This window comes from Citrobacter sp. Cb028 (genome assembly GCF_030336705.1).
Taxonomy (GTDB): Bacteria; Pseudomonadota; Gammaproteobacteria; order Enterobacterales; family Enterobacteriaceae; genus Citrobacter; species Citrobacter braakii.
In genome coordinates this window covers 57529-115199 of record NZ_JAOWCZ010000036.1, presented here as the reverse complement: position 1 = coordinate 115199, position 57671 = coordinate 57529, and the positions used below count along the sequence as shown (strand labels likewise).

The 57671-nt window shown below is 53.9% G+C and carries 48 protein-coding genes and 2 pseudogenes (1 of these 50 running past the window's edge); 34 read left to right on the top strand and 16 right to left on the bottom strand.

Features of this window, described 5'->3' with window-relative positions:
• The 5 genes from ftsY to livJ all read left to right on the top strand — a co-directional run.
• A protein-coding gene (ftsY, locus tag OGV75_RS22620; RefSeq protein WP_094168852.1) for a signal recognition particle-docking protein FtsY crosses the window boundary here: on the top strand, positions 1-142 show its end. Its footprint begins 1385 nt before the window's first position; only the last 142 of its 1527 coding nucleotides appear in the window; its start codon lies off the left edge, out of view; the stop codon is at positions 140-142.
• Between the two features lie 2 nt (positions 143-144).
• The gene (gene ftsE, locus OGV75_RS22615) at positions 145-813 is read left to right on the top strand and encodes a cell division ATP-binding protein FtsE (protein WP_003023420.1); all 669 of its coding nucleotides are present in this window, start codon (positions 145-147) and stop codon (positions 811-813) included.
• Positions 806-1864 carry a permease-like cell division protein FtsX gene (gene ftsX / locus OGV75_RS22610; protein ID WP_016154839.1) on the top strand — a complete coding sequence of 353 codons (1059 nt, stop codon included), beginning with the start codon at positions 806-808 and terminating at the stop codon, positions 1862-1864. The genes ftsE and ftsX overlap by 8 nt, the downstream gene beginning before the upstream one ends.
• 255 nt (positions 1865-2119) lie before the next feature.
• Entirely contained in the window at positions 2120-2974 is an 855-nt protein-coding gene (rpoH, locus tag OGV75_RS22605; RefSeq protein ID WP_003023425.1) for an RNA polymerase sigma factor RpoH, read from the top strand.
• Between the two features lie 267 nt (positions 2975-3241).
• Positions 3242-4345, top strand: a complete 1104-nt coding sequence (gene livJ / locus OGV75_RS22600) for a branched chain amino acid ABC transporter substrate-binding protein LivJ (protein WP_029139730.1) — start codon at positions 3242-3244, stop codon at positions 4343-4345.
• Positions 4346-4502: 157 nt separating this feature from the next.
• Here livJ and panM read toward each other — a convergent pair whose 3' ends face one another.
• Complete coding sequence (gene panM / locus OGV75_RS22595) at positions 4503-4886, bottom strand: aspartate 1-decarboxylase autocleavage activator PanM (RefSeq protein ID WP_016154837.1); 384 nt, start codon at positions 4884-4886, stop codon at positions 4503-4505.
• 424 nt (positions 4887-5310) lie between these two features.
• Between panM and livK the strand changes: the two genes are divergently transcribed.
• The 11 genes from livK (at position 5311) to ugpQ (ending at position 15780) form a co-directional block, all read left to right on the top strand.
• Positions 5311-6420: a high-affinity branched-chain amino acid ABC transporter substrate-binding protein LivK gene (gene livK / locus OGV75_RS22590; protein WP_016154836.1), complete on the top strand. Its 1110-nt coding sequence runs from the start codon at positions 5311-5313 to the stop codon at positions 6418-6420.
• A 61-nt stretch (positions 6421-6481) separates the two neighbouring features.
• A complete protein-coding gene (gene livH, locus OGV75_RS22585) occupies positions 6482-7408 on the top strand; it encodes a high-affinity branched-chain amino acid ABC transporter permease LivH (RefSeq protein ID WP_003023435.1) in 927 nt (308 codons plus the stop codon).
• Positions 7405-8682, top strand: a complete 1278-nt coding sequence (gene livM / locus OGV75_RS22580) for a branched chain amino acid ABC transporter permease LivM (protein WP_016157662.1) — start codon at positions 7405-7407, stop codon at positions 8680-8682. Before livH ends, livM begins: the two co-directional genes overlap by 4 nt.
• On the top strand, positions 8679-9446 hold the full coding sequence (livG, locus tag OGV75_RS22575; protein WP_003023438.1) for a high-affinity branched-chain amino acid ABC transporter ATP-binding protein LivG: 768 nt from the start codon (positions 8679-8681) through the stop codon (positions 9444-9446). The genes livM and livG overlap by 4 nt, the downstream gene beginning before the upstream one ends.
• A gap of 17 nt (positions 9447-9463) precedes the next feature.
• Positions 9464-10177 carry a high-affinity branched-chain amino acid ABC transporter ATP-binding protein LivF gene (gene livF / locus OGV75_RS22570; protein WP_085951092.1) on the top strand — a complete coding sequence of 238 codons (714 nt, stop codon included), beginning with the start codon at positions 9464-9466 and terminating at the stop codon, positions 10175-10177.
• A gap of 101 nt (positions 10178-10278) precedes the next feature.
• Positions 10279-10560 (top strand): hypothetical protein, encoded by a 282-nt coding sequence (locus tag OGV75_RS22565; protein WP_016157661.1) that lies wholly within the window; start codon positions 10279-10281, stop codon positions 10558-10560.
• A gap of 248 nt (positions 10561-10808) precedes the next feature.
• Complete coding sequence (gene ugpB, locus OGV75_RS22560; protein ID WP_016154831.1) at positions 10809-12125, top strand: sn-glycerol-3-phosphate ABC transporter substrate-binding protein UgpB; 1317 nt, start codon at positions 10809-10811, stop codon at positions 12123-12125.
• Positions 12126-12237: 112 nt separating this feature from the next.
• Positions 12238-13125: a sn-glycerol-3-phosphate ABC transporter permease UgpA gene (ugpA, locus tag OGV75_RS22555; protein ID WP_213239358.1), complete on the top strand. Its 888-nt coding sequence runs from the start codon at positions 12238-12240 to the stop codon at positions 13123-13125.
• A complete protein-coding gene (ugpE, locus tag OGV75_RS22550; protein WP_003023450.1) occupies positions 13122-13967 on the top strand; it encodes a sn-glycerol-3-phosphate ABC transporter permease UgpE in 846 nt (281 codons plus the stop codon). The genes ugpA and ugpE overlap by 4 nt, the downstream gene beginning before the upstream one ends.
• Before the next feature lie 2 nt (positions 13968-13969).
• Positions 13970-15040, top strand: a complete 1071-nt coding sequence (locus OGV75_RS22545; protein ID WP_286481281.1) for a sn-glycerol-3-phosphate import ATP-binding protein UgpC — start codon at positions 13970-13972, stop codon at positions 15038-15040.
• Positions 15037-15780: a glycerophosphodiester phosphodiesterase gene (gene ugpQ / locus OGV75_RS22540; protein ID WP_286481279.1), complete on the top strand. Its 744-nt coding sequence runs from the start codon at positions 15037-15039 to the stop codon at positions 15778-15780. Before OGV75_RS22545 ends, ugpQ begins: the two co-directional genes overlap by 4 nt.
• Here the strand turns inward: ugpQ and OGV75_RS22535 are convergent.
• Positions 15777-16217 (bottom strand): DUF2756 family protein, encoded by a 441-nt coding sequence (locus OGV75_RS22535; protein ID WP_016154827.1) that lies wholly within the window; start codon positions 16215-16217, stop codon positions 15777-15779. The two genes, ugpQ and OGV75_RS22535, sit on opposite strands and share 4 nt — an antisense overlap.
• 118 nt (positions 16218-16335) lie before the next feature.
• Here OGV75_RS22535 and ggt point away from each other — a divergent pair, with 118 nt between their 5' ends.
• Positions 16336-18081: a gamma-glutamyltransferase gene (ggt, locus tag OGV75_RS22530; RefSeq protein WP_286481277.1), complete on the top strand. Its 1746-nt coding sequence runs from the start codon at positions 16336-16338 to the stop codon at positions 18079-18081.
• An 82-nt stretch (positions 18082-18163) separates the two neighbouring features.
• On the opposite strand, the pseudogene OGV75_RS22525 reads toward ggt, so the two are convergent.
• From OGV75_RS22525 to yhhY, 3 genes and pseudogenes are all read right to left on the bottom strand, one after another.
• Positions 18164-18275 (bottom strand): annotated as a pseudogene (locus tag OGV75_RS22525) (hypothetical protein); the annotation flags it as partial.
• Positions 18270-19151: pseudogene (locus OGV75_RS23585) on the bottom strand (hypothetical protein); the annotation flags it as partial. The pseudogenes OGV75_RS22525 and OGV75_RS23585, both read right to left, overlap by 6 nt.
• Positions 19152-19197: 46 nt before the next feature.
• A complete protein-coding gene (yhhY, locus tag OGV75_RS22520; RefSeq protein WP_019078130.1) occupies positions 19198-19686 on the bottom strand; it encodes an N-acetyltransferase in 489 nt (162 codons plus the stop codon).
• Between the two features lie 456 nt (positions 19687-20142).
• Here yhhY and OGV75_RS22515 point away from each other — a divergent pair, with 456 nt between their 5' ends.
• From OGV75_RS22515 to gntU, 5 genes are all read left to right on the top strand, one after another.
• Positions 20143-21180: an oxidoreductase gene (locus OGV75_RS22515; RefSeq protein WP_181547177.1), complete on the top strand. Its 1038-nt coding sequence runs from the start codon at positions 20143-20145 to the stop codon at positions 21178-21180.
• A gap of 123 nt (positions 21181-21303) precedes the next feature.
• Entirely contained in the window at positions 21304-21999 is a 696-nt protein-coding gene (gene yhhW / locus OGV75_RS22510) for a quercetin 2,3-dioxygenase (RefSeq protein WP_016154822.1), read from the top strand.
• Between the two features lie 222 nt (positions 22000-22221).
• A complete protein-coding gene (gntR, locus tag OGV75_RS22505; RefSeq protein WP_016154821.1) occupies positions 22222-23217 on the top strand; it encodes a gluconate operon transcriptional repressor GntR in 996 nt (331 codons plus the stop codon).
• A gap of 141 nt (positions 23218-23358) precedes the next feature.
• Positions 23359-23889: a gluconokinase gene (gene gntK / locus OGV75_RS22500; RefSeq protein ID WP_003023475.1), complete on the top strand. Its 531-nt coding sequence runs from the start codon at positions 23359-23361 to the stop codon at positions 23887-23889.
• Entirely contained in the window at positions 23889-25229 is a 1341-nt protein-coding gene (gntU, locus tag OGV75_RS22495; RefSeq protein ID WP_016154820.1) for a gluconate transporter, read from the top strand. The genes gntK and gntU overlap by 1 nt, the downstream gene beginning before the upstream one ends.
• Positions 25230-25323: 94 nt before the next feature.
• Here the strand turns inward: gntU and OGV75_RS22490 are convergent, their stop codons facing one another.
• Both OGV75_RS22490 and yhgN read right to left on the bottom strand, forming a co-directional pair.
• On the bottom strand, positions 25324-25770 hold the full coding sequence (locus tag OGV75_RS22490) for a hypothetical protein (RefSeq protein WP_016157653.1): 447 nt from the start codon (positions 25768-25770) through the stop codon (positions 25324-25326).
• Between the two features lie 488 nt (positions 25771-26258).
• On the bottom strand, positions 26259-26852 hold the full coding sequence (yhgN, locus tag OGV75_RS22485) for an NAAT family transporter YhgN (protein WP_003023480.1): 594 nt from the start codon (positions 26850-26852) through the stop codon (positions 26259-26261).
• A 189-nt stretch (positions 26853-27041) separates the two neighbouring features.
• Here yhgN and asd point away from each other — a divergent pair, with 189 nt between their 5' ends.
• The 6 genes from asd (at position 27042) to glgP (ending at position 37881) form a co-directional block, all read left to right on the top strand.
• Positions 27042-28148: an aspartate-semialdehyde dehydrogenase gene (gene asd / locus OGV75_RS22480; protein ID WP_016154818.1), complete on the top strand. Its 1107-nt coding sequence runs from the start codon at positions 27042-27044 to the stop codon at positions 28146-28148.
• A gap of 364 nt (positions 28149-28512) precedes the next feature.
• Entirely contained in the window at positions 28513-30696 is a 2184-nt protein-coding gene (gene glgB / locus OGV75_RS22475; protein WP_016154817.1) for a 1,4-alpha-glucan branching enzyme, read from the top strand.
• A complete protein-coding gene (gene glgX / locus OGV75_RS22470) occupies positions 30696-32672 on the top strand; it encodes a glycogen debranching protein GlgX (RefSeq protein WP_286481274.1) in 1977 nt (658 codons plus the stop codon). The genes glgB and glgX overlap by 1 nt, the downstream gene beginning before the upstream one ends.
• A 13-nt stretch (positions 32673-32685) precedes the next feature.
• Entirely contained in the window at positions 32686-33981 is a 1296-nt protein-coding gene (gene glgC, locus OGV75_RS22465) for a glucose-1-phosphate adenylyltransferase (RefSeq protein WP_016154815.1), read from the top strand.
• Positions 33981-35414, top strand: a complete 1434-nt coding sequence (gene glgA / locus OGV75_RS22460) for a glycogen synthase GlgA (RefSeq protein ID WP_286481272.1) — start codon at positions 33981-33983, stop codon at positions 35412-35414. Before glgC ends, glgA begins: the two co-directional genes overlap by 1 nt.
• 19 nt (positions 35415-35433) lie before the next feature.
• A complete protein-coding gene (glgP, locus tag OGV75_RS22455) occupies positions 35434-37881 on the top strand; it encodes a glycogen phosphorylase (RefSeq protein WP_046274519.1) in 2448 nt (815 codons plus the stop codon).
• Between the two features lie 108 nt (positions 37882-37989).
• On the opposite strand, the gene glpD is transcribed toward glgP, so the two are convergent.
• Positions 37990-39498, bottom strand: coding sequence for a glycerol-3-phosphate dehydrogenase (glpD, locus tag OGV75_RS22450; protein ID WP_286481269.1), 1509 nt, complete (start codon positions 39496-39498; stop codon positions 37990-37992).
• 198 nt (positions 39499-39696) lie between these two features.
• Here glpD and glpE point away from each other — a divergent pair, with 198 nt between their 5' ends.
• The 3 genes from glpE (at position 39697) to OGV75_RS22435 (ending at position 41798) form a co-directional block, all read left to right on the top strand.
• Complete coding sequence (gene glpE / locus OGV75_RS22445; RefSeq protein WP_003023495.1) at positions 39697-40023, top strand: thiosulfate sulfurtransferase GlpE; 327 nt, start codon at positions 39697-39699, stop codon at positions 40021-40023.
• A gap of 170 nt (positions 40024-40193) precedes the next feature.
• The gene (glpG, locus tag OGV75_RS22440) at positions 40194-41024 is read left to right on the top strand and encodes a rhomboid family intramembrane serine protease GlpG (protein ID WP_049040645.1); all 831 of its coding nucleotides are present in this window, start codon (positions 40194-40196) and stop codon (positions 41022-41024) included.
• Positions 41025-41039: 15 nt separating this feature from the next.
• Complete coding sequence (locus OGV75_RS22435; RefSeq protein ID WP_003023499.1) at positions 41040-41798, top strand: DeoR/GlpR family transcriptional regulator; 759 nt, start codon at positions 41040-41042, stop codon at positions 41796-41798.
• Between the two features lie 41 nt (positions 41799-41839).
• Here OGV75_RS22435 and malT read toward each other — a convergent pair whose 3' ends face one another.
• Positions 41840-44545, bottom strand: a complete 2706-nt coding sequence (malT, locus tag OGV75_RS22430) for an HTH-type transcriptional regulator MalT (RefSeq protein ID WP_016154810.1) — start codon at positions 44543-44545, stop codon at positions 41840-41842.
• Positions 44546-45174: 629 nt separating this feature from the next.
• Here malT and malP point away from each other — a divergent pair.
• Positions 45175-47568 (top strand): maltodextrin phosphorylase, encoded by a 2394-nt coding sequence (malP, locus tag OGV75_RS22425; protein ID WP_286481266.1) that lies wholly within the window; start codon positions 45175-45177, stop codon positions 47566-47568.
• Positions 47569-47577: 9 nt separating this feature from the next.
• Positions 47578-49665 carry a 4-alpha-glucanotransferase gene (gene malQ, locus OGV75_RS22420; RefSeq protein ID WP_286481265.1) on the top strand — a complete coding sequence of 696 codons (2088 nt, stop codon included), beginning with the start codon at positions 47578-47580 and terminating at the stop codon, positions 49663-49665.
• Between the two features lie 80 nt (positions 49666-49745).
• Here malQ and gntT read toward each other — a convergent pair whose 3' ends face one another.
• The 3 genes from gntT to gntX form a co-directional block, all read right to left on the bottom strand.
• The gene (gene gntT, locus OGV75_RS22415; RefSeq protein ID WP_003023507.1) at positions 49746-51062 is read right to left on the bottom strand and encodes a gluconate transporter; all 1317 of its coding nucleotides are present in this window, start codon (positions 51060-51062) and stop codon (positions 49746-49748) included.
• 379 nt (positions 51063-51441) lie between these two features.
• Entirely contained in the window at positions 51442-52017 is a 576-nt protein-coding gene (gene nfuA / locus OGV75_RS22410) for a Fe-S biogenesis protein NfuA (protein WP_003023509.1), read from the bottom strand.
• Positions 52018-52075: 58 nt separating this feature from the next.
• On the bottom strand, positions 52076-52759 hold the full coding sequence (gene gntX, locus OGV75_RS22405; protein WP_016154807.1) for a DNA utilization protein GntX: 684 nt from the start codon (positions 52757-52759) through the stop codon (positions 52076-52078).
• Between the two features lie 37 nt (positions 52760-52796).
• Between gntX and bioH the strand changes: the two genes are divergently transcribed.
• Entirely contained in the window at positions 52797-53567 is a 771-nt protein-coding gene (gene bioH, locus OGV75_RS22400; protein WP_016157646.1) for a pimeloyl-ACP methyl ester esterase BioH, read from the top strand.
• Positions 53568-53611: 44 nt separating this feature from the next.
• On the opposite strand, the gene OGV75_RS22395 is transcribed toward bioH, so the two are convergent.
• The 4 genes from OGV75_RS22395 to feoA all read right to left on the bottom strand — a co-directional run bounded on the left by OGV75_RS22395 (position 53612) and on the right by feoA (position 57610).
• Positions 53612-54562 carry an Rpn family recombination-promoting nuclease/putative transposase gene (locus OGV75_RS22395; RefSeq protein ID WP_202195065.1) on the bottom strand — a complete coding sequence of 317 codons (951 nt, stop codon included), beginning with the start codon at positions 54560-54562 and terminating at the stop codon, positions 53612-53614.
• A 236-nt stretch (positions 54563-54798) separates the two neighbouring features.
• The gene (feoC, locus tag OGV75_RS22390) at positions 54799-55035 is read right to left on the bottom strand and encodes a [Fe-S]-dependent transcriptional repressor FeoC (RefSeq protein ID WP_003023516.1); all 237 of its coding nucleotides are present in this window, start codon (positions 55033-55035) and stop codon (positions 54799-54801) included.
• Between the two features lie 10 nt (positions 55036-55045).
• Positions 55046-57364: a Fe(2+) transporter permease subunit FeoB gene (gene feoB / locus OGV75_RS22385; protein ID WP_286481263.1), complete on the bottom strand. Its 2319-nt coding sequence runs from the start codon at positions 57362-57364 to the stop codon at positions 55046-55048.
• An 18-nt stretch (positions 57365-57382) separates the two neighbouring features.
• Positions 57383-57610 (bottom strand): ferrous iron transporter A, encoded by a 228-nt coding sequence (gene feoA / locus OGV75_RS22380; protein WP_003023519.1) that lies wholly within the window; start codon positions 57608-57610, stop codon positions 57383-57385.
• Positions 57611-57671 lie beyond the last annotated feature (61 nt).

The following is a 57671-nucleotide window of genomic DNA, read 5'->3' as shown; positions in this document are numbered from 1 at the left end:
AGCGAAGGGCGGGGTCATCTTCTCGGTTGCCGATCAGTTTGGCATCCCTATCCGTTATATCGGTGTGGGCGAACGTATCGAGGATTTACGTCCGTTTAAAGCGGACGATTTTATAGAGGCACTTTTTGCCCGAGAGGATTAACAATGATTCGCTTTGAACATGTCAGCAAGGCCTATCTCGGTGGGAGACAAGCGCTGCAGGGAGTTACCTTCCATATGCAGCCTGGCGAGATGGCATTTCTGACCGGCCACTCTGGCGCGGGGAAAAGTACCCTGCTGAAGCTGATTTGTGGAATTGAACGGCCCAGCGCCGGGAAAATCTACTTCAGCGGGCATGACATCAGCCGTTTGAAAAACCGTGAAGTGCCGTTTCTGCGTCGTCAGATTGGCATGATTTTTCAGGATCACCACCTGTTGATGGACAGAACCGTGTTTGACAACGTGGCAATCCCGCTGATCATCGCGGGCGCCAGCGGGGACGATATTCGTCGTCGCGTGTCAGCGGCGCTGGATAAGGTCGGACTGTTGGACAAAGCGAAAAACTTCCCTATTCAGCTCTCCGGCGGTGAACAACAGCGCGTGGGCATCGCCCGTGCGGTGGTGAATAAACCGGCGGTATTGCTGGCGGATGAACCAACAGGGAACCTGGATGACGCGTTGTCGGAAGGGATCCTTCGCCTGTTTGAAGAGTTTAACCGCGTCGGGGTCACGGTATTAATGGCCACGCACGATATTGGCCTGATCTCCCGTCGCTCCTATCGCCAAATGGTTCTGAGCGATGGACATCTGCATGGAGGCCTGGCCCATGAATAGACGTGACGCTATTAATCAAATCAAACAGTTCGGTGGCCGACTGGATCGCTTCCGTAAATCGGGCGGCGCGCCGGGAGATGGCGGTCGTAACGCGCCAAAGCGGGCGAAAGCCGCGCCAAAGCCGAACTCGCGTAAAACCAATGTCTTTAACGAGCAGGTACGCTACGCGTTCCAGGGCGCGTTACAGGACCTGAAAAGCAAGCCGCTGGCGACGTTCCTGACGGTGATGGTTATTGCCATCTCCCTGACGCTGCCAAGCGTATGCTACATGGTTTATAAGAACGTCGACCATGCGGCAAGCCAGTATTATCCTTCTCCGCAGATCACCGTTTACTTGCAAAAAACGCTGGATGATGATGCAGCGGCGCGGGTGGTTGGTCAGTTGCAGGCCGAGCAGGGCGTGGAGAAAGTGAATTATCTTTCCCGCGATGACGCGCTGGGCGAATTCCGTAACTGGTCCGGCTTTGGCGGCGCGCTGGATATGCTGGAAGAGAACCCGCTACCGGCCGTGGCGGTAGTTATCCCGAAACTGGACTTCCAGGGCACGGAGTCGCTGAACACGCTGCGCGACCGTATCGCACAAATCAACGGTATTGATGAAGTGCGCATGGATGACAGCTGGTTTGCCCGTCTGGCGGCGCTGACGGGCCTTGTCGGACGCGTCTCCGCGATGATTGGCGTGCTGATGGTAGCGGCGGTCTTCCTCGTCATCGGTAACAGTGTGCGGCTGAGTATTTTTGCGCGTCGCGATACCATTAACGTGCAGAAACTGATTGGCGCGACGGATGGGTTTATCCTGCGTCCGTTCCTCTACGGCGGTGCGCTGCTCGGTTTTTCCGGCGCATTTCTTTCACTAATTTTGTCAGAAATTTTGGTGATGCGCCTGTCGTCAGCGGTTACTGAGGTGGCGCAGGTTTTTGGAACTAAGTTTGATATCAACGGCTTATCATTCGACGAATGCCTGTTATTACTGCTGGTGTGCTCGATGATTGGCTGGGTGGCAGCCTGGCTTGCCACGGTTCAACATTTACGCCACTTTACCCCCGATTAAAAAATCTCTGGTATAATCTTTCCCTGCACTGAGTAGTTCGCTCTGCAGGGAAAGAGTCCCTGTTATCTCTTCCCGGCGTATTCATTGTGATGTCACATTTTGTGCGTAATCTATACACATTACGACATGGAACTTGTGGATAAAATCACTGTCTGATAAAAGATTGAATGATATTCTCGTTGCTCATAAGCTCTGGCATGGTTGTTGCTAATGGTTTTAGCCAACGCGTCAGATGAAAAGATTGAGAGGATTTGAATGACCAAAGAAATGCAAAATTTAGCTTTAGCCCCTGTTGGTAACCTGGAATCTTACATCCGGGCTGCGAACGCGTGGCCGATGTTGTCGGCTGACGAGGAGCGGGCACTGGCTGAAAAGCTGCATTACCAGGGCGATCTGGAAGCAGCTAAAACGCTGATCCTGTCTCACCTGCGCTTTGTTGTTCATGTTGCTCGTAATTATGCGGGCTATGGCCTGCCGCAGGCGGATCTGATTCAGGAAGGTAATATCGGCCTGATGAAAGCCGTGCGCCGTTTCAACCCGGAAGTGGGTGTGCGCCTGGTTTCTTTCGCCGTGCACTGGATCAAAGCTGAGATCCACGAATACGTTCTGCGTAACTGGCGTATCGTAAAAGTCGCGACCACCAAAGCGCAGCGTAAGCTGTTCTTTAACCTGCGTAAAACCAAGCAGCGTCTGGGCTGGTTCAATCAGGACGAAGTTGAAATGGTTGCTCGTGAGCTGGGTGTTTCCAGCAAAGACGTGCGCGAAATGGAATCCCGTATGGCGGCGCAGGACATGACGTTTGACATGTCTTCAGACGACGAGTCTGACAGCCAGCCGATGGCGCCGGTTCTGTATCTGCAGGATAAATCATCTAACTTTGCCGACGGCATTGAAGAAGATAACTGGGAAGATCAGGCCGCGAACAAACTGACCCACGCAATGGAGGGTCTGGACGAGCGTAGCCAGGACATCATTCGCGCCCGTTGGCTGGACGAAGACAACAAGTCGACGTTGCAAGAACTGGCCGATCGCTACGGCGTCTCTGCTGAACGTGTTCGTCAGCTTGAAAAGAACGCCATGAAAAAACTGCGTGCGGCGATCGAAGCGTAATCTTCCGCCGACCTGGAAATGCTGATAAACCCTGGATGAAAATCCGGGGTTTTTTGTTTTTATCTCTCCCTCTCCTCTGACGTTTATGCTATTTGTCATCAGGTTGTTATCTGCATGTCAAATTTAGCTATTCCAAAATAATAAAAATCGGGTATGTTTTAGCAGAGTATGCTGCTAAAGCACGGATGGCTATCCAATAATCGAAATAAAGTGCTGAACAACAACATCACAACACACGTAATAACCACAATAATGGGGATTGTCAGGATGAATATGAAGGGTAAAGCGTTATTGGCAGGATGTATCGCCCTGTCTTTGAGCAATATGGCGTTTGCTAAGGATATTAAAGTTGCCGTCGTCGGGGCGATGTCTGGCCCGGTAGCACAATATGGCGATCAGGAATTTACCGGCGCAGAGCAGGCAATTGCGGATATCAACGCCAAGGGCGGCGTGAAAGGTGACAAACTGGTCATGGTGAAATATGACGATGCCTGTGACCCGAAACAAGCGGTAGCGGTTGCGAACAAAGTGGTCAACGACGGGATTAAATACGTAATCGGTCACCTTTGCTCTTCTTCCACTCAGCCTGCGTCAGACATCTATGAAGACGAAGGTATTCTGATGATCACTCCAGCGGCAACGGCGCCGGAGCTGACCGCGCGCGGCTATAGCCTGGTAATGCGTACCACTGGTCTGGATTCCGATCAGGGCCCAACGGCCGCCAAATATATCGTTGAAAAAGTGAAGCCGCAGCGCATCGCGATTATTCATGATAAGCAGCAGTACGGTGAAGGCCTGGCCCGCGCGGTGCAGGATGGCCTGAAAAAGGGTAACGCCAACGTGGTGTTCTTTGACGGGATCACCGCCGGGGAAAAAGATTTTTCTACGCTGGTAGCGCGTTTGAAGAAAGAGAATATCGATTTCGTTTACTACGGCGGTTACCACCCGGAAATGGGGCAAATCCTGCGCCAGGCACGCGCCGCGGGTCTGAAAACCCAGTTTATGGGGCCAGAAGGTGTAGCGAACGTGTCGCTGTCTAACATCGCCGGTGAATCTGCAGAAGGCTTACTGGTAACGAAACCGAAGAACTACGACCAGGTTCCAGCGAACAAACCCATCGTAGATGCTATCAAAGCCAAGAAACAGGATCCGAGCGGCGCATTCGTATGGACCACCTACGCCGCGCTGCAATCTTTGCAGGCAGGTCTGAACCAGTCTGACGATCCGGCTGAAATTGCCAAGTATCTGAAAGCAAACTCAGTGGAAACCGTGATGGGGCCGCTGTCATGGGATGCGAAGGGCGACCTGAAAGGCTTCGAATTCGGCGTGTTTGACTGGCATGCAAACGGGACGGCGACAGACGCCAAGTGATTTTCCCGGCGCCTTTCGTGCCGCAGGTGTGTTGGCTGCGTTATTCAACCCCGGTCACTTACTTATGTAAGCTCCGGGGATTTTATAACTTGCCGCCTGCCTGCAACACAAAATTCTTGGGAAAATACTCATAATACAATTGGTTGGGGGCGGTTTTCTACCGTTTCTCCCAGCCATTCTCCTGGGCCGTAAATCCTAACACCTGCATAAATGCGGCCATCACGCTGCGGTCTTCAACGCCGACGTCGGCCATCCACCACGAACTCACGTCAGGGTTTTCCCGGATCACTTCTTCGATCAAATACTGCCCGACGCCGCGACGGCGGGTGATATCGCGCACGCGCAATGAATCCAGTGCGCCTTGTGTGCCGCTCAGGGTTACCCGCACGGCGCCTAACAGACGCTCGTTAAAGCGTGCGGCGTAGATCCGGTGCGTTTCATCTACGCTTAATGATGAGGCGGAATATTCCGGCCAGATTTTGCCCAGATCAATCAGGTCCTGGTCGCTAAAGTTATCTAAACGAACGATGGTCAGCTTCATTAACAGCATGTCCAAATCACAAAAGATGGAATCAGTGTACCGAAATAATTCGCCCGGATGCTTTCTCTTTTTAATGCGATTAACCAGGTTAATAGTTTTGTAACAACGACAATGACAGATTGAAACAGTAGAGATTGAAAAACAGGCAGGATAATACCCTGGAATGCAGCATTTTATTCCGCTCTTTGTGCCGTTATTTTATGCTGACAAATGCACTTTTTTTTGTTTATCTATAGTGAAAAGCAGAATATTATCTTTTCTTAATCGACTGAAAAATAGAGATTTTAGCCGTAATTTGCTTAAAAAACTGCGCTAAACCATTAACGAGACTGGTAAAAATAGTACAGTTCAAAAAAAGCACAGTCTGCTTTTTAACCACATAAATACAAAATATATACATCATCACGAATGGGGATTCAGGAAAATGAAACGGAATGCGAAAACAATCATCGCAGGGGTGATAGCACTGGCAATGTCACACGCGGTCATGGCGGAGGATATCAAGGTCGCTGTTGTCGGGGCGATGTCAGGTCCGGTCGCGCAGTGGGGTGATATGGAATTTAATGGCGCACGTCAGGCCATTAAAGATATCAATGCCAAAGGCGGGGTCAAAGGCGACAAACTGGTTGCCGTCGAATATGACGACGCCTGCGATCCGAAACAGGCCGTTGCGGTAGCGAACAAAATCGTCAATGACGGCATTCAGTACGTTATTGGTCATCTGTGCTCATCCTCCACGCAGCCCGCATCAGATATCTATGAAGACGAAGGCATTCTGATGATTTCCCCGGGCGCGACCAACCCGGAACTTACCCAGCGCGGTTACGCACACATTATGCGTACAGCGGGCCTGGACTCCTCTCAGGGGCCGACCGCCGCGAAATACATTCTGGAGAAGGTGAAGCCGCAACGCATCGCCATCATTCACGATAAACAGCAATACGGTGAAGGCCTGGCGCGTTCAGTTCAGGAGAGCCTGAAAGCGGGCAAAGCCAATATCGTCTTCTTTGACGGGATCACTGCCGGGGAAAAAGATTTTTCTGCGCTGATCGCCCGCCTGAAAAAAGAAAATATCGATTTTGTTTATTACGGCGGCTACTACCCGGAAATGGGACAAATGTTGCGCCAGGCACGCTCCGTCGGGCTGAATACCCAGTTTATGGGACCTGAGGGCGTGGGCAATGCGTCGCTGTCTAACATTGCCGGCGATGCCGCTGAAGGCATGCTGGTGACCATGCCAAAACGCTATGACCAGGATCCGGCGAATAAAGCTATCGTCGATGCGCTCAAAGCTGACAAGAAAGATCCAACCGGTCCGTACGTGTGGATCACTTATGCAGCCGTCCAGTCATTGGCGACAGCAATGGATCGCAGCGGTAGCAAAGAGCCGTTGGAGCTGGTGAAAGATCTGAAAGCACACGGGGCTGACACCGTGATTGGGCCGCTGAAATGGGACGAAAAAGGCGATTTGAAGGGATTTGAGTTTGGTGTCTTCCAGTGGCACGCGGACGGATCATCGACCGTCGCGAAGTAATAGCTGAAGACGAGTTATCCCACCGCCCGTGCAAAACGGGCGGGTTAAGAAAGGTTACCTTATGTCCGAGCAGTTCCTCTATTTCTTGCAGCAGATGTTTAACGGCGTCACGCTGGGAAGCACCTACGCGCTGATCGCTATCGGTTACACGATGGTGTACGGCATTATCGGCATGATCAACTTCGCCCATGGCGAGGTGTATATGATCGGCAGCTATGTCTCCTTTATGATCATCGCTGCGCTAATGATGATGGGTATTGATTCCAGCTGGCTACTGGTCGCGGCGGGCTTTGTCGGCGCGATTGTGATTGCCAGCGCCTACGGCTGGAGCATTGAACGCGTAGCGTATCGGCCCGTGCGCAGCTCTAAGCGCCTGATCGCGCTGATTTCCGCTATCGGGATGTCCATCTTCCTGCAAAACTACGTCAGCCTGACGGAAGGTTCGCGCGATGTGGCGCTGCCCAGCCTGTTTAACGGCCAGTGGACCGTCGGCAGTAGCGAAAACTTCTCTGCTTCCATCACCACCATGCAGTTGGTTATCTGGATTGTAACCTTCCTGGCGATGCTGGCGCTGACGCTGTTTATCCGTTACTCCCGTATGGGCCGTGCCTGCCGTGCCTGCGCGGAAGACCTGAAAATGGCCAGCCTGCTCGGCATAAATACCGATCGCGTGATTGCGCTGACCTTTGTGATTGGCGCGGCAATGGCGGCGGTAGCGGGCGTACTGCTCGGCCAGTTCTACGGCGTAATTAACCCCTATATCGGCTTTATGGCCGGGATGAAAGCCTTTACCGCGGCGGTACTGGGCGGCATCGGCAGCATTCCTGGGGCGATGATCGGCGGTCTGATTCTGGGTGTTGCGGAAGCGCTCTCCTCTGCTTATCTGAGTACCGAATACAAAGACGTGGTTTCATTCGCGCTGCTGATTCTGGTGCTGCTGGTGATGCCGACCGGTATTCTGGGTCGCCCGGAGGTAGAGAAAGTATGAAACCGATGCATTTTGCAATGGCGCTGCTCTCTGCCGCTATGTTCTTCATCCTGGCGGGCGTCTTTATGGGCGTCCAGTTGGAGCTTGACGGCACCAAACTGGTGGTGGATAGCGCCGCGGATATCCGCTGGCAGTGGGTGTTTATCGGCACTGGCGTGGTTTTTCTCTTCCAACTGTTGCGTCCAGCTTTCCAGAAGGGCCTGAAGAGTGTCTCCGGACCGAAGTTTATTCTGCCGGCGATTGATGGCTCCACCGTTAAACAGAAGCTGTTCCTGGTCGCGCTGCTGGTGATTGCCGTGGCGTGGCCGTTTATGGTGTCGCGCGGTACGGTTGATATTGCCACGCTGACGATGATTTATATCATCCTCGGCCTCGGCTTAAACGTGGTGGTGGGGCTTTCCGGTCTGCTGGTGCTGGGCTACGGCGGCTTCTATGCCATCGGTGCTTACACCTTCGCGCTGCTGAACCACTATTACGGACTCGGCTTCTGGACCTGTCTGCCGCTGGCGGGGCTGGTTTCCGCTGCTGCGGGCTTTATGCTCGGCTTCCCGGTACTGCGCCTGCGCGGTGACTATCTGGCGATTGTGACTTTAGGCTTCGGCGAAATCGTCCGTATCCTGCTGCTCAACAACACCGAAGTGACCGGTGGTCCGAACGGTATCAGCCAGATCCCGAAACCGACCTTTTTCGGTCTGGAGTTCAGCCGTACTGCCCGTGAAGGTGGCTGGGATACCTTCAGCAACTTCTTTAACGTGAAGTACGATCCCTCTGACCGCGTTATTTTCCTCTATCTGGTGGCGCTGCTGCTGGTGGTCTTCTCGCTGTTTGTCATCAACCGTCTGCTGCGTATGCCGCTGGGTCGTGCGTGGGAAGCGCTGCGCGAAGATGAAATAGCCTGTCGCTCGTTGGGCTTAAACCCTACGCGCATCAAGCTGACCGCTTTTACCATCAGCGCCGCGTTTGCCGGTTTTGCCGGTACGTTGTTTGCCGCGCGTCAGGGTTTTGTCAGCCCGGAATCCTTCACCTTTGCCGAGTCGGCCTTTGTGCTGGCGATTGTGGTACTGGGCGGAATGGGTTCACAGTTTGCAGTGATCCTCGCGGCCATCCTGCTGGTGGTGTCACGCGAGCTGATGCGTGATTTCAATGAATACAGCATGTTAATGCTGGGTGGTTTAATGGTACTGATGATGATCTGGCGTCCGCAGGGCTTGTTGCCGATGACCCGTCCGCAGTTGAAGCTGAAAAACGGGGAAGCAAAAGGAGAGCAGGCATGAGTCAGCCATTATTATCCGTCAACGGCCTGATGATGCGCTTCGGCGGTCTGCTGGCGGTAAACAACGTTGAACTGGAGCTGAGACCACAGGAGATCGTCTCGTTAATCGGGCCTAACGGCGCGGGAAAAACCACGGTCTTTAACTGCCTGACCGGTTTTTATAAGCCGACGGGTGGGACGATTAAGCTGCGCGACCAGCATCTGGAAGGGCTGCCGGGTCAACAAATTGCGCGGATGGGCGTGGTGCGTACTTTCCAGCACGTGCGTCTGTTTCGCGAAATGACGGTGATTGAAAACCTGCTGGTGGCGCAACATCAGCAGCTGAAAACCGGCGTCTTCTCCGGCCTGTTGAAAACCCCGTCGTTCCGTCGCGCGCAGAGTGAAGCGTTGGATCGCGCCGCCACCTGGCTGGAGCGTATTGGTTTGCTGGAGCACGCCAACCGTCAGGCCAGTAACCTGGCCTACGGCGACCAGCGCCGTCTGGAGATTGCACGTTGCATGGTGACCCAGCCGGAAATCCTGATGCTCGACGAACCCGCCGCAGGCCTCAACCCGAAAGAGACCAAAGAGCTGGACGAGCTGATTGCTGAACTGCGTAACCATCACAACACCACTATTTTGTTGATTGAGCACGACATGAAGCTGGTGATGGGTATTTCCGACCGTATTTACGTGGTGAATCAGGGCACGCCGCTGGCGAACGGGACGCCGGAACAGATTCGTAACAACCCGGACGTGATCCGCGCCTATTTAGGTGAAGCATAATGGTGGTGACGCATAATATGGAAAAAGTCATGTTGTCCTTTGACAAAGTCAGCGCCCACTACGGCAAGATACAGGCGCTGCACGACGTCAGCTTGTATATCAATCAGGGTGAAATCGTGACGCTTATCGGTGCCAACGGCGCGGGAAAAACCACGCTGCTTGGTACGCTGTGCGGCGATCCGCGAGCGACAAGTGGGCGAATTGTTTTTGATGGTAAAGACATTACCGACTGGCAGACGGCGAAAATCATGCGCGAAGCGGTAGCGATTGTTCCGGAAGGGCGTCGCGTGTTTTCCCGCATGACGGTGGAAGAGAACCTGGCGATGGGCGGCTTCTTTGCCGAAAAGGACCAGTTTCAGGAACGCATCAAGTGGGTGTATGACCTGTTTCCCCGCCTGCATGAACGTCGAATTCAGCGTGCGGGCACGATGTCCGGCGGTGAACAGCAGATGCTGGCGATAGGCCGTGCGCTGATGAGTCAGCCGCGGCTGCTGCTGCTTGATGAACCGTCGCTGGGTCTGGCGCCGATTATCATCCAGCAGATCTTCAACACCATCGAACAACTGCGCGAGCAGGGGATGACAATCTTCCTCGTCGAACAGAACGCTAACCAGGCGCTGAAGCTCGCCGATCGCGGCTACGTGCTGGAAAATGGTCATGTGGTGCTGGAAGACACCGGTGATGCGTTACTGGCTAACGAAGCAGTGCGCAGCGCGTATCTGGGCGGTTAACATTCTCTGAATGGACAAGGGGGCCTGATATGGCCCCTTTTTATTGCTCTATGTTATTATTGAGAATAGTTATCAATAATAAAAGTGAACATGGAGAAAGGATGATACGTTCCGGTATCTGCATGATGATTGGCGGTTTGTTTTGGACGCTTTCATCAAATACCCTGGCCTTAACACCGCCAGCGTTCGACCCGCGCGACCCTTCAATCTGGGAAGAGAAACCGGACAACTCGTTAGCGCAGTCCAGCTCGCCCTGTGAAGTGTTCACCTCCTCTGTCTGCCCGGGCTGGGAAGATGAGAAATCGGATATTCAGCGCGAACGTGAGCGGCGGGAACAGCAGCGTTTACAGAATGAATATGAACGACGCTGGCGTAAAGATTAATGTTCTTTGCTGGCTGCAACAGATAACGTCATCCTGGCCGGGTAAGACATAGCGTTACCCGGCTTTGTTGTGCACCACCCCGCATTTTCCTGTCACTACGCTTTCACCGCCTTGCCATCTGTTTGTCGCCTTACTATCTTTTTTTTGTAATAAAAAAGTTATTTTTCTGTCATTCGAGCATGTCATGTTACCCCCGCGAGCATAAAACGCGTGATATCGCGCATCCGGCACAACAAGAGAGATAACCGATGATATCGTTACGACATACAGCTTTAGGACTGGCACTTAGCCTGGCGTTTGCAGGTCAGGCTCTGGCCGTCACCACTATCCCGTTCTGGCATTCAATGGAAGGTGAACTGGGTAAAGAAGTTGATTCACTGGCGCAACGTTTTAATGCCGCCAATCCCGACTACAAAATTGTTCCGCAGTACAAAGGCAACTACGAGCAGAGCCTGAGCGCAGGTATTGCGGCTTTCCGTACCGGAAACGCACCTGCGCTACTGCAGGTTTATGAAGTGGGCACGGCAACGATGATGGCCTCGAAAGCCATTAAACCGGTCTATGAAGTATTCAAAGAGGCTGGTATTAACTTCGATGAGTCTCAGTTCGTGCCGACGGTTTCCGGTTATTACACCGACTCTAAAAGCGGACACTTACTCTCCCAGCCGTTTAACAGCTCCACGCCGGTGCTGTACTACAACAAAGATGCCTTCAAAAAAGCCGGTTTAGACCCTGAGCAGCCGCCAAAAACCTGGCAGGATCTGGCGGAATACACCGCGAAGCTGAAAGCAGCAGGCATGAAGTGCGGCTACGCCAGCGGCTGGCAGGGATGGATTCAGATTGAAAACTTCAGCGCCTGGAATGGTCTGCCGGTGGCTACCAAAAACAACGGTTTTGACGGTACTGACGCGGTGCTGGAATTCAATAAACCGGAACAGGTGAAACATATCGCCCTGCTGGAAGAGTTGAACAAAAAAGGGGATTTCAGCTACTTCGGGCGTAAAGACGAGTCTACCGAGAAGTTCTATAACGGGGATTGTGCCATTACCACCGCCTCTTCCGGTTCTCTGGCTGACATCCGCCACTACGCCAAATTCAACTATGGCGTCGGCATGATGCCGTACGATGCCGATGTGAAGGGCGCGCCGCAGAACGCGATTATCGGGGGAGCCAGCCTGTGGGTGATGCAGGGTAAAGACAAAGCAACCTACGAAGGCGTGGCGCAGTTCCTCAACTTCCTGGCGAAGCCTGAAATTGCTGCCGAATGGCACCAGAAGACCGGCTACCTGCCCATTACCACCGCCGCGTACGACTTGACCCGCGAGCAGGGCTTCTATGATAAGAACCCTGGGGCTGATATCGCCACCCGCCAGATGCTGAACAAGCCACCGTTGCCGTTCACCAAAGGGCTGCGTCTGGGCAACATGCCGCAGATCCGCACCATCGTAGATGAAGAACTGGAAAGCGTCTGGACCGGGAAGAAAACCCCGCAGCAGGCGCTGGATGCTGCCGTTGAGCGTGGCAATCAGTTACTGCGCCGCTTTGAGCAATCGACTAAATCGTAATGTGAAATGCCGGGTGGCGGCTGCGACTTACCCGGCCTACAAATGCGTGTAGTTTGTAGGCCGGATACGGTGTGTGCACCGCAATCTGGCACCTTCCAGGAAAAGAACCTACATGTCTTCATCCCGTCCGGTGTTCCGCTCGCGCTGGCTTCCCTATTTGCTGGTGGCCCCGCAGTTGGTTATCACCGTTATTTTCTTTATCTGGCCCGCCGGTGAAGCGCTGTGGTACTCACTACAATCCGTTGATCCGTTTGGTCTTTCTAGCCAGTTTGTCGGACTGGAAAACTTTATCGCGCTGTTTCATGACCCGTACTACCTTGATTCATTCTGGACCACCATTAAGTTCAGTACGTTAGTCACGGTAAGCGGTTTGCTGGCGTCGTTATTTTTTGCGGCGCTGGTGAATTACGTGGTGCGCGGCAGCCGTTTTTACCAGACGCTGATGCTGTTGCCTTATGCCGTCGCGCCCGCCGTCGCCGCCGTATTGTGGATCTTCCTGTTTAACCCAGGACGCGGGCTGATTACCCATTTTCTCGGTGAGTTTGGCTATGACTGGAACCATGCGCAAAACAGCGGTCAGGCGATGTTTCTGGTGGTGTTTGCGTCGGTCTGGAAGCAGATTAGTTACAACTTCCTGTTCTTCTTTGCCGCACTACAGTCTATTCCGCGGTCGCTGATTGAAGCCGCCGCGATTGATGGTGCGGGACCGGTTCGCCGCTTCTTTAAGCTGGCGCTGCCGCTGATTGCACCGGTCAGCTTCTTTCTGCTGGTGGTGAATCTGGTTTATGCCTTCTTTGATACCTTCCCGGTGATCGATGCCGCCACGGCGGGTGGGCCGGTACAGGCGACCACTACGTTGATTTATAAGATCTATCGCGAAGGCTTTGTCGGGCTGGATCTCTCCGCCTCGGCCGCCCAATCGGTAGTGCTGATGTTCCTGGTCATTATTTTGACGGTGGTGCAGTTCCGCTATGTGGAAAGTAAGGTACGTTACCAATGATTGAGAATCGTCGTGGGCTGACAATATTCAGCCATGCCATGTTGATTATGGGGATCATGGTGATCCTGTTTCCGCTGTACGTCGCGTTTGTCGCGGCGACGCTGGATAACAAAGCAGTCTTTGAAACGCCGATGACGCTGGTTCCCGGCACACAGCTGCTGGAAAACATGAAATACATCTGGGTCAACGGCGTGGGCGTTAACAGCGCGCCGTTCTGGCTGATGATGCTCAACAGTTTCATCATGGCGTTCAGTATTACAGTAGGGAAAATCACCGTCTCTATGCTCTCCGCATTCGCCATCGTCTGGTTCCGCTTTCCACTGCGTAACCTGTTCTTCTGGATGATTTTTATCACGCTGATGCTGCCGGTCGAGGTGCGTATTTTCCCGACGGTGGAAGTGATCGCCAACCTGAAAATGCTCGACAGCTATGCGGGTCTGACGCTGCCGTTAATGGCATCGGCGACTGCGACGTTCCTGTTCCGGCAGTTTTTTATGACCCTGCCGGATGAACTGGTTGAGGCGGCGCGTATTGACGGCGCGTCACCGATGCGTTTTTTCCGCGATATTGTACTACCGCTGTCAAAAACCAATCTGGCGGCGCTGTTTGTGATCACCTTTATCTACGGCTGGAACCAGTATTTGTGGCCGTTGTTAATTATTACCGATGTCAATTTGGGCACTGCGGTGGCAGGTATCAAAGGCATGATTGCTACTGGTGAAGGCACCACGCAGTGGAATCAGGTAATGGCAGCCATGCTGCTGACGCTCATCCCTCCGGTAATCATCGTGTTAGCCATGCAGCGTGCCTTCGTACGTGGCCTGGTCGATAGTGAGAAATAAAAATGGCTGGTTTAAAACTACAGGCAGTAACCAAAAGCTGGGACGGCAAAACCCAGGTGATTAAACCGCTGACGCTGGATGTCGCGGACGGAGAATTTATCGTGATGGTTGGCCCATCCGGCTGCGGTAAGTCAACGCTGCTACGGATGGTAGCCGGGCTTGAACGGGTGAGCGGCGGCGATATCTGGATTGATAATAAACGCGTCACCGAAATGGAGCCTAAGGATCGCGGCATTGCGATGGTCTTTCAGAATTACGCGCTCTACCCACATATGAGCGTGGAAGAAAATATGGCCTGGGGGCTGAAAATCCGTGGGATGGGCAAGGAGCATATTGCCGAACGGGTGAAAGAGGCGGCGCGTATTCTCGAGCTGGGTGAACTGCTCAAGCGTCGTCCGTGCGAGCTTTCTGGCGGTCAGCGCCAGCGTGTGGCGATGGGGCGGGCGATTGTCCGTGACCCAGCGGTATTCCTGTTTGATGAGCCTCTGTCTAACCTCGATGCCAAGCTGCGCGTACAGATGCGTCTGGAGTTACAACATCTGCATCGCCGACTGAAAACCACCTCACTGTATGTGACGCACGATCAGGTTGAAGCGATGACCCTCGCCCAGCGGGTGATGGTGATGAACAAAGGCATTGCCGAGCAGATCGGCACGCCGGTTGAAGTATATGAAAAGCCTGCCAGCCGCTTTGTGGCGAGTTTTATCGGCAGCCCGGCGATGAATCTGCTGGACGGGCGCATCAGCGCCTCGGGCACCCATTTTGAGCTGGATGACGGCATGACGTTGCCCCTCGGCAGAAGCGCGAGGGAGTCTGGTGGGCGCAACATGACGTTGGGTATCCGCCCGGAGCATATTGCGCTAAGCTCGCAGGCCGAAGGCGGCGTGCCGTTGGTCGTCGACACGCTGGAAATGCTGGGAGCGGATAATCTGGCACACGGACGTTGGGGTGAGCAAAAGCTGGTGGTGCGACTGGCGCATCAGCATCGCCCGACGGCAGGCAGCACGCTGTGGCTGCATCTGCCGGAAAATCATCTGCATCTTTTTGATGGCGAAACAGGACAACGCGTATGAGTAACTGGCCTTACCCCCATATCGTCGCCCATCGCGGCGGCGGTAAGCTGGCACCGGAAAACACCCTGGCGGCGATCGACATGGGGGCGCGATACGGGCATACCATGATTGAGTTTGACGCTAAATTGTCGAAAGACGGTGAGATCTTCTTGCTGCATGACGACAACCTGGAACGCACCAGCAATGGTTGGGGTGTGGCAGGCGAGCTGAACTGGCAGGATTTATTGCGCGTGGACGCCGGTGGCTGGTTTAGCGGTGAGTTTAAAGGCGAACCGCTACCGCTGCTCTCGCAAGTGGCCGAGCGCTGCCGTCAGCACGGTATGATGGCGAATATTGAAATTAAACCTACCACCGGCACCGGAACGTTAACCGGCAAAGCCGTAGCGCTGGCCGCTCGGGAACTGTGGGCGGGAATGACACCACCGCTGTTGTCATCCTTTGAAATTGACGCGCTTGCAGCGGCGCAGCAGGCGGCGCCTGAACTGCCGAGAGGCTTACTGCTTGATGAGTGGCGCGGGGACTGGCGTGAGCTGACAACGCGGCTGGGCTGCGTCTCTATTCATCTTAATCACAAGCTGCTGGATGAAGCGCGCGTGGATGCGCTGCGCGACGCAGGGCTGCGTATTCTGGTGTATACCGTCAACCGACCCCAGCGCGCGGCGGAACTGCTACGCTGGGGAGTGGACTGCATCTGTACCGATGCCATTGATATGATTGGTCCGGATTTCCAGCCCTGTTAAGGCCCAATTGTTTTTAACGGAACGTTAGGCTGCGGCGTGCTGGAGGGCTTCAGCATGTCGCCGTTCTTTTTCTCCGACAGCATATGTTGCTTATTCAGCGAGCTGTCCGGGTTACGGGGTCCACTTAACATCCCACCGTTGCTGTTGGGCAGCATTTGCTGCTGGCTGGAATTAAACTCACCAGGCTGAGACTGAAGGACGCGCTGGGAGTTGGAATTGATTTGGTTTTCCATATGCTGTTGTTGCATACGCGTCTGCGTTTGCAACTGCTGATTGAGCATCCCTTTCTGCTGAATCTGCTGCGATTGCATTTGGGTTTGCATACGCTGCTGGCTCGGGATCTGATAACCGGGTTGATTCGGGTTATTCATGGTGTTGATGGGCTGTGCAAAGCCTGCAAACGGCAACAGCATGGCTAAAAGTAAGAGTCGTTTCATCGCTTTTCTCCTCTCGGGGATCTCTTAAGTTTACTCCTTTCTCGCCGTTACGATGATTATTTCAGAGTTATGCACCAGGCTTAGTGGGGGCTGACCCCCATACATCTGGAGAATAACGATGATAAAACCGACGTTTTTACGCCGGGTAGCCATTGCTGCTCTGCTCTCAGGAAGTTGTTTTAGCGTTGCTGCCGCTCCGGCTGCACCGCCGCCGGTATCATACGGTGTTGAGGAGGATGTGTTCCATCCCGTGCGTGCGCAGCAGGGGATGGTGGCCTCCGTGGATGCGCTTGCCACTCAGGTGGGGGTGGATATTCTTAAACAGGGTGGGAATGCTGTCGATGCCGCCGTGGCCGTTGGCTACGCGCTGGCGGTGACGCATCCCCAGGCGGGCAATCTGGGCGGTGGCGGTTTTATGCTGCTGCGTACCAAAGACGGTAACACCACGGCGATTGATTTTCGCGAAATGGCCCCTGCTGGCGCGACCCGCGACATGTTCCTTGATGAGCAGGGCAACGCCGATGCGAAAAAGTCGCTGACGTCGCATCTGGCATCCGGTACGCCGGGTACCGTCGCGGGTTTCTCGCTGGCGCTGGAGAAATACGGCACGATGCCGCTGAACAAAGTGGTACGTCCGGCGATGAAGCTAGCGGAAGAGGGCTTTGTGGTTAATGACGCACTGGCCGACGATCTGAAAACCTATGGCAGTGAAGTGCTCCCTAATCACGAGAACAGCAAAGCCATTTTCTGGAAAGACGGCGAGCCACTGAAAAAAGGCGATAAGCTGGTACAAAAGAACCTGGCGAAAAGTCTGGAAATGATTGCCGAAAGCGGCCCGGATGCGTTTTATAAAGGGGCCATTGCCGATCAGATCGCCGGGGAAATGCAGCAGAACGGCGGGTTGATGACCAAAGAGGACTTAGCCAGCTATAAAGCCGTGGAGCGTACGCCGATTAGCGGTGACTATCGCGGGTATCAGGTCTTCTCCATGCCGCCGCCGTCCTCTGGCGGTATTCATATCGTGCAGATCCTCAATATTCTTGAAAACTTTGATATGAAGAAATACGGATTTGGCAGCGCCGACGCCATGCAGGTCATGGCTGAAGCGGAGAAGTATGCCTACGCTGACCGCTCGGAGTATCTGGGCGATCCCGATTTTGTGAAAGTGCCGTGGCAGGCATTGACCAACAAAGCCTATGCTAAAACGCTTGCCGATCAGATTGATATCAACAAGGCTAAGCCTTCCAGCCAGATTAAACCTGGCAAGCTCGCCCCGTATGAAAGCAATCAGACCACTCACTTCTCGGTGGTGGATAAAGACGGCAATGCCGTGGCGGTGACCTATACCCTGAATACCACCTTCGGGACCGGTATTGTGGCGGGTAACACTGGCATTCTGCTCAATAATGAAATGGACGACTTCTCTGCCAAGCCGGGCGTACCGAACGTATACGGTCTGGTAGGCGGCGATGCCAACGCGGTCGGACCGAAGAAGCGTCCGCTGTCATCTATGTCGCCGACTATCGTGGTAAAAGATGGGAAAACCTGGCTGGTTACCGGCAGCCCAGGCGGGAGTCGAATTATCACTACTGTGCTGCAAATGGTGGTCAACAGCATTGATTTTGGGATGAACGTCGCCGAAGCGACCAACGCACCACGCTTCCATCATCAGTGGTTGCCGGATGAGCTTCGTATTGAGAAGGGCTTCAGCCCGGATACAATCAAACTGCTGGAGCAAAAAGGACAGAAAGTGGCGCTGAAAGAAGCGATGGGCAGCATGCAGAGCATTATGGTTGGACCGGATGGCGCACTGTATGGCGCGTCCGACCCGCGTTCCGTGGATGATTTAACGGCGGGTTACTGAGGATAATGGCCCTCTTCGCTGGAAGAGGGCCGGTTTGGAAGGCCCAATGGCAGTTATTATAATTCATTGTCTCCAGGTAACCTTAGCTTCGTGTTGTTTTGCTCTCTTCGTAGTCTTGTAAATATTTCTCCAGCGGCCAGGCAGTGCCTAAACCAAAGATTTCACCGCTATCTTTTATCGATGATGAATGGCGCATATCGCTGCAGCGATTCAGACCAGCGGAATATTTGGCTGCTTTTATCCTGCAGGTTTACGCGCTCTAAATCATAAAACTCGTGCGTTTTTGCCGAACGCATTTTGAGGATATATTTACTTTCGCTGATGTCGTGCTGTCTTGTACCGTCTTTATTCCACTCTCCGGCGATGTCCGTATATTGATAAACAAGGTCGGAATACACGTTGATTATCCTGTTGTCTTTGATCGCATAGAGCTCCAGCACTTCATAAAATGCGCCGCCGCCGGAATACGCCTCAGAGTATCCACCGCGCACCCCAAACGCCAGCGTATCGGGTGCGATCCGGTACGGTGCCAGATCCAGTTTTGTATAATAGGCCAACGGTCTGACGGACTCATCATCGCTCTCTTTTTCGGCGGTTTTATTCCACTCAGAGAGTTGGTTTAATGGTTTTTCCGAGCGTGCAATCGGCGTTAGCTGTTGGTTCTGCCAGGAAAAAACGCCGAGATATAATTTATTGGCGTGCCCGTTGCTGTAGTTTTCCGGACAGTTGTTATCCGCGTATTTCTTTGCCTGCCCGGCGTCGGCCGGATTGTCGGCGAAACAGGCGACACCGATATATTTGCCGTCTTTGCCCCAGGCTTTGGCACCCGTGAGGATCAGGTTGTCAGGATCTTCATTCGGCGCAACCCAGGCAATCCACGCGTTCTCAGATAATCCCTGTGGAAGCTCGCCAAATCCTTTGGCAGGGGTTGCTCCCGCCATTTGCTCAGCAAAAATCTGTTTACCTTCCGGGTGTTGAATAGCGCTGGGCACGGAATCGAGATTTTGTACGGTAGTGGCGAAAGCAGGGGAGAGTGCTGCCAGCAACACCAGGGGAAGGTACTTTTTCACTCTTGCGTCCTTTCAATAAGAAGGGCGATAAGACTCGCCCTTAATTTTATTTCACGCGCGCCATAAAGTAGGCATCAACGTATTCACCGTTGCGCAGGCCGTATTTCTTACCTGTGCCTTCGATTTCAAAGCCGTATTTCTTATACACCGCCACGGCCGGCTCATTATCAACAAATACCGTTAGCTCAATACGTTCGACGCGCAGCCAGTTGTCGCACATGTCGATCATCGTGCGAATCAACGCGCTGGCAACGCCGCGATTGTGCCACCGTGCATCCACGCAGATACCAAAATCGGCCACGTGGCTGCGCCGCGGGCGTTGCGCGACTTCAATACAGAGATGCCCCACGACGATATCGTCAATGCAGGCAACCAGTTGTTTGACCCCGGCTTGCTCGGTTAGCCTCGCTTGCCACATCTCGAGGGAAGGATGAGGAACCTGTAGCGTGTTGTGGTACACCTCCGGCTGGGCGTGGATCTGACGAATTGCGTCGTAATCTTTCGGTTCAGCGTGGCGTATCACTATCTCACTCATTCCTTATCTCCAGCAGGGTTAATTGTGTATTTACACTCGCTGAGAAAGAAAATTCCGTCAACTGCATTTTTTTGCAAAAAGAAGTAGACAAGTGCGAATGAGAATGATTATTATTGCTCTGCGTTCAGGGGAACCCCTACGGAGAACCTGAAAGCACGACATTGCTCACATTGCTTCCAGTATTACTTTAGCCAGCTTTTGCTGGCTTTTTTTTTGAGGTTTTGTGTCTGCCTGGCTTACTTGCCATTTCGTCCCCGGGAAGTGCTCGTGCTCCTCACGTACATTTAGTACGCTCCGGGCCCTGCGCGCTTGCCGTGAACAAACTGCCTGCGACGCCGACGGCCGATCCTGTCGCCCTGTGGTGCAGTTCAAGCGCCATCCGGCAAAGAATCCAACATTCAGTCTCCAGCCGCTTTGCGCTATGGTGTAGACAATCACCTTCGAAAGGATCGTCTCATGACCTTACACTGCGCATTTATTGGTTTTGGTAAAAGCACCACTCGCTACCATTTGCCGTACGTCCTCAACCGCAAAAATAGCTGGCATGTCGCGCACATTTTTCGCCGCCACGCCAAGCCGGAAGAGCAGGCGCCACAATATTCACATATTCACTTCACCAGTGACCTTGACGAGATCTTAAACGATCCGCAGGTGAAGCTGGTGATCGTCTGTACCCATGCTGACAGCCATTTTGAATACGCCAAACGCGCGCTGGAAGCGGGTAAAAACGTGTTGGTTGAGAAACCCTTCACGCCGACGCTTGCGCAAGCAAAAGCACTGTTCGAACTGGCGCAAAGCAAAGGGCTGACCGTTACGCCATATCAGAACCGTCGTTTTGATTCCTGCTTCCTCACCGCTAAAAAAGCGATTGAGAGCGGCAAGCTCGGCGAAATTGTTGAGGTTGAAAGCCATTTCGATTACTACCGCCCCGAGGCGGAAACCAAGCCGGGACTGCCGCAGGACGGCGCATTCTATGGTCTGGGCGTACACACCATGGATCAGATTATCTCGCTGTTCGGTCGTCCCGATTGCGTGGCCTATGACATCCGCAGCCTGCGCAACAAAGCGAACCCGGACGATACCTTTGAAGCACAGCTGTTCTACGGCTCTCTGAAAGCCATTGTTAAAACCAGTCACTTGGTGAAAATCGACTATCCGAAGTTTATCGTTCACGGTACCAAAGGCTCGTTTGTGAAGTACGGCATCGACCAGCAGGAAACCAGCCTGAAGGCCAATATCATGCCAGGTGAGCAAGGTTTCGCTGCTGACGATTCCATTGGGATGCTGGAGTACGTTAACGATGACGGCCTGACGGTAAAAGAAGAGGTGCAGCCGGAAGTGGGGGATTATGGTCGCGTCTATGATGCGCTTTACCAGACGCTGACAGCCGGTACGCCTAATTACGTCAAGGAATCTGAAGTTCTTACCAACCTGGAACTCCTCGAACGCGCCTTTGAACAGGCTTCTCCGGCGACGATAACTCTCGCCAAATAGCTTGCGCAGACTCCTCTGGGCTTGTTCATTTTTTTTGAACAGAGGAGTCAATTTTCACCCTCTATGATCCTCGGCGGATTGAGTCCACACTTACTCCATCGAAAACATCTGGGGGTGAACACAATGATCTACTTACGCAAAGCTAATGACCGTGGCCACGCTAATCATGGCTGGCTCGATTCCTGGCATACTTTCTCTTTTGCCAACTACTATGATCCAAATTTTATGGGGTTCTCGGCACTGCGCGTGATTAACGATGACGTGATCGACGCAGGTCAGGGCTTTGGTACTCATCCCCATAAAGACATGGAAATCCTGACTTACGTGCTGGAAGGCGCGGTGGAACATCAGGACAGCATGGGGAACAAAGAGCAGGTTCCGGCCGGTGAGTTCCAGATAATGAGCGCCGGGACGGGGATCCGTCACTCGGAGTACAACCCGAGCAATACTGAGAAGCTGCATCTGTATCAGATTTGGATCATGCCGCAGGAAAACGGTATTACCCCACGCTATGAGCAGCGCCGTTTTGATGCCGCTCAGGGTAAACAACTGGTGCTGTCGCCGGATGCCCGTGATGGCTCGCTGAAAGTGTACCAGGATATGGAACTGTACCGTTGGGCACTGATCAAAGATGAGCAGTCGGTGCATCAGATTGCCGCTGAACGCCGCGTCTGGATCCAGGTAGTAAAAGGTAACGTGACAATTAACGGGACCAAAGCGACCACCAGCGATGGTCTGGCAATCTGGGATGAACAGGCCATTTCTATTCATGCCGACAGCGACAGCGAAGTGTTGTTGTTTGATCTGCCGCCAGTATAAAAATACACGGCATCCTTCAAGCTGCATCTGTGTTGGCTTTCCTCGCTCACCCGGTCGCGTACTTAATGTACGCTCCCGGGGATTTACTGCGTCGCCGCCTTGATGCAACTCGAATGATTTTGTGTATTTCTCACAATAAAAAACTCCTTTTTTTCTCTGCGAAGGTTCACGCACGTCCGTGGTAAACTGGGGGAATCTATCCCTTTTTAACGCTTCAGGACGATGAAAAAGAAAAGACCCGTACTTCAGGATGTAGCCGACCGCGTGGGCGTGACCAAAATGACGGTCAGCCGCTTTTTGCGTAACCCGGAGCAGGTCTCCGTGGCGCTGCGGGGCAAAATTGCCGCTGCACTTGATGAGCTGGGTTATATTCCCAATCGCGCTCCTGATATCCTTTCTAACGCCACCAGCCGCGCTATCGGCGTGCTGTTACCGTCTCTTACTAACCAGGTTTTTGCTGAAGTGCTACGCGGCATTGAGGCTGTCACTGACGCTCATGGTTATCAAACCATGCTGGCGCACTACGGCTATAAGCCTGAGATGGAACAAGAGCGTCTGGAATCGATGCTGTCGTGGAATATTGATGGCCTGATCCTCACCGAACGTAGCCATACGCCCCGTACGCTGAAAATGATTGAGGTTGCCGGTATCCCGGTGGTTGAGCTGATGGACAGCCAGTCCCCATGTCTTGATATTGCCGTGGGCTTCGACAACTTCGAAGCCGCGCGTCAGATGACAGCCGCTATCATCGCCCGCGGACACCGTCATGTTGCCTATCTTGGCGCACGCCTTGATGAACGTACTATCATCAAACAGAGAGGCTACGAGCAGGCAATGCGCGATGCCGACCTGGTGCCGTACAGCGTGATGGTGGAGCAGTCTTCTTCCTACTCCTCCGGTATTGAACTTATCCGTCAGGCGCGGCGTGAATACCCGCAGCTCGATGGTGTCTTTTGTACCAACGATGACCTGGCGGTAGGGGCGGCCTTCGAATGCCAGCGTTTAGGGCTGAGAATCCCTGATGACATGGCGATTGCCGGATTCCACGGTCACGACATCGGGCAGGTGATGGAGCCGCGTCTGGCGAGCGTGCTCACGCCGCGTGAACGCATGGGCAGCATTGGCGCAGAACGTCTGCTGGCGCGCATCCGCGGTGAAGCCGTCACACCTAAAATGTTAGATTTAGGTTTCACCTTGTCACCGGGCGGATCTATTTAAGCCAACAAGTTTGAAGTAGCTCACACTTATACACTTCGAGCACGAATGGATATTGCTTCTCTATTTATCCGGCTGGACAATGTTACCGATAACAGTTACCCGTAACAATTTCCTGATTCTTGTACCAGTGGGGGCAACGCTTTGAGCACGACTAATCATGATCACCACGTTTACGTTCTGATGGGCGTATCGGGCAGCGGTAAATCTGCTGTCGCCAGCGAAGTGGCGCATCAACTGCAGGCCGCGTTTCTTGATGGCGATTTTCTCCATCCGCGCAGCAACATCATGAAAATGGCTTCTGGTGAGCCACTCAACGATGACGACCGCAAACCGTGGTTACAGGCGTTGAATGACGCCGCCTTTGCGATGCAGCGTACCAACAAGGTTTCGCTGATCGTCTGTTCCGCCCTGAAAAAAGTCTACCGCGACCAGCTACGCGACGGTAACCCGAACCTCTCTTTCATCTATCTGAAAGGGGATTTTGACGTTATCGAAAGCCGCCTGAAAGCGCGTAAAGGCCACTTCTTCAAAACGCAGATGCTGGTGACCCAGTTTGAAGCGCTGGAAGAACCGGGTGCGAATGAAAACGATGTACTGGTGGTCGATATCGATCAACCACTGGACGGTGTGGTCGCCAGCACCATTGAGGTTATTAACCAGGGCAGTAAGTAGTGAGTACATTAACGCTTGTTTTAACAGCAGTAGGGTCTGTTTTATTACTGCTGTTTTTAGTGATGAAGGCGCGTATGCACGCCTTCGTTGCTTTGATGGTGGTATCCATTGGTGCAGGTCTCTTTTCCGGTATGCCGCTCGATAAAATCGCGGCGACCATGGAAAAAGGGATGGGAGGCACGCTCGGTTTCCTGGCGATTGTTGTGGCGCTGGGGGCGATGTTCGGCAAGATTTTGCATGAGACCGGCGCTGTCGATCAGATTGCCGTCAAAATGCTGAAATCCTTCGGTCACAGCCGCGCACATTATGCGATTGGCCTGGCCGGTCTGATTTGTGCGCTGCCGCTATTCTTTGAGGTGGCGATTGTGCTGCTGATTAGCGTGGCATTCTCAATGGCGCGCCATACGGGGACAAACCTGGTTAAGCTTGTGATCCCGCTGTTTGCGGGCGTAGCGGCGGCTGCGGCATTCCTGCTGCCTGGGCCTGCGCCGATGCTGCTGGCCTCTCAGATGCACGCCGACTTTGGCTGGATGATCCTGATTGGCCTGTGTGCCGCGATTCCGGGCATGATTATCGCTGGGCCGCTGTGGGGGAATTTCATCAGCCGTTACGTCGAGCTGCACGTACCGGAAGATATTTCCGAGCCGCATTTGGGCGAAGGCAAAATGCCATCCTTTGGCTTCAGCTTATCGCTTATCCTGCTGCCGCTGGTTCTGGTGGGGCTGAAAACTATCGCCGCACGCTTTGTTCCGGTCGGTTCTACAACCTATGAATGGTTCGAGTTTATCGGTCACCCGTTTACCGCGATTCTGGTTGCCTGTCTGGTGGCGATTTACGGTCTGGCGGTACGCCAGGGCATGCCAAAAGACCGCGTGATGGAGATCTGTGGTCATGCGCTGCAGCCAGCGGGGATTATTCTGCTGGTGATTGGTGCGGGCGGTGTGTTCAAACAGGTTCTGGTTGATTCTGGCGTCGGTCCGGCGCTGGGCGAAGCGTTAACCGGTATGGGCCTGCCGATTGCCATCACCTGCTTCGTGCTGGCGGCGGCGGTGCGTATCATTCAGGGTTCCGCGACCGTGGCCTGCTTAACGGCGGTCGGTCTGGTGATGCCGGTGATTGAGCAACTGAACTACTCCGGTGCCCAGATGGCGGCACTGTCTATCTGTATCGCGGGCGGCTCTATCGTGGTCAGCCACGTTAACGACGCCGGTTTCTGGTTGTTCGGTAAATTTACCGGTGCGACCGAAGCGCAAACGCTGAAGACCTGGACGATGATGGAAACCATCCTCGGCACGGTCGGTGCGATTGTCGGTATGATTGCCTTTCAGCTGTTGAGCTGATGGCATTGCCCGGTGGCGCTTGCGCTTACCGGGCCTGGAAATGAGCACACATCCACATCGTAGGCCGGGTAAGCGCAAGCGCTATCCGGCTTTTTTATAGCACGACCAGCCCTTCTTCTGTTTTCAGCCAGCGCGGCGCTTTTAGCGTATCGGCGAAATAGCCCACCAGATCCTGCAGTAAGTCACCCGCCACTCGTTCCATCTCGTCAGACAGCGTTTTACTCATCAGCAGGTGTGTTAATAACTGACAGTAGCGCCCCATCTGGTCTGGTTCCGGCTCGAAAAGGGGAAAACGGGTCGGGAATGTTTCTACCGTCAGGCTCGCTTGCAGATGCTGCGGTACAGGCTCCGTTAAGGTCGGTTGCAATAACGCGAGACAGGCCGACAGACGTGCACAAATCGCCAGTTTTTCAACCGGGTCATGGCATTCAACCAGCCCTTCGACAAAACGCTCGCAGTTATCCGCCAGTTCGGTGAAATCCGTGGCATGGCTAAAGGGCAGGGTAAATAAAGAGTGTGAAAAGAGAGGGGTAGTCGCCATAGGGCAGCCTCCAGTATGTTTTATTTAAACCACCACCGGAGAGGCTAATCTCGCGGGTGGCGGAATCAAGCGGAGTTAGCCTTACCGGTCATACTGGATACCGGCGCGTCTTGCGACGCCCCCGCTCGACCCGCCATTGAGACGAAATCGGTCGCACGACATAGAAGTATATGTCGCCAGTATGATTTTCAGAAGGCTAATTCTGGCACCTGATTTTGCAGGTGCAGCGAGAAGATAATGTTTATCCGCGATGCTGACAAGAGGGCATTCCGGAAGGCACCTCGCAGAAATGAAAATACGTTTTTTCAGCGAGTTAAAAGCGTAAGGAATACCTGAAATTACAGCGGTGCCGGAGAGCCTGGATTGTTAAGGGGGCTGCGTAGCCCCCTTAACACGTTCACTGGTGACGAGATCTCAGAGAAGCAATGAGCATGACGTGAACGGAACTGTTCTCCGGGTAACATGCTATCTGAGCCAAAAAGGAGAGATTACCCCTTCATCCACATCCTTACGCCGTCGAGGAACATCTGGGTAGCCATCATCACCAGAATCAGCCCCATCAGGCGCTCCAGTGCGTTCACCCCTTTCTCGCCCAGCAGGCGTAAAAACAGCGAAGACTGCAGCAAAATCACAAAAGTACCACCCCAGGCGATCAGCAGCGCAATCACCAGATGCCCCATCTGGTTCGGATACTGATGTGATAACAGCATTAATGAAGCCAGGATTGTTGGACCCGCTACCAGCGGGATCGCCAGTGGCACGATAAACGGCTCTTCGCCTGCCGGAAGCCCGGTGCTATTCCCGGTGGCGCTGGGGAAAATCATCTTGATGGCGATCAGGAACAAAATGATGCCCCCGGAGATCGAAACGGTTTCCGCGCGCAGGTTAAGAAATGCCAGTATTTTCTCGCCAGCAAACAGGAATATCAGCATCACCAACAGCGCAATGAACAGCTCGCGAATCATAATCGCGCGGCGGCGTTTTGGTTCGGTATGTTTCAATACGGACATGAAAATGGGCAGATTTCCGAGCGGGTCCATAATAAGGATCAATAAAACTGCCGCTGAAATGATTTCATTCATAACTCAAATTCCCTGATAATTACTGCGGACTTTCTGCTTGCTTGCGCAGCGGGATAAGTCGCATTACTGATGGCTTCGCTATCATTGATTAATTTCACTTGCGACTTTGGCTGCTTTTTGTATGGTGAAGGATAGGCCAGTAGGATACTGGTTAGCATACACAGCACACATCTCTGCAGGAAAAACGCTATGAAAAATGTTGGTTTTATCGGCTGGCGCGGTATGGTCGGCTCTGTTCTCATGCAACGCATGGTTGAGGAGCGTGACTTCGACGCCATTCGCCCTGTTTTCTTTTCTACTTCCCAGCTCGGGCAGGCGGCACCGACATTCGGTGGAACCACGACCGGCACGCTTCAGGACGCTTTTGATCTGGATGCGCTGAAGGCGCTCGATATCATCGTGACCTGTCAGGGCGGCGATTATACCAACGAAATCTATCCAAAGCTTCGTGAAAGCGGTTGGCAGGGTTACTGGATTGACGCGGCCTCTTCGCTGCGTATGAAAGACGATGCCATCATCATTCTCGATCCGGTTAACCAGGATGTCATCACTGACGGCCTGAACAAAGGTATTAAGACCTTTGTCGGCGGTAACTGTACCGTTAGCCTGATGCTGATGTCCCTCGGTGGCCTGTTTGCCAATGACCTGGTTGACTGGGTTTCCGTGGCGACCTATCAGGCGGCCTCCGGCGGCGGCGCGCGCCATATGCGCGAACTGTTGTCCCAGATGGGGCATCTGTATGGCCATGTGGCCGATGAACTGGCAACCCCTTCCTCTGCTATTCTCGATATCGAACGTAAAGTGACGACCCTGTCCCGCAGTGGTGAACTGCCGGTTGATAACTTTGGCGTACCGCTGGCCGGTAGCCTGATTCCGTGGATCGACAAACAACTTGATAACGGTCAGAGCCGCGAAGAGTGGAAGGGACAGGCTGAAACCAACAAAATTCTTAACACCTCTTCCGTGATCCCGGTTGATGGTCTGTGCGTGCGCGTAGGTGCGCTGCGCTGCCACAGCCAGGCGTTCACCATTAAACTGAAAAAAGATGTGTCTATTCCGACCGTGGAAGAACTGCTGGCAGCGCACAATCCGTGGGCCAAAGTCGTGCCAAACGATCGGGATATCACCATGCGTGAGTTAACCCCGGCGGCCGTTACCGGCACGCTGACCACGCCAGTAGGCCGTCTGCGTAAGCTGAATATGGGACCGGAGTTCCTGTCAGCCTTTACCGTGGGCGACCAGTTGCTGTGGGGTGCTGCAGAGCCATTGCGCCGTATGCTGCGTCAGTTGGCGTAATGTGGGACTGCCTGATGACGCCACGTTTATCAGGCCTACAAACGACGCGAACCACCTGGCCGGATCAGTCAATACGGCTCTCCGGCAGAGTGATTGCGTGTTTTAACAATGGGTGCTGAGTCACCCATTTTTTTGCGTAATACAGGAGTAAGCGCAGATGTTTCATTTTTTACCAGGAGTAAGATAAAGCATTGGCTATTCTTTAAGGGTGACTTAGTACCGGAGGTATTAAGTTGTTGCCTGAAGGTGGGACGACGCAGAGAGGATGCACAATTGTGCTGCGCCGTTCAGGTCAAAAAAAGTGTCACTACCTGATGTCGAAGATCAGTTGGAAGGCGTGACACCATAAAACAGGATGACAACCATGTCCGTTCGTATCGATAGAGACGTGATTAATGCGCTAATTGCAGGCCATTTTGCGGATCCTTTTTCCGTACTCGGTATGCACCAAACTGACGCTGGACTTGAAGTCCGCGCCCTATTACCTGACGCCACCGAAGTGTGGGTGATCGAACCCAAAACCGGACGCAAAGTCGGCAAGCTGGACTGCCTCGACTCTCGCGGTTTTTTCTGTGCTGTACTTCCCCGCCGTAAAAATTTCTTTCGCTATCAGTTAGCTGTTGTCTGGCATGGACAGGAGAATCTGATTGATGACCCTTATCGTTTTGGCCCGCTGATCCAGGATATGGATGCCTGGCTGTTATCTGAAGGTACGCACCTGCGACCTTACGAAACGTTGGGCGCGCATGCGGATACCATGGATGGCGTAACCGGTACGCGCTTCTCCGTCTGGGCGCCTAACGCTCAACGCGTGTCAGTGGTTGGGCAGTTCAACTACTGGGATGGACGTCGCCACCCGATGCGCCTGCGCAAAGAAAGCGGTATCTGGGAGCTGTTTATCCCCGGCGCGCAGCATGGTCAACTGTATAAATACGAGATGATCGATGCGAATGGTAAGCTGCGAATCAAAGCGGACCCTTACGCCTTCGAAGCGCAAATGCGCCCGGAAACCGCGTCGCTTATCTGCGGTCTGCCGGAAAAAGTGGTGCAAAGCGAGGAGCGAAAAAAAGCCAACCAGTTTGATGCGCCGATCTCTATCTATGAAGTGCACCTGGGCTCATGGCGTCGTCATACCGATAACAACTTCTGGCTGAGCTACCGCGAACTGGCGGATCAACTGGTGCCTTACGTCAAGTGGATGGGCTTTACCCATCTCGAACTGTTGCCGATTAATGAGCATCCGTTCGACGGTAGCTGGGGCTACCAACCTACCGGTATGTATGCGCCGACCCGTCGTTTCGGGACGCGTGATGATTTCCGCTATTTTGTGAATGCCGCGCATCAGGCCGGACTGAACGTCATTCTCGACTGGGTGCCGGGCCATTTCCCGTCGGACGACTTTGGTCTGGCAGAGTTTGATGGCACCAATCTGTATGAGCACAGCGACCCGCGCGAAGGGTATCACCAGGACTGGAACACGCTGATCTACAACTACGGTCGCCGTGAAGTCAGTAACTATCTGGTAGGCAATGCCCTGTACTGGATTGAACGTTTTGGTATCGATGCGCTGCGCGTAGATGCCGTGGCGTCGATGATTTATCGCGACTACAGCCGTAAAGAAGGGGAGTGGGTCCCGAACGAATTTGGCGGTCGTGAAAACCTCGAAGCCATTGAGTTTTTACGCAATACCAACCGTATTCTTGGCGAGCAGGTGCCGGGGGCCGTGAGCATGGCGGAAGAGTCCACCGACTTTGCCGGCGTTTCAAGGCCACAGGATATGGGCGGTTTAGGATTCTGGTATAAGTGGAACCTCGGCTGGATGCACGACACGCTGGACTACATGAAGTTGGATCCGGTTCATCGTCAGTTCCATCACGATAAGCTGACCTTCGGCATGCTGTACAACTACACCGAAAACTTTGTCCTGCCGCTGTCGCACGATGAAGTGGTACACGGTAAAAAATCAATTCTCGATCGCATGCCGGGGGACGCATGGCAGAAGTTTGCCAACCTGCGCGCCTACTACGGCTGGATGTGGGCCTTCCCGGGCAAGAAACTGCTGTTTATGGGCAACGAGTTTGCTCAGGGGCGTGAGTGGAACCATGACGCCAGCCTCGACTGGCATCTGCTGGAAGGCGGCGATAACTGGCACCACGGCGTACAGCGTTTGGTGCGCGATCTGAACCTTACTTATCGTCATCACAAAGCGCTGCACGAGCTTGATTTTGACGCCTATGGCTTCGAGTGGCTGGTGGTGGATGACAAAGAACGTTCGGTGCTGGCTTTCGTTCGTCGTGACAAAGTCGGTAATGAAATCATCGTTATCAGCAACTTTACGCCAGTGCCTCGCCACGGCTATCGCTTCGGTATCAATCAGCCGGGCAAATGGCGCGAGATCCTCAATACCGACTCGATGCATTATCACGGTAGCAATACCGGTAACGGCGGCGCGGTGCACAGCGATGAAATCGCCAGTCATGGTCGTCAGCACTCACTGAGCCTGACGTTGCCACCGCTGGCAACGATCTGGCTGGTGCGGGAGGGATAATGACGCAACTGGCAACCGGCAACGCCACCCCCCATGGTGCAACGTATGACGGCCATGGCGTCAATTTCACCCTCTTTTCGGCCCACGCTGAACGCGTTGAATTATGCGTATTCGATGAGCAAGGCTGCGAACTCCGCTACGACCTGCCGGGGCGTAGCGGCGATGTCTGGCACGGCTATCTGGCCAACGCCCGTCCCGGTCTACGCTATGGCTATCGCGTACATGGTCCGTGGCAACCGCAGCAGGGCCACCGGTTTAATCCGGCGAAACTGCTGCTTGACCCTTGCGCGCGTCGGGTGGATGGCGAGTTAAAAGATAACCCACTGCTGCACGGTGGGCTGAATGAACCGGATCATCATGATAATGCCGCCATCGCGCTGAAGGGCGTGGTGGTGTCCGACCATTATGACTGGGAGGATGATGCCCCGCCGCGCACGCCGTGGGGCAATACCGTAATTTACGAAGCGCATGTCAAAGGGCTGACGTATTTGCATCCTGACCTGCCGGAAGAGATGCGCGGGACCTACAAAGCGCTGGGTCATCCGGTGATGATCGACTATTTCAAGCGCCTCGGCATTACCGCGCTGGAGCTGTTACCGGTGGCGCATTTCGCCAGCGAACCGCGGCTTCAGCGACTGGGCCTGTCAAACTACTGGGGCTACAACCCGGTGGCGATGTATGCGCTGCATCCGGCCTATGCCAGCTCGCCGGAGAGTGCGCTTGATGAGTTTCGCGACGCGGTAAAAGCGCTGCATAAAGCGGGTATTGAGGTCATTCTCGACATCGTTTTAAACCACAGCGCCGAGCTGGATCTCGAAGGACCTGTCTTCTCGCTGCGCGGAATTGATAACCGTAGCTATTATTGGATCAGAGATGATGGCGATTACTACAACTGGACCGGTTGTGGGAACACCATCAATCTGAGCCATCCTGGCGTTGTGGAATACGCATGCGAGTGCCTGCGCTACTGGGTTGAAACCTGCCATGTGGATGGTTTTCGTTTTGATTTGGCTTCCGTCATGGGGCGTACGCCTGAGTTTCGTCAGGATGCTCCGCTGTTTACCGCGATCCAAAACTGTCCGCTGCTCTCACGCACCAAGCTGATTGCGGAACCGTGGGATATTGGTGAAGGCGGGTATCAGGTGGGGAATTTCCCCCCGCCGTTTGCCGAGTGGAACGACCATTTCCGCGATGCAACGCGACGTTTTTGGCTCCAGCGTAATCTTTCGTTGGGCGAGTTTGCCGGACGTTTTGCCGCATCCAGCGACGTGTTTAAACGCCCGGGCCGCAATCCCAGCGCCACGGTCAATCTGGTGACCGCGCATGACGGTTTTACGCTACGCGACTGCGTTTGCTTCACAAATAAGCACAATGAAGCGAATGGTGAGGAAAATCGCGACGGCACTAGCAATAACTACAGCGACAATCATGGTAAAGAAGGATTAGGCGGCTCGCTGGACCTGATTGAGCGGCGGCGCGACAGCATTCATGCGCTGTTAACCACGCTGTTGCTCTCCCAGGGAACGCCGATGCTGCTGGCGGGTGATGAGCATGGTCATAGCCAGCACGGTAATAATAACGCTTACTGCCAGGATAACGCCTTAACCTGGCTGGACTGGCAGCAGGCAAACAGTGGGCTAACCACATTTACCGCCGCGTTGATTCATCTGCGCCGGCAAATACCTGCATTAACAGGCGATTGCTGGTGGGAAGAGGGCGATGGCAATGTTCGTTGGCTGAATAAGTACGCACAACCCTTAAGTGCGGATGAGTGGCATAACGACCCGAGACAGATGCAAATCCTGCTTTCAGATCGTTTCCTGATTGCAATAAACGCCACGCTTGAGGTGACAGATATCGTTTTACCTGAAGGGGAATGGCACGCCATTCCCCCATTTGCCGGAGAGGATAATCCGGTGCTTACGGCGGTCTGGCAGGGACCTGCGCACGGACTGTGTGTGTTCCAGAGAAGATAAAAAGGAGTTAGTCATGGTAAGTTTAGAGAAGAACGATCGTGTAATGTTGGCGCGCCAGCTGCCATTAAAATCTGTTGCCCTGATCCTGGCCGGTGGCCGCGGTACTCGCCTGAAAGATTTAACCAATAAGCGTGCCAAGCCTGCCGTGCACTTTGGCGGTAAGTTCCGCATTATCGATTTTGCCTTATCCAACTGTCTTAATTCCGGGATCCGCCGTATCGGCGTGATCACTCAGTACCAGTCACACACGCTGGTGCAGCATATTCAGCGCGGCTGGTCGTTCTTTAGTGAAGAGATGAACGAGTTCGTCGATCTGCTGCCTGCCCAGCAGAGGATGCAGGGTGAAAACTGGTATCGCGGTACGGCGGATGCGGTGACCCAAAACCTGGACATCATTCGCCGCTATAAAGCGGAATATGTGGTGATCCTCGCGGGCGATCATATTTATAAGCAGGACTACTCACGCATGCTGATCGACCACGTTGAGAAAGGCGCGCGTTGCACAGTGGCCTGTATGCCAGTGCCTATTGAAGAGGCCAGCGCGTTTGGCGTAATGGACGTGGACGACACCGATAAAATTATCGAGTTCGTTGAAAAACCTGCCAACCCGCCAGCGATGCCTAATGATCCGACCAAATCGCTTGCCAGTATGGGGATCTACATCTTCGACGCCGATTATCTGTATGAACTGCTGGCGGAAGATGATCTCGATGAAAAATCCAGTCACGATTTTGGCAAAGACATCATCCCGAAAATCACCGAAGCTGGCATGGCATATGCTCATCCATTCCCATTGTCCTGCGTACAGTCTGACCCGGAATCCGAGCCGTACTGGCGCGATGTGGGAACGCTGGAAGCCTACTGGAAAGCAAACCTCGATCTGGCTTCGGTGACGCCTGAACTGGATATGTACGACCAGGACTGGCCAATCCGTACGCATATGGAATCACTGCCGCCGGCGAAATTTGTTCAGGACCGTTCCGGTAGCCACGGAATGACGCTGAACTCGCTGGTTTCCGGCGGCTGTATTATTTCTGGTTCGGTGGTAGTGCAGTCCGTTTTGTTCCCGCGAGTGCGGGTGAATTCATTCTGTAACATTGATTCGGCAGTGTTGTTACCTGAAGTGTGGGTGGGACGTTCGTGCCGCTTACGTCGTTGCATTATCGACCGCGCCTGCGTTATTCCTGAAGGCATGGTGATTGGTGAAAACGCGGAAGAAGATGCTCGTCGTTTCTACCGTTCAGAGGAAGGTATTGTACTGGTCACGCGTGAAATGCTGCGCAAACTGCAGATCAAACAGGAGCGATAATGCAGGTTTTACACGTTTGTTCAGAGATGTTCCCTTTGTTAAAAACCGGGGGACTGGCGGATGTTATTGGGGCGTTACCCGCAGCGCAAATCGCGGACGGTGTGGATGCCCGCGTGCTGCTCCCGGCGTTTCCTGATATCCGTCGCGGCATTCCCGATGCGCAGGTAGTGACGCGTCGCGATACCTTCGCCGGACGTATTACGCTGCTGTTCGGGCATTTCAACGGTGTGGGCATTTACCTGATTGACGCGCCGCATCTCTATGACCGTCCCGGTAGCCCGTATCACGACACTAACCTGTTTGCATATACCGATAACGTGCTGCGTTTTGCGCTGCTGGGTTGGGTCGGCAGTGAAATGGCCTGTGGCTTTGACCCATTCTGGCGCCCGGATGTGGTGCATGCGCACGACTGGCATGCCGGTCTGGCCCCGGCGTATCTGGCGGCGCGCGGCCATCCGGCGAAATCGGTGTTCACCGTGCACAACCTGGCGTATCAAGGCATGTTTTATGCAAAGCATATGGATGACATCCAATTGCCATGGTCGTTCTTTAACGTGCACGGACTGGAGTTTAACGGGCAGATTTCTTTCCTGAAGGCCGGGTTGTACTACGCCGACCACATTACGGCGGTCAGTCCGACCTACGCGCGGGAAATTACCGAGCCGCAGTTTGCCTACGGCATGGAAGGTCTGTTGCAGCAGCGTCATCGTGAAGGACGTCTTTCCGGTGTGCTGAACGGCGTTGATGAAAAAATCTGGAGCCCGGAAACCGATCTGCTGCTTGCGTCGCGGTATACGCGTGAAACGCTGGAAGAGAAGGCGGAGAACAAACGCCAGCTACAGATCGCGATGGGACTTAAGGTTAACGACAAAGTGCCGCTATTTGCCGTAGTCAGCCGCCTGACCAGTCAGAAAGGGCTGGATCTGGTACTGGAAGCGCTACCGGGGTTGTTAGAGCAGGGTGGACAACTGGCATTACTCGGCGCGGGCGATCCGGTTTTACAGGAAGGTTTCCTCGCCGCGGCGGCGGAACATCCTGGACAGGTGGGCGTACAGATTGGCTATCACGAAGCCTTCTCGCACCGCATCATGGGTGGGGCCGACGTTATATTGGTCCCCAGCCGTTTTGAGCCGTGTGGCTTAACGCAGTTGTATGGACTGAAGTACGGCACGCTGCCGCTGGTGCGGCGCACCGGTGGGCTGGCTGATACGGTCTCTGACAGTTCGCTGGAAAACCTGGCGGATGGTATCGCCAGTGGGTTTGTATTTGAAGATAGTAATGCCTGGTCGCTGCTACGCGCGATCCGGCGTGCTTTCGTATTGTGGTCCCGGCCTTCGCTGTGGCGGTTTGTACAACGTCAGGCCATGACCATGGGTTTTAGCTGGCAAGTCGCGGCGAAGTCATACCGTGAGCTTTACTATCGTTTGAAATAGATATCCAGGAATCACCTATATGAATGCTCCATTTACTTATGCATCGCCCACACTCAGCGTAGAGGCACTTAAGCATTCTATCGCCTACAAGCTGATGTTCACGATTGGTAAAGACCCGGTCATTGCCAATAAACATGAGTGGCTGAACGCCACGTTGTTCGCGGTGCGCGATCGTCTCGTGGAGCGCTGGCTGCGTTCTAACCGTGCGCAATTATCCCAGGAAACTCGACAGGTTTATTATCTGTCAATGGAGTTTCTGATTGGCCGCACACTTTCCAATGCACTGTTATCGTTGGGTATTTATGACGATGTCAAAAATGCGCTGGAAGGTATGGGGTTGGATCTTGAAGATCTGATCGATGAAGAAAACGACCCTGGTCTTGGCAACGGTGGCCTCGGGCGCCTGGCGGCCTGCTTCCTGGACTCACTGGCTACGTTGGGTCTGCCGGGACGCGGCTACGGTATTCGTTATGACTACGGCATGTTCAAACAGAATATTGTTGATGGCCGACAGAAAGAGTCACCGGACTACTGGCTGGAATACGGTAATCCGTGGGAATTCAAACGCCACAATACGCGTTACAAAGTGCGCTTTGGCGGGCGTATTCAGCAGGAAGGCAAGAAAACGCGCTGGATAGAAACTGAAGAGATCCTCGCGGTAGCCTACGACCAAATTATTCCCGGTTATGACACAGACGCCACTAATACGCTGCGCTTGTGGAGTGCCCAGGCCAGTAGCGAAATCAACCTCGGTAAATTTAACCAGGGCGACTACTTTGCGGCGGTGGAAGATAAAAACCACTCCGAGAACGTCTCCCGCGTGCTGTATCCGGATGACTCCACCTATTCAGGACGCGAGCTGCGTTTGCGCCAGGAGTATTTCCTGGTCTCCTCCACGGTGCAGGACATCCTGAACCGTCATTATCAACTGCACAAAACCTACGACAACCTGGCGGATAAGATCGCCATTCACCTCAACGACACCCATCCGGTACTGTCGATTCCTGAGCTGATGCGTCTACTGATCGATGAGCACAAATTCAGTTGGGATAATGCGTTTGAGGTCTGCTGCCAGGTCTTCTCGTATACCAACCACACCTTGATGAGCGAAGCGCTGGAGACCTGGCCTGTCGATATGCTGGGCAAAATTCTGCCGCGCCATCTGCAAATCATCTTTGAGATTAACGACTACTTCCTGAAGACGTTGCAGGAACAGTATCCGAACGATACCAGTCTGCTGGGACGGACGTCGATTATCGATGAATCCAATGGCCGCCGGGTGCGTATGGCATGGCTCGCAGTGGTGGTGAGCCACAAGGTTAACGGCGTTTCTGAGCTGCACTCCAACCTGATGGTGCAGTCGCTGTTTGCTGACTTTGCGAAGATTTTCCCGACTCGCTTCTGTAACGTCACCAACGGCGTGACGCCGCGCCGCTGGCTGGCGCTGGCTAACCCATCGCTCTCTGAGGTGCTGGATGAGAACATTGGCCGCACCTGGCGAACCGATCTCAGCCAGCTAAGCGAGCTTGAACAGCACTGCGATTACCCGCTGGTAAATCAGGCGGTGCGCCGTGCGAAACTGGAGAATAAAAAACGTCTGGCAACGCTCATTGCCCAGCAGCTTAACGTGGTGGTGAACCCGAAATCGCTGTTTGATGTGCAGATCAAGCGTATTCACGAGTACAAACGCCAGTTGATGAACGTGCTGCATGTGATCACCCGCTACAACCGCATTAAGGCCGATCCTGACGCCGAGTGGGTGCCGCGCGTGAATATCTTCGCCGGTAAAGCGGCTTCGGCCTATTACATGGCGAAGCACATCATTCACCTGATCAACGACGTCGCGAAAGTGATCAACAACGATCCGCAAATTGGTGACAAGCTGAAAGTGGTGTTTATTCCTAACTACAGCGTCAGCCTGGCGCAGGTGATTATTCCTGCTGCCGACCTGTCTGAGCAGATTTCGCTGGCTGGGACCGAAGCCTCTGGTACCAGTAATATGAAGTTTGCCCTCAACGGCGCGCTGACCATTGGGACGCTGGACGGTGCCAACGTCGAGATGCTGGAGCATGTGGGCGCAGAAAATATCTTTATCTTTGGTAATACGGCGGAAGAGGTCGAAGCCTTACGCAGCCAGGGCTACAAGCCGCGTGAGTATTACGAGAAAGACGAAGAGCTGCACCAGGTGCTGACGCAGATTGGCAGCGGTGTATTCAGTCCTGAGGAGCCGGGGCGCTATCGTGACCTGGTTGACTCGCTGATCAACTTTGGCGACCACTATCAGGTTCTGGCGGATTATCGCAGCTACGTTGATTGCCAGGATAAGGTTGACGAACTGTATCGCCACCCGGAAGAGTGGACCACCAAGTCGATGATTAATATCGCCAACATGGGCTACTTCTCGTCGGACAGGACGATCAAAGAGTACGCCGAAAACATCTGGCATATCGACTCGGTGCGGTTGTAACAAGGGCAGGACGATCTGTAGGCCGGATGGATAAGGCGTTAGCCGCCATCCGGCAAAAGGCCCGGTAGCGCTGACGCTTACCGGGCCTACAGTTTTATATCGAGTGTCTTAAGACGCCAGCGACAGCTGCTGTTTCTCAATGTACTCCGCCAGCCACTGGGTCATGCGCGACTGCTGTTCAGCGTTCAGCCACATACCTTCTTTCGTGCGACGCCACAGCGCATCTTCCGCACGGCGCACCCATTCGTGATCGACCAGATATTTCAGCTCGGCCTCATAGAACTCATGACCGAAGTCTTCACCTAACCCGGCAAGCGAGGTGGCTTCCCCGATAATCCATTCGGTGTTACTGCCGTAGGTGCGCGAATAATGGCGCGCCAGCGACTCGGTCAGGAACGGGTAGCGACGGCGCAGTTTGGCCGCGTAATCTTCACGATCGCCGCCGATGTCACCGCCTGGCAGAATGCACTCTTTTGTCCACGCCGGACCGATTCCCTGATAGTACGACGCCAGTTTTTCCATCGCGTGTTCGGCCAGCTTACGGTAGGTCGTCAGCTTACCACCAAAGACCGACAGCAGCGGCGCTTTGCCGTTTTCGTCGTGGATATCCAGCGTGTAATCACGGGTGATAGCCTGCGGCGAGTCGGACTCGTCATCGCACAGCGGGCGTACACCCGAGTAGGTCCAGACGATATCGTCACGGCCCAGCTGTTTCTTAAAGTGCGCGTTGTAGACCTTCAGCAGGTAATTGATTTCACTCTCATCAATTTTTACCGCTTTCGGATCGCCTTTGTATTCGACGTCAGTCGTCCCGATGATCGAGAATTCGTCCATCCATGGGATGACAAACACAATACGTTTATCTTCGTTTTGCAGTATATAAGCTTGCTTCTGGGTATGGACGCGCGGCACTACGATGTGACTGCCTTTAATCAGACGAATACCGTACGGCGATGGCAGATGCATGCCGTCGTCGAAGAACTCTTTCACCCATGGGCCGGTGGCATTGACCAGACCACGCGCCTGCCAGGTGTGCTTTTTACCGGTATCGATATCTTCAGCTTCAACAATCCACAATCCGTTTTCACGGCGAGCGGAGGTAGCGCGAGTGCGGGTTAACACCTCTCCGCCTTTGCGTACGACCATTTGGGCGTTTGCCAAAACCAGTCGCGCATCGTCTACCCAGCAGTCAGAATATTCGAAACCGCGCACAATCTCAGGTTTCATTACGGAATCTGCGCCAAAACGCAAACCGGTCGAACTCGGCAAACTGGTGCGTTTGCCCAGATGATCGTACATAAACAGACCAATGCGGATCATCCACGCTGGACGCAGGTGCGGGCGATGGGGCAGACGAAAGCGCATCGGGAAGGCGATATGCGGTGCCATTTTCAACAACACCTCACGTTCGGCCAGCGCTTCGCTCACCAGGCGAAATTCGTAGTGTTCCAGGTAGCGCAGGCCACCGTGGATGAGTTTGGAGCTAGCGGAAGAGGTGGCGCAGGCTAAATCCTGCGCTTCCAGCATCAGCACGGATAAACCGCGTCCAGCGGCATCTGCCGCGATACCGGCACCGTTGATGCCTCCACCTATCACAATCAGATCTTTGGTTTCCATGCTGGCCTCTCGCACTTTCGTTATAGCTCATTAATGTTCGTTATCGAGCATAATAGCAAAGAATCGCGCCATTGGTAACATCGGATAAACAATTTACAGTGATACATATAACATTATGGCGTTTAACTGCCGTCGGGACGTACACTAAGAAGTAACATGTCTGAAAAGCGTCACCTGCAATATAAAGAAGAGAGAGCAATGGATCAGTTTGAATGTATTAATGTCGAAGAAGCGCATCAGAAGCTGCACCAGGGGGCCGCGGTGTTAGTGGATATCCGCGACCCGCAAAGCTATGCGATGGGTCACGCCCCGCAGGCGTTTCATCTGACGAACGACACGCTGGGGTCATTTATGCGCGAGCATGATTTCGACACCGCCGTGTTAGTAATGTGTTATCACGGCAACAGCAGTAAAGGCGCGGCGCAATATCTTCTTCAGCAGGGCTATGACGCGGTTTACAGTGTTGACGGCGGCTTCGACGCCTGGCATCGACATTTTCCGGCAGAAGTGGCATACGGTTCGTAAGACTATACCCAAATTAATTCGAGTTGCATCGCGACGGCGACGCAGCAAATCTCCGGGCGCGTACGAACAGTATGTGACCGGAGTGAGTGAGGAAAGCCAACAAAGATGCAGCTCGAAGTAAGAAGGGTATATATACTGTCCTCTTTTGTGTGGAATAAGCGACAGCAACCATGTTGATGATTACCTCTTTTGCTAACCCCCGCGTGGCGCAGGCATTTGTTGATTATATGGCGACACAGGGCGTTATCCTGACGATTCAACAACATCAGCAAACGGATGTCTGGCTGGCGGATGAGTCCCAGGCTGAGCGCGTGCATGCTGAGCTGGCGCGATTTCTGGAGAATCCAGGCGATCCGCGTTACCTCGCGGCAAGCTGGCAGTCGGGTCATACCGACAGCGGTCTGCGCTACCAGCGTTATCCGTTCCTGGCCACATTGCGCGAACGCGCAGGCCCGGTAACCTGGGTGGTGATGGCCGCGTGTGTGCTGGTGTTTATCGCGATGAACATGCTGGGCGACCAGACCGTGATGCTCTGGCTGGCATGGCCGTTTGACCCTTCGCTGAAATTTGAATTCTGGCGTTATTTCACCCACGCTTTTATGCACTTCTCGCTGATGCATATTCTGTTCAACCTGCTGTGGTGGTGGTATCTCGGTGGTGCGGTAGAAAAGCGTCTGGGCAGCGGAAAACTGATTGTAATTACCGTGATCAGCGCCCTGCTAAGCGGCTACGTTCAGCAGAAATTTAGCGGCCCGTGGTTTGGTGGGCTGTCTGGCGTGGTATATGCGCTGATGGGTTATGTGTGGTTGCGCGGCGAGCGCGATCCACAAAGTGGTATTTTCCTGCAGCGTGGTTTGATTATCTTTGCTTTGATCTGGATTGTTGCCGGCTGGTTTGATGTGTTCGGCATGTCGATGGCGAACGGCGCACATATCGCCGGGCTGGCCGTGGGTCTGGCAATGGCGTTTGCCGATACTATGAATGTACGAAAACGAACGTAATTTCAGGGAATAATAATGAAGCAAACACAACGACATGACGCGATCATCGAGCTGGTAAAGAAACAGGGATACGTCAGTACTGAGGAGCTGGTGGAGCATTTCTCCGTCAGCCCGCAGACGATTCGCCGCGATCTTAACGATCTGGCCGATCAGAACATGATTTTGCGCCATCACGGTGGCGCGGCGCTGCCCTCCAGCTCGGTCAACACCCCGTGGCATGACCGTAAAGCGACACAGACGGCGGAAAAAGAGCGCATTGCCCGCAAAGTTGCCACGCAGATCCCGAACGGTTCTACGTTGTTCATTGATATCGGCACCACGCCGGAAGCGGTGGCTCACGCGCTGCTCAATCACAGCAATTTACGCATTGTGACCAACAACCTCAATGTGGCGAATACGCTGATGGCGAAAGAGGATTTTCGCATCATACTCGCCGGTGGCGAACTGCGTAGCCGCGACGGCGGTATTATGGGCGAAGCGACCCTCGACTTTATTTCTCAGTTCCGCCTGGACTTCGGCATCTTAGGGATTAGCGGTATCGATAGCGATGGCTCCCTGCTGGAGTTTGATTATCACGAAGTTCGCACCAAGCGCGCGATTATTGAGAATTCACGGCATGTGATGCTGGTGGTGGATCACTCGAAGTTTGGGCGTAACGCGATGGTGAATATGGGCAGTATCAGCATGGTGGATGCGGTGTATACCGACACGCTGCCGCCAGCTGGCGTGATGCAGGTTATTGCGGACCATCATATTCAGTTAGAGCTGTGCTAAGTTAATTCCATGCCTGATAAGCGTAGCGTATCAGGCATTAACTAAACCCCATACCCCATCATTTTCAGCAGTTTCTGCGCATGTTGCACCGCATCCTGGCGGTGTGCGACGCCGAGCTTTTGATACAAATTGCGGATGTGCGTCTTGATGGTCGTTGCCGCGACGGCTAATTCTCCGGCGATCTGCTCGTTGCTGTAGCCCGAATAAATCAGTCCCAGAACCTGCCATTCGCGCTGGGTCAGCGGGCTGGTGCGGATAAGCTCCGGTACTTCCGGGTGAGTAAGCAGACGCTCAACGAATCCTTCATCGAAGTGGGCGAATTTATGGCGGTGATGCTGGTTAATCTCACGCAAAATACGCTGGGCGCGGTGCTGATCGAGTTCCGGTAAGGTATTGAGCTGAATCAGCTGACGCAGTTGCTGCGCCATGGCCTCACCTTCAATGACAAAGTGACTGATAAATCCGGTGCGGTTCGCCAGCTGCAGCGCGTCGAGTAACACGCGCTGTGCGTCATTTTTGCGTCCTGCCTGCCAGTAGAGCTGATTAAGCAGCAGCAGGTTACGGTTCAGATCGCTCATCAGGCGCAAATTGCGCGCATTTTCATTCAACTCTTCCAGCACAATCTCAGCCGGTTCAAACTCGCCCAGCAGGATCTGCGCGCGGGCGATGTTGCGCCACTGGCTTTGCAGAAAGTGGTTATTGGCGAATTCCGGTTTCGGCGTGTGGCGCAGCCAGTTGGCGGCCGAGTTTTTGTCGCCCACCATTTGCCAGTAAATCACCCGTACCTTATCGGCGTTCGAGATCCAGTCACTGTGATAGTGACCGTTACCCAGCAGGTTTTCCAGGCGGTTGAGCAGGCTACGCGCATTATCCAGATCCCCCCGGGCCAGCGAACATTGAATCAGCAGCGCCAGGCACTGTAGCTGTTGCTGCGGCTGGAATGTGGAAAGCAGTTCAATACCCGCGCGGGCAGACGCTTCCGATTCGTCCAGGCGCGCCCATGCCCACAGCAGTTGCGCGCGAATACGCACCAGGAACTCGTGCATCGGCAGCTGTTCCAGATGCTGCTCTTTGATCAGCTGAAACGCTTTTTCCTGAGTCTCCCAGGCGGCCTGTAAAAAGCCCTGGGCAAACAAAATTTCGCTTTGCTGGATTAAACTCCACAGTGCGTAATGCCAGACGTCATGGTGGCGCGCCATTTGCTCGGTTTGCTGCATCAACGCCAGAGAACGCGTGAGATCGCCCTTACAGTGCAGGACTTCACCATGTACCGAGGTGGCGACGATACGGCTATAGAACCAGGCGATGGGTAACTCATCCAGCGCCAGCTTTGCCAGGCGCTCGGCTTCGTCAGGATTTCCGTCGTTAATCGCGACCTGCGCACGCAGGGCGTTAAATTCGGCGTGCAGCGTCGGTTCCATGTCGCCTTTCATTTCCTGCTCAGCGCGCGCCAGCAGGGTATTAACCTCGCCGTAGCGGTGCTGGCTTTGCATCAGCCAGGCTTGTAGCAGAACCAGACGCGGATTTTCCAGCAGACTTTCCCACGGCAGGGCTTTCAGCGACTCTTCCAGTAATGTCAGTTCGCTGTGGTTAAACAGTCCCCACGCATGGTTAAGCAGGATATCGCGCAGCATATGGGCGTCGCCTGCCGCCAGCGCGTGGTGGATAGCTTCGCTAGGGAAACCTTGCGCCATCCAGCTTTCAGCGGCGGCGCGGTGTATTTCGGGCAGTTCGCTTGCCAGCTCCCACTGACAGCGCTGGCGTAAAAAGCTGCCAAATAGCGGGTGGTAGCTGAACCACTCACCGACGTCATCCATCCGCTGCAAGAATAATCCCTGGCGCTCAATCTCCTCCAGCCGCATCTGGCCGTTTTCTTCCCCGGTGACCCGGACGATCAGTGCGTCGTTCATTGAGCGCAGAATGGCGCTTTTCAGCAGGAAATGACGGGTGCCGAGGTCGACGCTGTCCAGCACTTCATCAACCAGATAATCGGACAGATGGCTGGCGTTGATCCCGGCGAGGCGGCGTGCGGACTGGTGTGCAGAGTGGTTGTTCTGGCGGGCGGAGAGGGCAATCAGCTGTAACGCCGTGGCCCAGCCAGCAACGTCATCGCACATCCGGCTGCTTTCTGCCGCTTCGATAGGCGAGGACAAACGTCGATCGAAAAATTGTTTGGCTTCCTGGTGGTTAAACGCCAGCTGTTGGCTGCCTATCTCCAGCAACTGATCGCGTACTCGCAGGTTGGCAATACCCAACTGTGGCAGGTTGCGCGACAGCACGACCAGCGTGAGGTTCTCAGGCTGATGACGCAGGAAGAAACGCATCGCTTCGTGAATTGCCGGATTGGAGATGAGATGATAATCATCCACTACCAGGTAGAGCGGGCGGTGCCACTCGGCCAGTTCAATAAATAGCTGCGCAAACAGTGACGTCAGGCTAGCGTATTGGCGCTTTTGCACCATCGCTTCGCTGGTGGTGCAGTGTCCACCGGTTGCCTGCTGGATAGCGGCGATCAGATAGCTGGCAAAGCGCTCTTGTTGATTATCGCCTTCATCCAGAGAGTACCAGCCTAAGTCGTTCTTCCCCGCTGCCCATTGTGAAACCAACGTTGTTTTTCCATAACCAGCAGGACTTGTTATCAGGGCAAGCCTGAAATTGTTCGCGCCGGAAAGTTTAGCCAACAGGCGCTCACGAACCACCGTATGGTCGAGTCGAACCGGACGACTTAATTTAGACGGAATCAACATAAGTTAGTCACTTCACTGTGTGAAAATGGGGAAAAATGATTTTTTTTGCGCTTCGTAATTAATAGATATAAGGTCGGCCAGATTAGTGTTTTATGCAAGCTAAGCGGACTTTTTGTGTGTCTGATTTTGCACTATGTCACAAATCTAAACATCTATTACATTAATTGCTTTAAAGAGTCACAACAGGCGTGGCGACTGGATCCGTCGGTATTTTGGCTGAGCCGAAAAATACCTCCCTTTTTATAAGGTTACTCAGTTGCTTAATGTAAAGAGCCGAATTTTGTGGCCGACTTAAAAGTTTTATGTGAATTATCTTATCCACCTTGGATATTTCAGGTTAGAAACTATTTCTCTGTTTACAGATTGTTTCCCATCGTCACCCCTCTATTTGATATTGTCGATTTATCTCTTGTTATTAATGCGTCGTCCGTTGGGCATTACAGGGGCGTTATGCCGGACTTACGCGAATTTACGGGCGATAACACCCTCTTTAAGTGGCAGCGATCACACTTTTATGCTCATCCCCGCTCCTCCTCCCTGCCTAATCCGTGCCAGGATGAGGAAGGTCAACAACGAGCCTGGCAAACTAGCGATAACGTTGTTTTATTACCTAAGGATCTGGAACCCCTATGTCACAGCCTACTTTCAACAAAGATCAATTTCAGGCTGCCCTGACGCGTCAGTGGCAGCGCTTCGGTTTACTGTCGGCTCAAGAAATGACGTCGCACCAGTGGTGGCAGGCAGTGAGTGGGGCGTTGGCTGAGTTACTCAGCGCCCAGCCTGCGGCGAAGCCGGCAAAAAATCAGCGCCATGTTAACTACATCTCGATGGAGTTTTTGATTGGCCGTCTGACCGGCAACAACTTACTCAATCTCGGCTGGTATCAGGCGGTGAGCGATGAGCTGAAAGCGCATGACGTCAACCTGACCGACCTGCTGGAAGAAGAGATCGACCCGGCGCTGGGTAACGGTGGATTGGGACGCCTGGCGGCCTGCTTCCTTGATTCGATGGCGACAGTCGGTCAATCGGCGACGGGCTATGGTCTCAACTACCAGTACGGCCTGTTCCGTCAGTCGTTTGCCGATGGGCAGCAGATGGAAGCCCCGGATGACTGGCATCGCGGCAGCTATCCGTGGTTCCGTCACAACGAGGCACTGGATGTGCAAGTAGGGATTGGCGGCAAGGTCACCAAAGAAGGGCACTGGGAGCCGGGGTTTGTTATCACCGGCCAGGCCTGGGATCTACCGGTTCTCGGCTACCGTAACGGCGTGGCGCAACCGCTGCGTCTGTGGCAGGCCAGTCACGCGCATCCGTTTAACCTGACCAAATTTAATGACGGCGATTTTCTGCGCGCAGAGCAGCAGGGCATCGACGCTGAAAAACTCACCAAAGTGCTGTACCCGAATGACAACCACACCGCGGGTAAAAAGCTGCGCCTGATGCAGCAATACTTCCAGTGCGCTTGCTCCGTAGCTGACATTCTGCGCCGCCATCATCTGGCAGGGCGTAAACTGCATGAGCTGGCTGATTTTGAGGTGATTCAGCTCAACGATACTCACCCGACCATCGCCATCCCTGAGCTACTGCGTGTGCTGATTGATGAGCACCAGATGAGCTGGGACGATGCGTGGGCTATTACCAGTAAGACCTTTGCTTATACCAACCACACTTTGATGCCAGAGGCGCTGGAGTGCTGGGACGAGAAGCTGGTGAAAGCACTACTGCCGCGCCATATGCAAATCATCAAAGAGATTAACGACCGCTTTAAGAAGCTGGTCGATAAAACCTGGCCGGGTGACGCTGAAATTTGGGCGAAGCTGGCGGTGGTGCATAACAAACAGGTGCGTATGGCCAACATGTGTGTGGTCAGCGGCTTTGCGGTTAACGGCGTGGCGGCGCTGCACTCCGATTTGGTGGTGAAGGATCTGTTCCCGGAATATCATCAGCTCTGGCCGAACAAATTCCATAACGTCACTAACGGGATTACTCCGCGTCGCTGGATTAAGCAGTGCAACCCGGCACTTGCCGCGCTGCTGGATAAATCGCTGAAAAAAGAGTGGGCCAACGACCTCGATCAGTTGATTAACCTGGAAAAATACGCCGACGACGCGAAGTTTCGTCAGCAGTATCGTGACATCAAGCTGGCGAACAAAGCGCGTCTGGTGAAGTTTATTAAAGCGCGTACCGGTATTGAGATAACGACTAACGCTCTCTTTGATATTCAGATTAAACGCCTGCATGAGTACAAGCGTCAGCACCTCAACTTGCTGCATATTCTGGCGTTATACAAAGAAATCCGTGAGAACCCGCAGGCCGATCGCGTGCCGCGCGTATTCCTGTTTGGCGCGAAAGCCGCTCCGGGTTACTACCTGGCGAAAAATATCATCTTCGCCATTAACAAGGTCGCAGAAACCATTAATAACGACCCGCAAGTGGGCGACAAGCTGAAGGTTGTATTCCTGCCGGATTACTGTGTCTCGGCGGCGGAAATGTTGATCCCAGCGGCGGATATCTCTGAGCAAATCTCCACTGCAGGGAAAGAGGCTTCCGGCACCGGTAACATGAAGCTGGCGCTGAACGGTGCGTTAACCGTCGGTACGCTGGATGGCGCAAACGTCGAAATCGCCGAGAAGGTAGGTGACGAGAATATCTTTATCTTTGGTCATACCGTGGAAGAGGTGAAGGCACTCAAGGCCAAAGGTTACGACCCGGTGAAATGGCGTAAGAAAGATAAAGTGCTGGATGCTATTCTGAAAGAGCTGGAAAGCGGGAAGTACAGCGACGGCGATAAACATGCTTTCGACCAGATGCTGCACAGTATTGGCAAGCAGGGCGGTGACCCGTATCTGGTAATGGCGGACTTCGCGGCCTACGTTGAAGCCCAGAAGCAGGTTGACGTGTTGTATCGTGACCAGGAAGCCTGGACCCGGGCGGCGATTCTGAATACCGCGCGTTGCGGCATGTTCAGTTCGGATCGCTCCATCCGCGATTATCAGACTCGTATCTGGCAGGCGAAACGTTAAGGAATCGCGATGGAAAGCAAACGTCTGGATAATGCCGCGTTGGCGGCGGGGATCAGCCCCAATTACATTAATGCCCACGGTAAACCGCAGTCTATTGGCGTCGAAACCAAGCGGCGTTTGCTTGACGCTATGCATCGCTCCACCGCCACCGCTCAGGTGGCGGTGACCCCGGTGCCGAATGTCATGGTTTATACCGCTGGTAAGAAAATGCCGCTGGCAGTTGAGGGACGCGGAGAGTTTAACTGGCTGCTGACCACCGAAGATGGCGTGCAGCACAAAGGGCATGCCGTCGGCGGTAAATCGTTCAACCTTCCGGCGAAGCTGCCGGAAGGGTATCACACGCTTACCCTCACCCAGGGGGAGTTGCGTACCCATTGCCGCATCATCGTCGCGCCGAAACGCTGCTATGAGCCGCAGGCTCTATTAGCCGGGCAGAAGCTGTGGGGCGCATGCGTTCAGCTCTATACCCTGCGTTCAGAAAAAAACTGGGGGATTGGCGACTTTGGCGATCTCCGTGCCATGCTGGTGGATGTGGCGCAACGCGGCGGCGCGTTTATCGGCCTGAATCCGATTCACGCGCTGTATCCGGCGAACCCGGAGAGTGCCAGTCCGTACAGCCCGTCGTCACGCCGCTGGCTGAACGTTATTTATATAGATGTGAACGCAGTAGACGATTTTCGCCTGAGTAAAGAGGCGCAGGCCTGGTGGCAGAAACCCGCGACTCAGCAAGCTCTGCAACGCGCGCGTGATACCGAGTGGGTTGATTATTCTGCCGTTACCGCATTGAAGATGACAGCGCTGCGTATGGCATGGAAAAGCTTCTCTGCACGTGACGATGAGCAGATGGCGGCATTTCGCCAGTTTGTGACTCAGGAAGGGGATAGCCTGTACTGGCAGGCGGCCTTTGATGCGCTGCATGCGCATCAGGTGAAAGAGGACGCACTGCGCTGGGGCTGGCCGGTGTGGCCGCAAGCTTTCCAGTCGGTGGATTCGCCAGAGGTAAAACGCTTTTGCGAAGAGCATCGTGATGAAGTGGATTTCTACCTGTGGTTGCAGTGGCTGGCGTATACCCAGTTTGCTGATTGCTGGAAAACCAGCCAGGGCTTTGCGATGCCGATTGGATTATATCGCGATCTGGCTGTCGGCGTGGCCGAAGGCGGGGCGGAAACCTGGTGCGACCGCGAGTTGTATTGCCTGAAAGCCTCGGTTGGCGCACCGCCGGATATTCTCGGTCCGCTCGGGCAAAACTGGGGATTGCCGCCGATGGATCCGCATATCATCACGGCACGCGCTTACGAACCGTTTATCGAACTGCTGCGTGCCAATATGCAGAACTGCGGTGCGTTGCGTATCGACCATGTTATGTCGATGCTGCGTCTGTGGTGGATCCCTTACGGTGAAACTGCCGATCACGGCGCCTACGTGCATTATCCGGTCGACGATCTGCTTTCAATTCTGGCGCTGGAAAGTAAACGTCATCACTGCATGGTAATTGGTGAAGATCTGGGGACTGTGCCGGTAGAGATCGTCAGCAAGCTGCGTGACAGCGGCGTGTACTCCTACAAAGTGCTTTATTTTGAGAATGACCATGAGAAAAACTTCCGCGCGCCGAAAGCGTACCCGGAACAATCAATGGCAGTCGCGGCGACGCATGACCTTCCTACGCTTAAAGGTTATTGGGATAGCGGCGATCTGACGCTGGGTAAGGCGCTGGGTCTGTACCCGGATGAAGTCGTGCTGCGTGGGTTGTATCAGGACAGAGAACTGGCGAAACAGGGGCTGCTGGACGCGCTGCACAAATACGGGTGCCTGCCAAAACGTGCTGGTCACAAGGCGTCACTGATGTCGATGACGCCGATTCTTAATCGCGGCATGCAACGCTACATCGCTGACAGCAACAGTGCGCTGTTGGGCCTGCAACCGGAAGACTGGCTGGATATGGCTGAGCCGGTCAATATTCCCGGGACCAGCGATCAGTACAAAAACTGGCGGCGTAAGCTCACCGCCACGCTGGAGCAGATGTTTGCCGATGACGGTGTGAACAAGCTGATTAAGGATTTGGATAAGCGCCGAAAAGCGGCCGCGAAGAAGAAGTAAAAAAGCCGGGGATTTCCCCGGCTTTTTTAGGGTGATAGCAGGTAGGCAGGGTAAGCGAAGCGCCACCCGGCACAGTTTTATCAGACCACCATACCCAGCAGCAGACACCCTACCAGACCGCAGACGGAGATAATGGTTTCCAGCATTGACCATGACTTGATGGTTTCACCGATGGTCAAGTTGAAGTACTCCTTGAACAGCCAGAAGCCCGGATCGTTCACGTGGGAGAAAATGACGGAACCGGAACCAACCGCAATAACCATTAGCTCAGGGCTTACGCCGGTCGTTGCAATCAGCGGTGCCACAATCCCACCAGCGGTGATCGCCGCTACGGTTGCGGAGCCCAGTGCGATACGCAGTACCGCAGCGATAGACCATGCCATCAGCAGCGGAGAAACGTTTGAACCGTGCATCATTGACGCGATGTACTTGTCCACGCCGCTATCCACCAGGACCTGTTTGAAGGCACCGCCACCACCAATGATCAACAGCATCATCGCGATGATTTTGATGGAGGACACCAGCGTGTCGTTGATCTGATCCATCGAACGTCCACGGTTCAGACCAAAAGTGAACATCGCAATCAGCACCGCGATAAGCGTTGCCATAACCGGGTCACCCAGGAATTCTGCCACCGTCAGGAAAGCGTGACCTTTTGGCAGAATCATCTCCGCCACGGCGCGCATCGCCATCAGGATAACCGGTACCAGAGAGGTCCAGACGCTGACGCCAAAGCCAGGCATCTCTTCTTCAGTAAACGTTTTCGCGCTGTACAGACCTTCCGGGATTGGCTTATCGATGCCTTTCAGGAAGCGAGCGTACACCGGACCGGCGAGAATAACGGTCGGGATTGCCAGAATCGTACCAAACAGCAGGGTTTTACCCATATCTGCATGGAAAATGGTGGCAATAGCGGTCGGACCTGGGTGCGGCGGCAGGAAGCCGTGAGTTACGGACAGCGCAGCAGCCATCGGCACGCCAACATACAGCAGCGGGATGTTGGCAGCAGCGGCGATGGTGAACACCAGCGGCAGCATCAGCACGAAGCCGACTTCGTAGAACAGGGCAAAACCGACGGTGAAGCCGGTTAATACCACCGCCCACTGAATATGTTTTTTGCCGAATTTAGCAATCAGGGTGGTTGCGATGCGCTGTGCGCCGCCGCAGTCCGCCAGCATTTTGCCCAGCATGGCGCCAAAACCCATAATCAGGGCGAGGCTGCCAAGGGTTCCGCCGACACCGGCTTTAATCGAACCGATGACTTTATCCAGTGGCATCCCTTGCATCAATCCGACAGCAAGCGCCACCAGGACGAGAGCGATGAAACCGTTCATTTTGAAACGGATCATCAGGAGGAGTAACAAGATTACACCGATAGCAACGATGACTAATGGCATGATTTACCTGGCCTTTACTTTGTTATGGGTAACGTCAGTGTTTAGATGACAAATTCCGATTGTCCCGACCGGGAACAGAGCATTCTCAGCACCAATGCTGGTTGCCTTCAAAACTAATCAGTTTAGCTGGCTGTTATGTGTGTGTTAGGTGCTGATGCGAATGATACGGGTAACATGCAGCGCTTGAAAATCACCTGGGCAGGCAAAATTTAAATTATGAGAGGCTGGTCAAATTATGAGGGGGATTGTTGCAGGAAATATGCGGAAAAATGCAAGGTTGTAGGCCGGATAAAGCGATTACGCTGCCATCCGGCATCAATGCCCGATGGCGGCGCGGATGCGTCTTAACGGGCCTACGGAAACTCTACAGGTTGAGGCGTTAGTAGTAAGAGTGCTCGCCGCGCTGGTGTTCGGTTAAATCGCGAACGCCTTTCAGTTCAGGGAATTCAGCCAGCAGCTGTTTCTCGATACCTTCTTTCAGCGTTACATCCACCATTGAACAGCCGTTACATCCGCCGCCAAACTGCAGAATAGCGTAGCCTTCATCGGTGATTTCCATCAGAGAGACGCGACCACCGTGACCTGCCAGCTGTGGGTTGATCTGCGATTGCAGCATGTACTCCACGCGTTCCATCAGCGGCGCATCATCGGCAACTTTACGCATTTTGGCGTTTGGTGCTTTCAGGGTCAGCTGGGAGCCTAACTGGTCGGTAACGAAATCGATTTCTGCATCTTCCAGATACGGTGCGCTCAGTTCATCAACATATGCGGTCAGCAGGTCAAATTTAATGGCGGTGTCGGTTGCTTCCACGGCGTCCGGCGGACAATAAGAAACGCCGCATTCAGCGTTAGGCGTGCCGGGATTAATCACAAATACGCGGATTTGTGTCCCTTCTTCCTGATTTGCCAGCAGTTTGGCAAAGTGCGCTTGTGCAGCATCGGAAATATGGATCATAGTAATGGCCTAATAGTTGACTATTTTACTTGGTTATAATACGCCCATCATCGAGGCTCTACAAGGTTCGACACAGGCACCATACCTGGACAGTCGCCGCGCCGTTGCGTAAAAGCAGCTGCGCGATTTCCGCGACGGTACTTCCGGTAGTGACGACATCATCCACAATGACCATATGGAGTCCCTGCACTGGCAATTCAAGGCGAAAGGCGTTTTTCAGGTTACGTTTACGTAATCGGGCGCTGAGATGGTGCTGTGTGGCGGTTGCCCGAACCCGCGTGATGGCCCGGCTGTCCCAGTCGCAGCCTAGCCAGCGTGCCAGGGGACGACACAGTAAGTCGCTCTGATTAAACCCTCTGCGCCAGTGCCGGCGTTGCCAGAGCGGGACGCTGACGAGCCTGTCCGGCAGAGGAAGACCGCTGACGCGCCGGGCCTGTAATACCTCCAGCAACAACAAGCGTGAAAGAGCGGGGGCCATTTCGCCACGTCGGGAAAACTTGAGCTGGTGGATAAGCCCGCTCAATGGCGGAGCATAGTCGCTGACGGTAACCAGTCGCTGCCACGGCGGTGGTTTTTGCAGACAGCGCCCGCAGGGAACGACGGTATGCGCGGCAGGGAGTCCACATTGAGGGCACCGGCTGACGTGCTGATGCGTTGCCCGTGTGCAGACTGAACAGATCCCCCAATGCCCTAACGTCAGGGGCATTCGGCATAGCCAGCACAATCCCGGTACTGTTAGCATAGAAGCATCCTTTCAGGCTAAAAGAGAACAATAACTGATGAATGACATCTGGTGGCAGACCCAGGGTTCGGGAAATTGCCATCTTGTGCTGCTGCACGGATGGGGACTGAATGCGCAAGTGTGGCATTGCATAAGCGAGGAATTGAGTTCGCATTTCACGCTGCATCTTGTCGACTTACCGGGATTTGGTCGCAGCCAGGGGTTCGGCGCAATGTCGCTGGAAGAGATGGCTGAGCGGGTAGTAAAACAGGCACCGGAGAAAGCCATCTGGCTCGGCTGGAGTCTGGGCGGGTTGGTCGCAAGCCAGGTGGCGTTAACCCATCCTGAACGTGTTCAGGCGCTGGTGACCGTGGCGTCTTCCCCTTGCTTTAGCGCGCGCGACGAGTGGCCGGGTATCAAGCCAGAAGTGCTGGCAGGTTTCCAGCAGCAGTTGAGCGAAGATTTCCAGCGTACGGTGGAACGTTTTCTGGCGTTGCAGACGATGGGCACGGACACCGCGCGTCAGGATGCGCGAGCACTGAAGAAAACAGTGCTGGCGTTACCCATGCCGAAGGTCGAGGTGCTCAATGGCGGACTGGAGATTCTGAAAACGGTCGATCTGCGTGAGCCTCTGTGCGCTGTGGACATGCCTTTTCTGCGGTTGTACGGCTATCTCGATGGACTGGTTCCGCGCAAAGTGGTCCCAATGCTCGATGCCCTGTGGCCGCATAGCGAGTCGTTGATATTTGCTAAAGCGGCGCATGCACCGTTTATCTCGCATCCTGCAGAGTTCTGCGCAGCGCTGGTGGCGTTAAAAAAACGCCTATAAATCTGTTGTGTTGCCCGGTAGAGCCGCGCTTACCGGGCTTGAGATTAATGGCTGCGCGTAGCCAGATCCTCAGCGGTCAGGCCGGTAATTCTGAAGATGGTCAGCGGATCGATACCATCAGCCTGCAGGGTTGATGCAATACGTAAAGCTTCCTCTCGTTTACCTTGTTGCAAGCCCGTTTGTAACCCCTCTTGTAACCCTTTCATATGACCTTCCTGAAGACCATTAAGATGCCCTTCTTGTCGTAATCTTTCGGCGATAGTCATCAACTTTTCCTTATGTTGGGGTAAACGTTCGGCGACCTCATGAAGAAACTCGGTAAAATGTGCGGTGTCCCCGACCTGCATTAGATAATTAAACAAGGCTTTCAACTGGCTGTCATTAGCGTGTCCTTTAATAATCAGGATGGCCAGTTTTTCTACCAGCCCCATCAAATCGCGTTTACGAATATGTTTTTGGATGAGTTCCAACAGCGCCATCCGGCGATGCTGCATGATCTCGTCATCGGGAACCACGGTGATATCGATCAGTGGAAACGCTGAGGTATAAAGTTGTCTGGCGGCCTTTGGGTCGTCAAATTCGTCCAGCCAGCAGAGTGAGTAGGGGTATGGGCTTGCCGCGCCATGATAAAAAAGCATGGGTATCACCAGCGGGAGTTTCTTGTGACCTGCAGCCAAATGGCGATGCATAACCGCAATGGCATAACGCATCAGCCGAAATGCCATATGGGCATCGGCGGTACTCTGATGCTCAATGATGGTGTAAATATAGCCATCGCCTTCGCGGGTTTTTAATGACCACAGCACATCGGAATAGTACGCGCGCAAATCGTCCTCAATAAAGCTGCCCGATTCCAGTTGTAGCGTGTTCAGATCGCACAGTTTTTGCAAAGAGGCTGGAAGATGGAGCCGAAGAAAGTCGCGTGCGGTAGCAGGGTGGTTTAAGAACGTTTTAAAAATCGCGTCATGCGGCGTAGCAGTCGTGTCAGTATTCATGGCGATCCGTCACCTGAGAAACAAGATGACGAGACTCTACTTCCCTGGTCGCCAGTAATCATTCACGAGTTGATAACGATGCGCGACAGGCTGGAGGATAGATCTGCTTTGCTGAAACAAAGACATCTTTGTGGAATCCATTACGCAAAAAGCCGGATATCAGCATAAACGCTTTATCCGGCCAGGACGTCTGCAGTCATTTTTAGACCGGAAGCGTAGCGCCATCCGGCATCGAACTAGCGCAAAGCCCACCACTCGCGCAGGCAGGCTTTACCTTCCGGGCAACTCTTGCAGCTTCCGGAAAGACACCCGTCGGCATCTTCCTGAATCCGCACCGCTTTGCCCATCTTTTCTAACTGATTCAGCATGGCGTCAATCATGGGCTGCGGGGTGTGCAGCGTGTGGCTAATTTGAGTTGCCTCCATGCGTCCCCGCAAAGCCAATAAATCACGAACCTGAATAAGCGATGCCATTGTCGATAACCTAGTGGCAGTCGCCAGTGGTGCTGGAACAGCAGGAGCTTGCCGTCCTGTTGGTCGCCAGCAGTGCGAGATCCACGCGACTGCGAGCTCGACGCAGCAGGCCCAGCAACACAATGTTAAACAGGATGACAGCTAAAATGCACACCAGGCTGTAGGTCGGGTGCTCTTGGTAGCTGACCGCCTGATAAAACAGCGTCGACAGAGAGTAGGCGATGTTCAGGCCCCACAGAATCGAGAAGCTCATCCAGCCACGGCTGGATTCACGTGCAATAGCGCCCATTACCGAAATACACGGCACATACAGCAGCACGAAAATCAGGTAGCTGTAAGCGGCGGCAGCGCTGCCAAATTTTTCGCCCATCACGCCCATTGCACCCGTAGCCATTTCACCGTCGCCCTTGCTGGCTTCAATAGGGTTAGCCAGTACGCTCAGGCTGAAGGTGTCTTTCAGGCTTTGCCAGGTCTCATCTACCGCGCCGAGCAGCTCGTCACCGAGGTGGAAATCTGCCGGGTTGAACTCTTCTTCCTGAATGTTTTCTGCGGTATAGAGCGTGTTCAGCGTACCGACAACCACTTCTTTCGCCATCGCGCCGGTGAACAGACCTACGGTTGCCTGCCAGTTATCTTCGTGAACGCCAATCGGCTTGAAGACCGGCGTGATTACGCGGCTGACGGAAGCCAGAGCAGAGTCGTTGATGTTGTCGACGATTTTTCCGCTCAGCGAGAAACTGTTAAACGCGCTGAGGAAAATGCTGACGATGATGATGACTTTACCCGCACGCAGAACGAAGCCTTTCAGGCGTTGCCAGGTCTGAATAATCAGACTCTTAATGTGCGGCACGTGGTACACCGGTAGCTCCATCACGAACGGCGTTGCTTCGCCACGCATGATGGTGTGTTTGAGCATCAGACCGGTCAATACCGCCATAACGATACCCAGTACGTACAGTGAGAAGACCGCCAGCGCACCGTTCTGACCAAAGAACGCTGCGGCAAAGACGGCGAAAATCGCCAGGCGAGCGCCACAGGACATAAACGGCGCCATCATGATGGTCATCAGACGTTCACGCGGGGCGTCCAGCGTACGTGCGCCCATCACTGACGGTACGTTACAGCCAAAGCCGACGATCAGCGGGACAAACGATTTGCCCGGCAGCCCCAGCGCCTGCATCAGACGGTCCATTACAAACGCGGCGCGCGCCATGTAACCGGAGTCTTCAAGGAAGGAGAGGAACAGGTACATCATGCCGATTTGCGGTACCAGTGGCAGCACGGTGTTAATCCCGCCGCCAAGACCTTGCGCCAAAAAGATAGTGAGCCAGTCCGGGAAGTGCAGCGTGTAGCCAATCCACTGAATACCATGGATAAAGAGCGCTACGGAGCCGACGTCAAACAACGGTTGCAGCGCGCCGCCAATGTTGATGGCGAGCAGGAACATCAGGTACATCACGAACAGGAAAATCGGCAGCCCGAGGAAGCGGTTGAGGACGATTTTATCTACTGCGGTGGTGAAGCGGCTCGGCTCTGCCGTCAGGGTGTTGCTGACGGTATCGCAGATAGCGGCAATGCACTGATAGCGCGCATCGGCGATATGCAGTGCCGGATCGTCCATTGTCTCGCTCAGACGTGCAATGGCGGCATCAAGGTTTTGCGCGGCATCCCCCGCGTAGGCCCGGCTGTAGATATCGCCTTCCAGCATCTGCAGGCCCAGCCAGCGGCGCTGTTTTAACGGCATATCTTTGGCCATCGCATCGGCGAGGGAATCCGCTTCCTGCAGCAGCGGTTGGGCATAATGAACCAGCTCGACGGTGTCGTTTTCTTTGTAGCGATCGATCGCCAGTTTCAGCGCTTCAATGCCGCGGGCGCGGGTGGATACCAGCGGAACCACCGGGCAGCCAAGGCGAGCGGAGAGGGCATCGATATCAATACGGATTTGCTGCTTCTCGGCAATATCCAGCATATTCAACGCGACGATGCAGGGGATGCCCAGCTCAAGCAGTTGCAACGTCAGGTAGAGGTTGCGTTCAAGGTTTGAAGCATCGACCACGTTGATCAAGAGATCCGCGTCGCCGCTTAAAATATAGTGACAGGCGATCTGCTCATCGAGAGAGGTCTGAGATGAGATTGTCGTCAGAGAATAGGTGCCGGGTAAATCAACCAGCGTGACCTGGTGGTCCGTCGTTGCGAAATGACCTTCTTTACGCTCAACGGTAACGCCAGCCCAGTTGCCTACACGCTGGCGTGCGCCGGTAAGCTGGTTGAATAAAGTAGTCTTGCCGGAATTAGGATTGCCAATTAAACCAATGGTTAGTTTTTTCATTTTTATAGACTCACTGTATTAACAGGAAACCGCTTCCACTTCTAATAACGCCAGATCTTTCTTACGCAATACCAGACTTACGCGACGCGTTTCGATATGGATAGGATCGCCGAGTGGGGCGACGCGTACCACGTTGAAAGAGGAGCCGGGTAGCATGCCAAGTGACAACAGTTTCTGACGATAAGCCGGGCTGATTTCACGGGCAAAACCGGTAATTTTCCACGCACTGTCAGGAGTGAATTGCATAGGGACCTACTTATATCTCGCTAACTGGATGATTACCTCATGGGGCGGCAAGGCGGCATGA

Coding starts and splice junctions, on each gene's coding strand:
- ftsE (WP_003023420.1), top strand. CDS start 145: ATGATTCGCTTTGAACATGTCAGCAAGGCCTATCTCGGTGGGAGACAA.
- ftsX (WP_016154839.1), top strand. CDS start 806: ATGAATAGACGTGACGCTATTAATCAAATCAAACAGTTCGGTGGCCGA.
- rpoH (WP_003023425.1), top strand. CDS start 2,120: ATGACCAAAGAAATGCAAAATTTAGCTTTAGCCCCTGTTGGTAACCTG.
- livJ (WP_029139730.1), top strand. CDS start 3,242: ATGAATATGAAGGGTAAAGCGTTATTGGCAGGATGTATCGCCCTGTCT.
- panM (WP_016154837.1), bottom strand. CDS start 4,886: ATGAAGCTGACCATCGTTCGTTTAGATAACTTTAGCGACCAGGACCTG.
- livK (WP_016154836.1), top strand. CDS start 5,311: ATGAAACGGAATGCGAAAACAATCATCGCAGGGGTGATAGCACTGGCA.
- livH (WP_003023435.1), top strand. CDS start 6,482: ATGTCCGAGCAGTTCCTCTATTTCTTGCAGCAGATGTTTAACGGCGTC.
- livM (WP_016157662.1), top strand. CDS start 7,405: ATGAAACCGATGCATTTTGCAATGGCGCTGCTCTCTGCCGCTATGTTC.
- livG (WP_003023438.1), top strand. CDS start 8,679: ATGAGTCAGCCATTATTATCCGTCAACGGCCTGATGATGCGCTTCGGC.
- livF (WP_085951092.1), top strand. CDS start 9,464: ATGGAAAAAGTCATGTTGTCCTTTGACAAAGTCAGCGCCCACTACGGC.
- OGV75_RS22565 (WP_016157661.1), top strand. CDS start 10,279: ATGATACGTTCCGGTATCTGCATGATGATTGGCGGTTTGTTTTGGACG.
- ugpB (WP_016154831.1), top strand. CDS start 10,809: ATGATATCGTTACGACATACAGCTTTAGGACTGGCACTTAGCCTGGCG.
- ugpA (WP_213239358.1), top strand. CDS start 12,238: ATGTCTTCATCCCGTCCGGTGTTCCGCTCGCGCTGGCTTCCCTATTTG.
- ugpE (WP_003023450.1), top strand. CDS start 13,122: ATGATTGAGAATCGTCGTGGGCTGACAATATTCAGCCATGCCATGTTG.
- OGV75_RS22545 (WP_286481281.1), top strand. CDS start 13,970: ATGGCTGGTTTAAAACTACAGGCAGTAACCAAAAGCTGGGACGGCAAA.
- ugpQ (WP_286481279.1), top strand. CDS start 15,037: ATGAGTAACTGGCCTTACCCCCATATCGTCGCCCATCGCGGCGGCGGT.
- OGV75_RS22535 (WP_016154827.1), bottom strand. CDS start 16,217: ATGAAACGACTCTTACTTTTAGCCATGCTGTTGCCGTTTGCAGGCTTT.
- ggt (WP_286481277.1), top strand. CDS start 16,336: ATGATAAAACCGACGTTTTTACGCCGGGTAGCCATTGCTGCTCTGCTC.
- yhhY (WP_019078130.1), bottom strand. CDS start 19,686: ATGAGTGAGATAGTGATACGCCACGCTGAACCGAAAGATTACGACGCA.
- OGV75_RS22515 (WP_181547177.1), top strand. CDS start 20,143: ATGACCTTACACTGCGCATTTATTGGTTTTGGTAAAAGCACCACTCGC.
- yhhW (WP_016154822.1), top strand. CDS start 21,304: ATGATCTACTTACGCAAAGCTAATGACCGTGGCCACGCTAATCATGGC.
- gntR (WP_016154821.1), top strand. CDS start 22,222: ATGAAAAAGAAAAGACCCGTACTTCAGGATGTAGCCGACCGCGTGGGC.
- OGV75_RS22490 (WP_016157653.1), bottom strand. CDS start 25,770: ATGGCGACTACCCCTCTCTTTTCACACTCTTTATTTACCCTGCCCTTT.
- yhgN (WP_003023480.1), bottom strand. CDS start 26,852: ATGAATGAAATCATTTCAGCGGCAGTTTTATTGATCCTTATTATGGAC.
- asd (WP_016154818.1), top strand. CDS start 27,042: ATGAAAAATGTTGGTTTTATCGGCTGGCGCGGTATGGTCGGCTCTGTT.
- glgB (WP_016154817.1), top strand. CDS start 28,513: ATGTCCGTTCGTATCGATAGAGACGTGATTAATGCGCTAATTGCAGGC.
- glgX (WP_286481274.1), top strand. CDS start 30,696: ATGACGCAACTGGCAACCGGCAACGCCACCCCCCATGGTGCAACGTAT.
- glgC (WP_016154815.1), top strand. CDS start 32,686: ATGGTAAGTTTAGAGAAGAACGATCGTGTAATGTTGGCGCGCCAGCTG.
- glgA (WP_286481272.1), top strand. CDS start 33,981: ATGCAGGTTTTACACGTTTGTTCAGAGATGTTCCCTTTGTTAAAAACC.
- glgP (WP_046274519.1), top strand. CDS start 35,434: ATGAATGCTCCATTTACTTATGCATCGCCCACACTCAGCGTAGAGGCA.
- glpD (WP_286481269.1), bottom strand. CDS start 39,498: ATGGAAACCAAAGATCTGATTGTGATAGGTGGAGGCATCAACGGTGCC.
- glpE (WP_003023495.1), top strand. CDS start 39,697: ATGGATCAGTTTGAATGTATTAATGTCGAAGAAGCGCATCAGAAGCTG.
- glpG (WP_049040645.1), top strand. CDS start 40,194: ATGTTGATGATTACCTCTTTTGCTAACCCCCGCGTGGCGCAGGCATTT.
- OGV75_RS22435 (WP_003023499.1), top strand. CDS start 41,040: ATGAAGCAAACACAACGACATGACGCGATCATCGAGCTGGTAAAGAAA.
- malT (WP_016154810.1), bottom strand. CDS start 44,545: ATGTTGATTCCGTCTAAATTAAGTCGTCCGGTTCGACTCGACCATACG.
- malP (WP_286481266.1), top strand. CDS start 45,175: ATGTCACAGCCTACTTTCAACAAAGATCAATTTCAGGCTGCCCTGACG.
- malQ (WP_286481265.1), top strand. CDS start 47,578: ATGGAAAGCAAACGTCTGGATAATGCCGCGTTGGCGGCGGGGATCAGC.
- gntT (WP_003023507.1), bottom strand. CDS start 51,062: ATGCCATTAGTCATCGTTGCTATCGGTGTAATCTTGTTACTCCTCCTG.
- nfuA (WP_003023509.1), bottom strand. CDS start 52,017: ATGATCCATATTTCCGATGCTGCACAAGCGCACTTTGCCAAACTGCTG.
- gntX (WP_016154807.1), bottom strand. CDS start 52,759: ATGCTAACAGTACCGGGATTGTGCTGGCTATGCCGAATGCCCCTGACG.
- bioH (WP_016157646.1), top strand. CDS start 52,797: ATGAATGACATCTGGTGGCAGACCCAGGGTTCGGGAAATTGCCATCTT.
- OGV75_RS22395 (WP_202195065.1), bottom strand. CDS start 54,562: ATGAATACTGACACGACTGCTACGCCGCATGACGCGATTTTTAAAACG.
- feoC (WP_003023516.1), bottom strand. CDS start 55,035: ATGGCATCGCTTATTCAGGTTCGTGATTTATTGGCTTTGCGGGGACGC.
- feoB (WP_286481263.1), bottom strand. CDS start 57,364: ATGAAAAAACTAACCATTGGTTTAATTGGCAATCCTAATTCCGGCAAG.
- feoA (WP_003023519.1), bottom strand. CDS start 57,610: ATGCAATTCACTCCTGACAGTGCGTGGAAAATTACCGGTTTTGCCCGT.